This window comes from Nocardia pseudovaccinii NBRC 100343 (assembly GCF_001613225.1).
Classification (GTDB): Bacteria; Actinomycetota; Actinomycetes; order Mycobacteriales; family Mycobacteriaceae; genus Nocardia; species Nocardia pseudovaccinii.
On the sequence record NZ_BDBY01000036.1, the window covers coordinates 1 to 48,486 of the forward strand.

Annotated in this window: 40 protein-coding genes; 20 read left to right on the plus strand and 20 right to left on the minus strand. The window is 66.6% G+C overall.

The genetic code is table 11. From position 1 onward, the window contains the following. Window positions 1-166: 166 nt before the first annotated feature. Window positions 167-490: a hypothetical protein gene (locus tag NP3_RS05205; protein ID WP_063038316.1), complete on the minus strand. Its 324-nt coding sequence runs from the start codon at window positions 488-490 to the stop codon at window positions 167-169. Between the two features lie 221 nt (window positions 491-711). On the opposite strand from NP3_RS05205, the gene NP3_RS05210 reads away from it, so the two are divergent. Next, entirely contained in the window at window positions 712-1,728 is a 1,017-nt protein-coding gene (locus NP3_RS05210) for a LacI family DNA-binding transcriptional regulator (RefSeq protein ID WP_063038318.1), read from the plus strand. 627 nt (window positions 1,729-2,355) lie between these two features. Here the strand turns inward: NP3_RS05210 and NP3_RS05215 are convergent. Together NP3_RS05215 and NP3_RS05220 are read right to left on the minus strand one after the other, a co-directional pair. Further along, window positions 2,356-5,124, minus strand: a complete 2,769-nt coding sequence (locus tag NP3_RS05215) for a bifunctional acetate--CoA ligase family protein/GNAT family N-acetyltransferase (protein WP_063038320.1) — start codon at window positions 5,122-5,124, stop codon at window positions 2,356-2,358. Next, entirely contained in the window at window positions 5,117-6,394 is a 1,278-nt protein-coding gene (locus tag NP3_RS05220) for an acetoin utilization protein AcuC (protein WP_063038322.1), read from the minus strand. Before NP3_RS05220 ends, NP3_RS05215 begins: the two co-directional genes overlap by 8 nt. 198 nt (window positions 6,395-6,592) lie before the next feature. Here NP3_RS05220 and NP3_RS05225 point away from each other — a divergent pair, with 198 nt between their 5' ends. Both NP3_RS05225 and galE read left to right on the plus strand, forming a co-directional pair. After that, complete coding sequence (locus NP3_RS05225; RefSeq protein WP_040692605.1) at window positions 6,593-7,279, plus strand: iron-dependent transcriptional repressor DtxR; 687 nt, start codon at window positions 6,593-6,595, stop codon at window positions 7,277-7,279. Between the two features lie 3 nt (window positions 7,280-7,282). Next, on the plus strand, window positions 7,283-8,263 hold the full coding sequence (galE, locus tag NP3_RS05230; RefSeq protein WP_063038324.1) for a UDP-glucose 4-epimerase GalE: 981 nt from the start codon (window positions 7,283-7,285) through the stop codon (window positions 8,261-8,263). Window positions 8,264-8,365: 102 nt separating this feature from the next. On the opposite strand, the gene NP3_RS05235 is transcribed toward galE, so the two are convergent. After that, complete coding sequence (locus tag NP3_RS05235; RefSeq protein WP_084508194.1) at window positions 8,366-9,991, minus strand: DUF4192 domain-containing protein; 1,626 nt, start codon at window positions 9,989-9,991, stop codon at window positions 8,366-8,368. A gap of 196 nt (window positions 9,992-10,187) precedes the next feature. After that, window positions 10,188-10,910 carry a DUF5642 family protein gene (locus tag NP3_RS05240; protein ID WP_307676693.1) on the minus strand — a complete coding sequence of 241 codons (723 nt, stop codon included), beginning with the start codon at window positions 10,908-10,910 and terminating at the stop codon, window positions 10,188-10,190. Window positions 10,911-11,144: 234 nt separating this feature from the next. On the opposite strand from NP3_RS05240, the gene NP3_RS05245 reads away from it, so the two are divergent. The 7 genes from NP3_RS05245 to NP3_RS05275 all read left to right on the plus strand — a co-directional run bounded on the left by NP3_RS05245 (window position 11,145) and on the right by NP3_RS05275 (window position 24,376). After that, window positions 11,145-12,089: a PAC2 family protein gene (locus NP3_RS05245; protein ID WP_063038328.1), complete on the plus strand. Its 945-nt coding sequence runs from the start codon at window positions 11,145-11,147 to the stop codon at window positions 12,087-12,089. A gap of 49 nt (window positions 12,090-12,138) precedes the next feature. Then, window positions 12,139-14,637, plus strand: a complete 2,499-nt coding sequence (locus NP3_RS05250) for a DEAD/DEAH box helicase (RefSeq protein ID WP_063038330.1) — start codon at window positions 12,139-12,141, stop codon at window positions 14,635-14,637. 126 nt (window positions 14,638-14,763) lie between these two features. Continuing rightward, complete coding sequence (locus tag NP3_RS05255; RefSeq protein ID WP_063038374.1) at window positions 14,764-15,864, plus strand: type III PLP-dependent enzyme; 1,101 nt, start codon at window positions 14,764-14,766, stop codon at window positions 15,862-15,864. 8 nt (window positions 15,865-15,872) lie between these two features. Next, window positions 15,873-17,075: an adenosylmethionine decarboxylase gene (speD, locus tag NP3_RS05260; protein WP_063038332.1), complete on the plus strand. Its 1,203-nt coding sequence runs from the start codon at window positions 15,873-15,875 to the stop codon at window positions 17,073-17,075. A gap of 158 nt (window positions 17,076-17,233) precedes the next feature. Then, complete coding sequence (locus NP3_RS05265) at window positions 17,234-18,310, plus strand: ATP-binding protein (protein ID WP_218024811.1); 1,077 nt, start codon at window positions 17,234-17,236, stop codon at window positions 18,308-18,310. Between the two features lie 6 nt (window positions 18,311-18,316). After that, a complete protein-coding gene (locus tag NP3_RS50270; RefSeq protein WP_063824690.1) occupies window positions 18,317-22,045 on the plus strand; it encodes a DUF5682 family protein in 3,729 nt (1,242 codons plus the stop codon). A gap of 3 nt (window positions 22,046-22,048) precedes the next feature. Continuing rightward, window positions 22,049-24,376 (plus strand): YehQ family protein, encoded by a 2,328-nt coding sequence (locus NP3_RS05275; RefSeq protein ID WP_063038334.1) that lies wholly within the window; start codon window positions 22,049-22,051, stop codon window positions 24,374-24,376. A 241-nt stretch (window positions 24,377-24,617) separates the two neighbouring features. Here NP3_RS05275 and NP3_RS05280 read toward each other — a convergent pair whose 3' ends face one another. The 5 genes from NP3_RS05280 to NP3_RS05300 form a co-directional block, all read right to left on the minus strand. Further along, window positions 24,618-24,818: a tautomerase family protein gene (locus NP3_RS05280; RefSeq protein WP_063038336.1), complete on the minus strand. Its 201-nt coding sequence runs from the start codon at window positions 24,816-24,818 to the stop codon at window positions 24,618-24,620. Then, entirely contained in the window at window positions 24,818-25,552 is a 735-nt protein-coding gene (locus NP3_RS05285; protein ID WP_063038338.1) for an SDR family NAD(P)-dependent oxidoreductase, read from the minus strand. The genes NP3_RS05280 and NP3_RS05285 overlap by 1 nt, the downstream gene beginning before the upstream one ends. A gap of 88 nt (window positions 25,553-25,640) precedes the next feature. Further along, on the minus strand, window positions 25,641-26,231 hold the full coding sequence (locus NP3_RS05290) for a TetR family transcriptional regulator C-terminal domain-containing protein (RefSeq protein WP_063824691.1): 591 nt from the start codon (window positions 26,229-26,231) through the stop codon (window positions 25,641-25,643). A 49-nt stretch (window positions 26,232-26,280) separates the two neighbouring features. Beyond that, a complete protein-coding gene (locus tag NP3_RS05295; RefSeq protein ID WP_084508198.1) occupies window positions 26,281-26,742 on the minus strand; it encodes a gamma-glutamylcyclotransferase family protein in 462 nt (153 codons plus the stop codon). A gap of 148 nt (window positions 26,743-26,890) precedes the next feature. Beyond that, window positions 26,891-27,736, minus strand: coding sequence for an NAD(P)H-binding protein (locus tag NP3_RS05300; protein ID WP_063038339.1), 846 nt, complete (start codon window positions 27,734-27,736; stop codon window positions 26,891-26,893). 85 nt (window positions 27,737-27,821) lie between these two features. On the opposite strand from NP3_RS05300, the gene NP3_RS05305 reads away from it, so the two are divergent. Next, window positions 27,822-28,256 (plus strand): MarR family winged helix-turn-helix transcriptional regulator, encoded by a 435-nt coding sequence (locus tag NP3_RS05305; RefSeq protein WP_063038341.1) that lies wholly within the window; start codon window positions 27,822-27,824, stop codon window positions 28,254-28,256. A 9-nt stretch (window positions 28,257-28,265) separates the two neighbouring features. Here the strand turns inward: NP3_RS05305 and NP3_RS05310 are convergent, their stop codons facing one another. Beyond that, window positions 28,266-29,180 carry a hydrogen peroxide-inducible genes activator gene (locus tag NP3_RS05310; RefSeq protein WP_063038343.1) on the minus strand — a complete coding sequence of 305 codons (915 nt, stop codon included), beginning with the start codon at window positions 29,178-29,180 and terminating at the stop codon, window positions 28,266-28,268. Window positions 29,181-29,294: 114 nt separating this feature from the next. Between NP3_RS05310 and NP3_RS05315 the strand changes: the two genes are divergently transcribed. The 4 genes from NP3_RS05315 (at window position 29,295) to NP3_RS05330 (ending at window position 34,628) form a co-directional block, all read left to right on the plus strand. Then, window positions 29,295-29,882 (plus strand): peroxiredoxin, encoded by a 588-nt coding sequence (locus NP3_RS05315; protein ID WP_040692624.1) that lies wholly within the window; start codon window positions 29,295-29,297, stop codon window positions 29,880-29,882. A gap of 50 nt (window positions 29,883-29,932) precedes the next feature. After that, window positions 29,933-30,472, plus strand: coding sequence for an alkylhydroperoxidase, AhpD family (gene ahpD, locus NP3_RS05320; RefSeq protein ID WP_040692625.1), 540 nt, complete (start codon window positions 29,933-29,935; stop codon window positions 30,470-30,472). Between the two features lie 133 nt (window positions 30,473-30,605). After that, the gene (locus NP3_RS05325; protein ID WP_063038345.1) at window positions 30,606-33,884 is read left to right on the plus strand and encodes a DUF4132 domain-containing protein; all 3,279 of its coding nucleotides are present in this window, start codon (window positions 30,606-30,608) and stop codon (window positions 33,882-33,884) included. Window positions 33,885-33,926: 42 nt separating this feature from the next. Continuing rightward, complete coding sequence (locus NP3_RS05330; protein ID WP_063038347.1) at window positions 33,927-34,628, plus strand: PhzF family phenazine biosynthesis protein; 702 nt, start codon at window positions 33,927-33,929, stop codon at window positions 34,626-34,628. Window positions 34,629-34,647: 19 nt separating this feature from the next. Here the strand turns inward: NP3_RS05330 and NP3_RS05335 are convergent, their stop codons facing one another. Further along, the gene (locus NP3_RS05335; RefSeq protein ID WP_063038349.1) at window positions 34,648-35,142 is read right to left on the minus strand and encodes a MarR family winged helix-turn-helix transcriptional regulator; all 495 of its coding nucleotides are present in this window, start codon (window positions 35,140-35,142) and stop codon (window positions 34,648-34,650) included. Between the two features lie 58 nt (window positions 35,143-35,200). Between NP3_RS05335 and NP3_RS05340 the strand changes: the two genes are divergently transcribed. Beyond that, complete coding sequence (locus NP3_RS05340; protein ID WP_063038351.1) at window positions 35,201-36,142, plus strand: amidohydrolase family protein; 942 nt, start codon at window positions 35,201-35,203, stop codon at window positions 36,140-36,142. A gap of 21 nt (window positions 36,143-36,163) precedes the next feature. Here NP3_RS05340 and NP3_RS05345 read toward each other — a convergent pair whose 3' ends face one another. Together NP3_RS05345 and NP3_RS05350 are read right to left on the minus strand one after the other, a co-directional pair. After that, complete coding sequence (locus NP3_RS05345) at window positions 36,164-36,859, minus strand: DUF5134 domain-containing protein (RefSeq protein ID WP_063038353.1); 696 nt, start codon at window positions 36,857-36,859, stop codon at window positions 36,164-36,166. Between the two features lie 144 nt (window positions 36,860-37,003). After that, window positions 37,004-38,041, minus strand: coding sequence for an AraC family transcriptional regulator (locus tag NP3_RS05350; protein WP_245720822.1), 1,038 nt, complete (start codon window positions 38,039-38,041; stop codon window positions 37,004-37,006). A gap of 188 nt (window positions 38,042-38,229) precedes the next feature. On the opposite strand from NP3_RS05350, the gene NP3_RS05355 reads away from it, so the two are divergent. Then, on the plus strand, window positions 38,230-38,958 hold the full coding sequence (locus tag NP3_RS05355) for an SDR family NAD(P)-dependent oxidoreductase (RefSeq protein ID WP_169814445.1): 729 nt from the start codon (window positions 38,230-38,232) through the stop codon (window positions 38,956-38,958). Window positions 38,959-38,962: 4 nt separating this feature from the next. Here NP3_RS05355 and NP3_RS05360 read toward each other — a convergent pair whose 3' ends face one another. Beyond that, on the minus strand, window positions 38,963-40,606 hold the full coding sequence (locus tag NP3_RS05360; protein WP_063038357.1) for an acyl-CoA synthetase: 1,644 nt from the start codon (window positions 40,604-40,606) through the stop codon (window positions 38,963-38,965). Window positions 40,607-40,930: 324 nt separating this feature from the next. On the opposite strand from NP3_RS05360, the gene NP3_RS05370 reads away from it, so the two are divergent. Then, window positions 40,931-41,440, plus strand: a complete 510-nt coding sequence (locus NP3_RS05370; protein ID WP_245720823.1) for a GNAT family N-acetyltransferase — start codon at window positions 40,931-40,933, stop codon at window positions 41,438-41,440. A gap of 57 nt (window positions 41,441-41,497) precedes the next feature. Here NP3_RS05370 and NP3_RS05375 read toward each other — a convergent pair whose 3' ends face one another. From NP3_RS05375 to NP3_RS05385, 3 genes are read right to left on the minus strand one after another with little or no spacing between them, the layout of a single operon-like run. After that, window positions 41,498-42,484, minus strand: coding sequence for a DUF8176 domain-containing protein (locus NP3_RS05375; RefSeq protein ID WP_063038361.1), 987 nt, complete (start codon window positions 42,482-42,484; stop codon window positions 41,498-41,500). Then, window positions 42,471-43,760 (minus strand): hypothetical protein, encoded by a 1,290-nt coding sequence (locus NP3_RS05380; protein WP_063038363.1) that lies wholly within the window; start codon window positions 43,758-43,760, stop codon window positions 42,471-42,473. The genes NP3_RS05375 and NP3_RS05380 overlap by 14 nt, the downstream gene beginning before the upstream one ends. Beyond that, window positions 43,757-44,080, minus strand: a complete 324-nt coding sequence (locus tag NP3_RS05385) for a hypothetical protein (protein ID WP_063038365.1) — start codon at window positions 44,078-44,080, stop codon at window positions 43,757-43,759. Before NP3_RS05385 ends, NP3_RS05380 begins: the two co-directional genes overlap by 4 nt. Before the next feature lie 366 nt (window positions 44,081-44,446). On the opposite strand from NP3_RS05385, the gene NP3_RS05390 reads away from it, so the two are divergent. Beyond that, window positions 44,447-44,878, plus strand: a complete 432-nt coding sequence (locus NP3_RS05390) for a L,D-transpeptidase (protein ID WP_245720824.1) — start codon at window positions 44,447-44,449, stop codon at window positions 44,876-44,878. A gap of 70 nt (window positions 44,879-44,948) precedes the next feature. Here NP3_RS05390 and NP3_RS05395 read toward each other — a convergent pair whose 3' ends face one another. Continuing rightward, entirely contained in the window at window positions 44,949-46,544 is a 1,596-nt protein-coding gene (locus NP3_RS05395) for an MDR family MFS transporter (protein WP_063038369.1), read from the minus strand. Further along, window positions 46,541-47,173, minus strand: a complete 633-nt coding sequence (locus tag NP3_RS05400) for a TetR/AcrR family transcriptional regulator (protein WP_063038371.1) — start codon at window positions 47,171-47,173, stop codon at window positions 46,541-46,543. Before NP3_RS05400 ends, NP3_RS05395 begins: the two co-directional genes overlap by 4 nt. 486 nt (window positions 47,174-47,659) lie before the next feature. On the opposite strand from NP3_RS05400, the gene NP3_RS05405 reads away from it, so the two are divergent. Beyond that, a partial coding sequence (locus tag NP3_RS05405; protein ID WP_157124115.1) for an aldehyde dehydrogenase family protein occupies window positions 47,660-48,486 on the plus strand: 827 nt, incomplete at its 3' end.

Here is a 48,486-nt window from a genome sequence, read left to right on the forward strand (position 1 = left end):
CGCGGCCCGTCGGACGCCGTCACCCGCTCAACGCCATCGCCGCACATCCCACCCCACCAGCCCTTCGGCTATCGCGCGCCGAACCCATCGCGCTGCGACCCATCGCCACAGCCATCACGCACCGCTTGTCCATCCCCACACCGCGGCACACCGGGCCGACGCCCACTCATCGCGCACCACGCGCTGCGGTCCATCGCTCATCGCACGCCGTCACCGATCGCTCGATGCCTTCGCCGCCCGTCCCACGCCGCCAGCCCTTCGGCCATCGCGCGCCGAACCCATCGCGCTGCGGCCCATCGCGCTGCGGCCCATCGCCACGGCCATCACGCACCGCCTGTCCATCCCCACACCGCGGCACACCGTGCCCACGCCTGCCCATCGCGCACTGCGTGCTGCGGCCCATCGCCATCGCGCCGTCACCAATTGCCCGACGCCATCGCGGCAGCACGTCGCGCAGCCGCCCGTCGATGGCGCGCCGCCGATTGCTCATCACCGCCTGCCCGGCGCAGGCAAACGATTTCGACTCGGCTGAACACCACAGGCCACTTCGGGTTGCGGCTGAAGTCGTTGCCCGAGGAAGCGGACGGATATCTGCCTGCGCTGCCGCTATCTGCACGCACGGCGGCCGGGATGGCCCAGGCGCTGAATCCGGCTCTTGGAGTGGGGATGACGCGAGGTGGGGCGGTGCGGGGGCCGCTTAGTATTCCTGCAATGCAGGGACCCACGCTCCGGGATGTGGCCGATGCGGCCGGTGTGCACACGGCCACGGCGTCGCGCGCTCTGAACCCGAATGCCCGCGCCTTGGTGAATCCGGAGACTGCCCGGCGGGTGCTGCGGGCGGCGGAAGCGCTCGGTTATCAGCCGAATCCGATTGCCAGGAGTCTGAAGACCGCGAAGTCCGGGACGGTCGGGCTGGTCATCCCTGATCTCACCAACCCCTTGTTTCCACCGATCGCGCGCGGCATCGAGGATGTGCTGGCCCCCGCGGGGTACAGCACCCTCATCGTCAATACCGACGACCGGCCCGAACGCGAGCAGGCGCAGATCACCTCGCTGCGCTCGCGCCAGGCCGAAGGTCTGATCATTGCCACCGCACTGCTGAAACATCCGCTACTGCGGCAGTTGCACGAGCAGCGCGTGCCGATGGTGCTGGTCAACCGCCGCACCGAGGAAGTCGCCGTCGGATCCGTCGCCGCCGATGACGCGGCGGGCATCGGGCTCGCCGTCAAGCATCTCGTCGAGTTGGGCCACCGCCGGATCCTGCACCTCGCTGGCCCGCAGACCACCTCCACCGGTGTCGAGCGCTTGCGCGCCTTCCGCACCGCCGCTCGCGAACACGACCTGGACGACTCCGGTCGAATCATGGTGTGTGACAGGTGGACCGAAGACGCCGGAGCCCGAGCCCTGCGCACCGCACTGGATTCCGCCGGTGATTTCACCGCCGTTGTCGCCGGAAACGACCTCATCGCCCTCGGCTGCTACGACGTCTTCGCCGACCGGAACATCACCTGCCCCACCGACATCAGCGTGACCGGCTTCAACGGCATGCCCTACCTCGACAAGCTCAGTCCCGCCCTGACCACCATCGCCATCCCCCACCACGACATCGGCCGTGAAGCCGCCCGCATGCTCCTCGAATCCATCGCCGAACCCGACCGCACCCCCCGCTCGGTCCTCCTTCCCCCATCCCTCGTCGCCCGCACCTCCACCGCCCCACCCCGCCACTGACAGATCTGCCCGCGATCGCGACGCCGCTGAGATACTCCCGGGCGCAGCCACGGCCCCGCTGCACGGCTCACCACCTGGCAAACCGCTCCACGCGCAAAAACGGTAGCGAATCGAACCACCGGCTTGAATCTGACGGATTGCGACGTCGGCCCATGCTCCCCGTGCAGCCACGGTCTCCGATCGAACCAGTCCATGCGCCATGCACCGGCACTTCGAGCCACCTGCTCGAGCCCGCCGCCGACCAGTTCGCCCACGATCGCGACGCTGCTGATTCTCACGGGCGCCGCCGCGATCCCATGCACCGCGCACCGCTGATCGAACCGGTCCGTACGCTACCCGGTCGGCGATTCGCACCAGCCGACGCGAGACCGCTAGGCCGATGACCGCAGCCGGTCACCGCCTGACCGGCCGACACCAGCCACTCGCACAGCTTCGCGACTTGGTCGACTAGTGCCGATGCTCTCGGGCGCGGCCCGTGCACCGCTGATGATCGATCGAACCGGCTCATGCGCTACCCGGCGGCTATTCACACCTGACGCGGGACCGCGGCGCGCGCGAGTGCAGCAGATTGGTGCATTGAGCGACTCGGGGGTCGTGTGGCTCGGAGCGGCGGCGAGTTACGGGAGCTCAGCCGAGGCGGCGAGGGCCGGTGTCGAAGCGGCTGGGTTGGGGACCGAAGCGGGCTCGGGCGTAGAGGATTGCGGCGGCGTTGGCGGAGGCGAGGACCGGATCGAAAGATAGTTCGCGGATTTCTGGGAGGTCGTCGAATAGGGCCGAGACGCGTTGGACGAGTTCGACAAGCGCGGGTTTGTCGACGCGGGGGCTGGCGGGGGTGCCGGAGAGGAGGGGGGCGGCGCGAGGTGCGTCGATGAGGGCGCTCGCTTCGTCGGCAGTGAGCGGGAGGGCGCGGTAGGCGCGGTCGCCGAGGAGTTCGATGATCATGCCGGAGAGGCCGAATTCGATGACCGAGCCGAAGGACGGGTCGTCCTGCACACGCAGCACACAACCGACGCCGGGGCTGGCCATCTTCTGGATATGCACGGCGGGATCACCGCATAGTTCCACCAGGTGCGAATAGGCCTGGCGCACGGCTTCGGGCCGCCACAGGTCCAGCCGAACCCCGCTGAGATCCGGTCGGCGCCGCCACATTTCGCCGGTCGCCTTGGCCGCGACCGGATAGCCGAGTTCTTCGGCCGCCGCCACCGCCTCGTCGGCGCTGCGAACCTCGCGGAATTCGACGACACGAATTCCGTAGCAGTCCAACAGGTCCACTGCTTCCAGGTCGGTGAGCCAACGCCCATCGGATTCGCGCATCCAGCCCGCGACCAGCCGCTCGGCCCGTTCCGCATCGACGCCCGCCGGACGAACCACGGCCGACACCGGCTTCGTGCGCCATTGCGCGTATCGGTGCGCCCTGGCCAGCGCCCGTGCGGCCCGCTCGGGATCCGGATAGGACGGTATCGAGCCGCGCACCGCTGTACCGCCCGGACCGCGCATGGCCAGTAGGTTCGGAATCCCTTGCTCGGCAACGAAAGTGGTGAGAATGGGTTTCGCCGCATCTGGCACGGCCGCTGCCGCCTCGCGAATGGCATCGGCGAATCCGGCCATCCGCAGCGGCACCGGCGGTGCGAAAACCACGATAACCGCGTCGATCTCGTCCGAGCGCAGGGCGGCGACCACCGCGTCCAGATAGGCACCGGGCGTCGCGTCGGGCCCCAAGTTCACCGGATCGCCGAACGACTGCTCGTCCACCACACGCTCGGTCGGGCGCGGTCGCCGAACATTGTCGAACATCACCGCGGCCGGACGTCGAACTTCGAGCCCCTCACCGCGTGCGGCATCGACGGCCAGCCAGTTCAACGCCGCGCTGTTGCCGATCACGGCGACCCGAGGACCCATGGGCAGCGGCTGATAGCCCAGCAGCGCCGCACAGTCGAACAGCTCCGAAATCGAGTCGACCTGAACGATTCCCGACTGCGCGAACAGGTCCCGCACAATCGATCGGTCCATATCGCCGGTTGGCTGGGCCCGCGCGGCCAATCGCCCACTGCTCACCGCGACGATCGGTTTACTCCGCGCGACCCGACGCGCGATCCGGGAAAACTTACGCGGATTACCGAAGCTCTCCAGATACAGCAGGATCACATCGGTGGCGGAGTCGGAGTCCCAGTATTGCAGCAGGTCGTTGCCGGACACATCCGCGCGATTACCCGCCGAGACGAAGGTCGACAACCCGAGGTTTCGCGCGGCCGCCTCACCGAGGATGGCCGCACCCAACGGCCCGGACTGGCAGAAGAATCCGATGCGCCCGGGCCCAGGCAGTACCGAAGCCAGGGTCGCGTTCAACGAAACCGAGGCATCGGTATTGGCGATGCCGAGCGCGCTCGGTCCGACCACCCGCATCCCGTGTCCGCGTGCCGCGGCAACCAACTCGTGTTCGGCGACCACACCGCCATCACCGGTCTCCCCGAAGCCCGCGGTGAGCACGACCAATCCCTTGACGCCCTTGGCCATACAGTCGTCCAGGACCGAGCTGATCGCCTCCGGAGGTACGGCGACCACCGCGAGATCCACCTCATCGGGAATATCGCGCACCGTCGGGTAGGCACGCACCCCGCGCACCGATCGCCGGTTCGGATTGACCGGAAACACCGGCCCTTGGAAGACGCCGGAAAGCAGATTGGCCAAGATCACTCCGCCGACCCGGGCCGGGCCCACAGTGGCGCCGATCACCGCGACCGAACGCGGCGCGAGCAGATTGCCGACGCTGCGCGCCTCGGAGGCTCGTTCGCGCGAATCCCGCACCGAGAGCAGGGCTTCGGTGGGATCGATGGCGAACTCCAGATGCAGCACCGAACCGTCCCTGGCGCGCTCGACCTGATAGCCCGCGTCACGGAATACGGTGACCATCACGGTGTTCTCGGCGAGCACCTCCGCGACGAACGTCTCGATCTTGTTCTCCGCGGCCGCACCCGCCAGATGTTCGAGCAGGATGGAACCGAGCCCGCGCCCTTGATGCTCGTCGGCCACCACGAATGCGACTTCGGCGGCGCGCGGCCCGGTGCGGTCGGTCAGCAGTTCGTAGCGGCCGACCGCGATGATCGCCTCACCCAGAACCAGCAGCAGTCCGACCCGGTCGTGGTGGTCGACATGGGTGGAGCGGTACAGATCCTTGGGCGAAATGCGCGGGTACGGGCCGAAGTAGCGGAGGTATCGGGAGCGATCCGACAGTGCCGTGTGGAACTCCTGCAGCCGCTCGGCGTCATCGGGCGTGATCGGGCGCAGTCGCACCACGCCACCGTCCGAGGCGAGTACATCGGCGAACCAGTGCTGTGGCGGCGGAGGCGGTACCGCGGGCGTATTCGGGGAATCCGGGACGGGTGGGTTCTCAGTCACGGGGGTCCTCCGGATCAAGGCCGAGCAACCCGAAGGTGGCTCGGCGCGTAGCCAATACGGCCGTATCGATAGCGCGTTGCGCGCGGTCGATGCGCGCGTCCCCAGTTTCCCCCGTGCCGCCGGGACCATCCCACGGGCGGTAGGCGGTGTCACCACCGTCACCCATGGTGCGCGGCGGATCGACGGTCGGCGCCGCGGACTGGATCATATCGATCCAGTCCTGCGGCACCACGGTTTCCGGTGCGATGGTGCGATCCAGCGCGGTCGCGAGCAGATGCGTCCAGGCGCGCGGCACCACCCGCACCAGGCCGTAGCCACCGCCGCCGACGGCGAGCCAACGGCCTTCGGCGTATTCGTCGGCCAGATCGCGCATGGCGATGAAGGCGGCGCGTTGACCGTCGACGGTCAGTTCCATATCGGCGAGGGGGTCCTCCCGATGGGTGTCGACACCGCATTGACTGACCACGAGCTGCGGTCGGAACGCCGCCAGCGCGCCGGGCACGATCGCGTGAAAGCCGCGCAGCCACTGCGGATCCCGAGTGCCAGGCAGTACCGCCAAATTGATCGCGGTGCCCTCGGCGGCGCCGTGGCCGGTCTCCTCCGGCCAGCCGGTATTGGGCCACAGCGTGGCCGGATGCTGATGGATCGAGATCGTCAGTACTCGGGGGTCGCCGTAAAAGACGCGCTGCACACCGTCACCGTGATGCACGTCGACATCGATGTAGGCGATCCGATCGAATCCGTTGTCCAGCAGCCAGGAGATGGCCACGGCCGCATCATTGTAGATGCAGAATCCGGCAGCCGAATCCGGCATCGCGTGGTGCATGCCGCCACCGATGCTCACTGCGCGCCGAGTGCGCCCGTGAGCGATCTCGCGTGCCGCGGTCAGTGTGCCACCGACGATCACCGAGGCCGCCTGATGCATCCGCGGGAACACCGGATTATCCGGTGAGCCGAGACCATACGGCGGTGCGAGCGGCGCACCCGCGGGCGGTGTGGCATTTTCGACGGCCTCGATGTAGTCCGCGGTATGGATGCGCAGCAAATCGGACACTTCGGCCCGCTCGGGCACCAATCGCTCGACACCGTCGAGTAATCCGAGACTTTCCGCCAGGGCCATGGTGAACTGCAGGCGCGCCGGTTTCATGGGGTGCTCCGGCGTCCATGCGTAGTCGAGGAAGCGGTCGGTCCAGACAACCGTGCCGGATCGCGCCTCGAGATCGCTTTCGTCGAGCGGCGCGGACTGTTCGCCGTGCGGTGCAGTGGCCATGCTGGCAACGCTACGCGGGAAGGTAACGGCCCCGTTGGACGTTCGTATGCAGTAGAAATACAAGCAAGAGCGAATACGGTGACAGGCCGTGCGCCGACAGAATTCCCACAGCGCAGTCACGGGTGTAGCGCGAAACCACGCGGCACACGGGGGTGCCGACGTGCGTGGGTAGAATTCGTGCCGACGAAGGGGTAACAGGTGAAGGATCTGGTCGACACCACGGAGATGTACCTCCGTACCATCTACGACCTCGAGGAAGAGGGCGTGGTGCCCCTGCGTGCGCGCATCGCCGAGCGCCTCGAGCAGAGTGGCCCGACGGTCAGCCAGACCGTCGCGCGGATGGAACGCGATGGTCTGCTGCTGGTCGCCGGTGACCGCCATCTCGAACTGACCGACAAGGGCCGCAGCATGGCGGTCGCGGTCATGCGCAAACATCGCCTCGCCGAGCGGCTGCTCGTGGACATCATCGGGCTCGACTGGCAGAACGTGCACGCCGAGGCATGCCGCTGGGAACACGTCATGAGCGAGGACGTCGAGCGGCGGCTGGTCGAGGTGTTGAACCACCCAACCACCTCTCCCTACGGCAACCCGATTCCGGGCCTGGACGAGCTGGGCCTCGCCCCGCAGAGCGGCGCCGACGAGACCCTGGTGCGGCTGTCGGATCTGCCGCACGGCCAGGTGCACGCGGTCGTGGTGCGTCGCCTCGCCGAGCACATCCAGACCGATCCCGAGGTCATCGGCCAGCTGCGGGAGGCGGGCGTGGTGCCCGACGCGCGCGTGACGGTCGAGACCAAGCCCGGCTCGGTGGTCATCACCGTGCCCGGCCACGCGGGTTTCGAGCTCTCGGACGAGATGGCCCACGCCGTCCAGGTGAAGTTGGTCTGAGGCGTGAAACTTCTGGTCACGGGTGGCGCGGGCTATGTTGGTGGCGTCTGCGCGCAGGTTCTGCTCGAATCGGGGCACGAGGTCGTGGTGGTCGACGATCTGTCGACCGGCAATGCCGAGGGCGTGCCTACCGAGGCGCGATTCGTCGAGGGTGATGTCGCGGTCGCCGCGCCCGCGCTGCTCGAGGCCGAATCCTTCGACGGTGTCCTGCATTTCGCGGCGCAGTCGCTGGTCGGTGAGTCGGTGCAGCAGCCGGAGAAGTACTGGCAGGGCAATGTGGTGAAGACGCTCGAGCTGCTGGAGGCGATGCGCCGCACCGAGACGCCGCGGCTGGTCTTCTCCTCGACCGCGGCGGTGTACGGCGAACCCGAACAGGTGCCGATCACCGAGGATGCGCCGACCCGGCCGACCAACCCCTACGGCGCCTCCAAGCTGGCCATCGACCACGCCATCACCTCCTATTCGATCGCGCACGGTCTGGCCGCGACCAGCCTTCGCTACTTCAACGTCGCGGGCGCCTACGGCGGCCTCGGCGAAAACCGGGTGGTAGAAACCCATCTCATCCCCCTCGTGCTCCAGGTCGCCCTCGGTCATCGCAAGGCGATCTCGGTCTTCGGCACCGACTGGCCCACACCCGACGGCACCGCGGTCCGCGATTACATCCACATTCGCGACCTCGCCGACGCCCACCTGCTCGCCCTCGGCTCTGCCGAATCCGGCACACATCGCATCTGCAATCTCGGCAGCGGCACCGGTTTCTCGGTCCGCGAGGTGATTTCGGCCTGCGAGCGCGTCACCGGCCTGCCCATCGCCGCCCAGGACGCACCGCGTCGCGCCGGTGACCCGGCCACGCTGATCGCGTCCAGCGACCGCGCCATCACCGATCTCGGCTGGCAGCCCAAGCACAACAATCTGGACGAAATCGTCGCCGATGCCTGGGAATTCCTGCGCGACCTCGGTCCGCGGGCACACAGCGCGCAGTAGGCCAGCTCACCATCGAGCGCGGTCCCATGGTGGTCCCGCATGTGCCACGACCACCATGTGACTCGCCAACTCACCTCTGGCCACCCGAGAACGCGAACGGGCTCACCGGACAACCGGCCCCAAGTCGATACCGAGGTCCGCGGCAATGCCGAGCCCGCAGTAGGCAAGGCGGCGCAGCGTATCCGGACGCATCCCGGTGCGCAGTGAGATCTCGAGCAAACTCGCCATCGAATGGGCGGGATCGGCTTCCAAGGCAGCCTGCAGTGCGATGCCGGCGAGCGGCCCGTCACCGCGGATGTAGGCGCTGTAGCCGAGAAGTGTTGCCGCATCCGCGCGGTCGCTTCCCGACAGTGCATGCGTCAACGCCACCCAGAGGGTTTCCGCGGGGGCAGCGTGATCTCCGACGGCCAGCCCGAACAGCGAGTCGCGCACCGTCCGATCACGCAGCGCCGCGGCCAGTTCCGCGTATTCCTGGGCGGTGAGGGTTACACCGGAGTCGATATTGGCGATCTGCCACAGCACATGTTCGAGTGCCCGCCGACGGTATCCGTCGGGATCACCGCGCCGGACCGCCGCCGCGTACCGCTCGTGCGCGAGCACCCGGGCGCTGTCCAGATGTGCCGCGATCTGGTGCGCCAGTTCCTCATCCGGTGCGACCAGCGCGGTCAGCTCCGAACGAGTTCCCCGGATCGGCCTTCCTTCGAGCACATGCGCCACCGTCACCATCGATGTGGCCGGATCCGGCAGCGTCCCATGGTGATTCGCATCGAGCAGACTCCACCACCGCTGATCCGCCTCGACGGCGCGCACCGCCCAGGCGCCCTCGAGGTACACCTCGGCCCGCGCCAGTCGGCGTGCGAACGCCGCGATGAGCGTGCCCCACGGTCCCGTACTCCCCGCACCGTTTCGGCGCGTGCGCCGCGGTTCGCGCACCCGGTCATCGACGATGACCGCGAGTACTTCCGTCGCCCCCTCTGCGGCACAGATGTGCGAAACACATTCCGCGTATGCCGCCGCGAGCCCCCGCCGACTCCCGCCTTCCTGATCCAAATCGAACCGCACCACCGCATCGATGATCGGACTCTGCTCCGCATCGGTCGCGCCCCGCAGCACCGCCACCACCAGCGACCGCTCCGGCACGAATCCGACCATGGCGGGCACCGCCACAATCAATTCACCGGGATCGTCGACATGCAGTGAATCCCCCGGGATCCGATCCCCGAATTCCGGCGGCGGTTCCGCACAGATTCCCGGTCGCGGCTTTTTACCGAAACCCCGTGTGCATTCCGATAATTCGTGGTCGACATCAGGGTCGAAGAAGGACTCCGAATCGATTCGGGCCGAGACCTTGTCCACGGGCCATGTGCGATATGCATGTGCCCCAACGCTATCGCGCGCTGGTTCATCGAAGCGCGGCGCAGGGACATTGTCACTCGAATACGCGATGGCGTGCGAGCCCGCTGTTTCGTCGACGACATGCACCCCGCGATCCACCGATCCCGGAGTAGCACCTGGATGCCCGGTGGCTCGATCGTCCGCCGGGTTGTCGGTACCTGTCCCGGCGCCGTCACGCGGATGCTCGACATCACGGTGGCCCGAGGCGCCGACACCCGACGAGTGAGTGGATTTGCGGAGGTGAACGGCGGGGCTTGTGCAAAAACCGGTGCGCGGCGATGCGCCGTCGCCTGGATCTCCGAGGGCGGGAGCGGGATTCGTGGAAGTCGTCATGCATCGAGGGTGCGCTCACCCACCTCGAAGACCGGAACACCGACCTGGGGATATCGCGGGACCGAATCGCCCTGTGGAAAACACTTGGACTGTGGACGAATCGGGAATCGGACACGAATACGGCTGCGACTATGTCGGTACCACCTGCTACTGTCCGGCCGCGAGCTCCACTACCTAGCGGCGGAGGCCGCCGCATTCATCCCTGCTTCACTTTCCGCACCGCCGTCGTGAACAGCTCGTCCACTGCCGCCGTATCCGGCTTCGCATCACCGAATGTCATGTACGTCACCGTGATTCGCACATCAGCGACCTGCCCGGTGAGCGTCTGCATCGACTGCGTCAGCCCGGCGGCGCTCACCTGCGGCGCCACCGTGCGGCGCAGCGCGAGCGTGTCGTCGGCATCGATAGTCGGCGGCGCTTGCAGTTCGGTGGTCACAATCGTCGTCGCACCCGCTCGGCTCACATGCACCTGCCGACACCGCTTCAACTGGTCACGCAAAGCCGACAACGGCTGTCCGGTCCTGGTCAGCTCCACGGTCATCGTGGCGCGCGTCTCGTTGTCGGTACCCACAGCGACGGCTGTCTGATTCGGACCGAATTGCTGAGCGGGCGGAACACATCCGTCGGGCTGCACGGTCGAACCGCGTCCGACCCCGGTCAGATCCCCCGCCGCCTGCGCGGCCGCCTCCGGTGGCAGCACGACCGCCTCGTATCCGGCCGGGAACCGCGTGGGATCGGGCAGCAGCGCCGAAAGCTGTGCCGTCACATACCGGGCCCCCGTACCAGGACCGGAAGCGACCGGATGTCCGGTCACCGTCGACGCGCAGCCAGCGAGCAACACCGCACTCGCGGCGAGGGGCACCCAGCCCGATACCCCGAATCCGCGTGGCCCCTTGCGCGTCGAATTCGGCACGGTCACCGGTCCACTGTGCCAAACTCCCCGTGCCCGCCCACGATGCCACGCCGGATCTTCGAGTGACCGGGAATGTGCGGGGTACTACTGATGTTGCCCTCTCTTATGGGTCGGTGTCGCCCGTGGCAACGTGTGTCGGGGCCATGGGGGACAATGGACAGTGGTTGACCGCCGTGAATTGCCCAACAGGCCTATGCACCTGGAAGCTCGCGTCGGTGAACCGCGCAGGAAGGAGACGCGATGGACCACGAGTCGCGAATGTACGAGTTGGAGTTCCCAGCTCCGCAGCTGTCGAACGACGATGGCTTGGGTCCGGTCCTGGTACACGGACTGGAGGGCTTCACCGATGCCGGGCATGCGGTGCGGCTGGCCACGACGCACCTGCGCGAGAGTCTCGAGAGCGAGCTGGTCGCCTCGTTCGATGTCGACGAGTTGCTGGACTACCGCTCGCGTCGTCCGCTGATGACGTTCAAGACCGACCACTTCTCGGATTACGCTGAGCCCGAGCTGAATCTCTGGGCGCTGCGCGATACCGCGGGCACCCCGTTCCTGCTGCTGTCCGGCCTGGAACCGGATCTGCGCTGGGAGAAATTCACCACCGCGGTGCGACTGCTCGCCGAACAGCTCGGTGTGCGGCGCAGCATCGGACTGAGTGCCATCCCGATGGCGATCCCGCATACCCGCCCGCTCGGCATCACCGCGCACTCCTCCGACCGCGACCTCATCGCCGATCATCAGCGCTGGCCGGGTGAACTACAGGTGCCGGGGAGCGCGTCCTCGCTGCTGGAGTACCGGATGGCCCAGCACGGCCACGAATCCGTCGGATTCTCGGTGCATGTGCCGCACTACCTCGCGCAGACCGCGTACCCGGAGGCCGCGCAGACCCTGCTCGAGCACGTCGCCGACAACGCGGGCCTGGAATTCCCACTGGCCGCCCTCGGTGAGGCTGCCGCGCGGGTGCGCGAGCAGGTCAACGAGCACATCGCGGGGAATTCCGAGGTCGAGACCGTGGTGCACGCGCTCGAGCGCCAGTACGACAGCTTCGTCTCCGCGCAGGAACGCCAGTCGAGCCTGCTGGTCGGCGATGGCGAACTGCCCAGCGGCGACGAATTGGGCGCCGAATTCGAGCGCTTCCTGGCCGAGCAGGGCGGCTACGACGGCGACGAGGACGAACAGTCCAACTGACCCGATCACCCTGACGGGGCCGTAGACGGCTGCCCGTAGGGTGGTCGGAGTGGATCTGACCGAACTGCTGGAGATACCGGGAACCGACGCCGACGCGCTCTACGAATCCTTCGGGTCGTGGGCGGCCGAGCAGGGCACCCCGTTGTACCCGGCACAGGACGAGGCGCTACTGGAATTAGCGTCCGGATCCAATGTCATCCTGGCCACCCCCACCGGATCCGGCAAATCCCTTGTCGCGGTCGGCGCGCATCTGTTCGCGTTGACCCGAGGCCTGCGCACCTACTACACCGCCCCGATCAAAGCGCTGGTCAGCGAGAAGTTCTTCGCCCTGTGCGAGGTTTTCGGCGCGGACCGGGTCGGCATGGTGACCGGTGACGCGGCAGTGAATCCGGAGGCGCCGATCATCTGCGCCACCGCCGAGATCCTGGCGAATATGGCGCTGCGCGAGGGCGCCGCCGCCGATGTCGGCCAGGTCGTGATGGACGAATTCCACTTCTACGCCGATCCGGACCGCGGCTGGGCCTGGCAGGTACCGCTGTTGGAACTTCCGCGCGCCCAATTCCTGCTCATGTCGGCAACTCTCGGCGAGGTCGACTTCTTCGCCGCCGATCTGAAACGCCGCACCGGTAATCCGACCGCTATCGTCGCGGGCACCGAACGTCCCGTCCCGCTGAGCTTTTCCTACGCGCGCACCCCGATCACCGAAACCCTGGAAGATCTCGTCACGACCAACCAGTCACCGGTGTACGTCGTGCATTTCACCCAGGCCGCCGCATTGGAACGCGCACAGGCGCTGACCAGCGTCAACTTCGCCACGCGCGCCGAAAAGGACGCCATCGCAACGGCACTGGGCGATTTCCGCTTCTCCTCCGGGTTCGGCAAGACCCTGTCCCGGCTGATCCGCCACGGCATCGGCGTACATCACGCGGGCATGCTGCCCAAGTACCGCCGCCTGGTGGAGCGCCTGGCCCAGGACGGTCTGCTGAAGGTGGTGTGCGGCACCGACACCCTCGGTGTCGGGATCAACGTGCCGATCCGCACGGTACTGCTCACCGGTCTCACCAAATTCGACGGTGTGCGCACCCGCAGGCTCAAGGCCCGCGAATTCCATCAGATCGCGGGCCGCGCGGGCCGGGCGGGCTACGACACCATGGGCACCGTGGTCGTGCAGGCGCCCGACCACGAGGTGGAGAACACCCGGCTGCTGGCCAAGGCGGGCGACGATCCGAAGAAGCAGCGCAAGGTGGTGCGCCGCAAACCGCCGGAGGGCTTCGTCTCCTGGAGCGAGGAGACCTTCGACCGGCTCGTCGCCGCCAGCCCCGAACCGATGGTGTCGCGCTTCAACGTGACGAACTCCATGCTGCTCAACGTGATCGCCCGCCCGGGCAATTGCTTCGACGCCATGCGCCATCTGCTGGAGGACAATCACGAGCCCCGCCCCGCGCAACGCCGCCACATCCTGCGCGCCATCCGCCTGTATCGCGCCCTGCGCGATGCCGGTGTGGTGCAACAGCTTCCCGAACCCGACGCACAGGGCCGCCGCGCCAGGCTCACCGTCGACCTGCAGCGCGATTTCGCCCTCGACCAGCCCCTGTCCCCCTTTGCCCTCGCCGCGCTCGACCTGCTCGACAAGGACGCCCCCGGCTACACCCTCGACGTCATCTCCCTCATCGAGTCGACGCTCGAGGATCCGCGCCAGCTGCTGATGGCCCAGCAGCACAAGGCCCGCGGCCAGGCGATCAACGAGATGAAGGCCGACGGCATCGAATACGACGAACGCATGGAGCTGTTGGAAGAGGTCACCTGGCCCAAACCGCTGGCCGAGCTGATCGAACCCGCTTTCGAGACCTACCGCGCCGGGCATCCCTGGATGTCGGAATTCGCCCCGTCCCCCAAATCGGTCGTCCGCGACATGATCGAACGCTCGATGACCTTCGCCGAGCTGATCTCGCATTACGAGCTGGCCCGCTCCGAGGGGGTGGTGCTGCGCTACCTCGCCGACGCATACCGCGCGCTGCGGCGTACCGTCCCGGAATCCGCGCGCACCGAGGATCTCGACGATATGACCGAATGGCTGGGTGAGCTTGTGCGCCAAGTGGATTCGAGTCTGCTCGACGAATGGGAGCAGCTCACCAATCCGGGCGCGGAGACCGATGCCGATCAGCTCGCCTTCGGCGCGGAAACGGTGCGCCCGATCTCGGCCAACGAGCGCGCGTTCAAGGTGATGATCCGCAATGCCATGTTCCGTCGCGTCGAACTCGCCGCGCTGCGCCGCTGGGAGACCCTCGCCGAGCTGGGCACCGGACCGGACTGGGCGGCCGAGCTGACCCCCTATTTCGACGAGTACGAAAGCATCGGCACCGGCCCGGACGCTCGCGGTCCGCAACTGTTCCAGGTGGAACAACGCCCCGGTTTCTGGCAGGTGCGCCAGGTGCTCGACGATCCCGCCGGGGACCGCGGCTGGGCGCTGGCGGCGGTGGTCGATCTCGCCGAGTCCGATGCCGCGGGCGAGGTCGTATTCGACGAGGTCACGATAGTCGCAGGGTGATCATGATCAAGGTGTCGTCAACGAGTTGGTTACCAGGGGCATCGCGCTGATACTCTCTCGCGCGGTGCCCGAACGAAGGCCGACCCCCAAACGACGGAGAGTTCCCTTAGATTGACCGGTTCAAACCTGCCCGAATCGCCCTATCTGGCCATCCATCCAGAGCGGGTGCGCGAGAACTACCGCGCACTCCAGGCCGCGGTACCCGGAGCCCGAATACGCTTCGCGGTCAAGGCGAGTCCGGTCCCGGAAATCATCCGTCTGCTCGACCGTCACGGCGCGGAGTTCGATGTCGCCAGTGTCGGTGAGATCGAACTGTGCCTGCGCGAGGGCGTCGACCCGGCTCGCATGTGCTACGGGAACCCGATCAAGAAGGCCGCCCACATCGCGGCCGCCTACGCCGCGGGTGTGCGCCGCTACGCCTTCGACACCGAGGACGATCTGCTGCGCATCGTCGAGCACGCGCCGGGTTCGGAAGTCGAGTGCCGGTTCCTGTCCTCGGCGCCGCAGTCGACGACGCCCTTCGGCACCAAATTCGGCTGCTCCCCCACCGAGGCGCTGCGCCTGCTGGTGCGCGCCCGCGATCTCGGACTGATCGTCGGGGGGCCGTACTTCCACGTCGGCTCCCAGCAGACCGACCCGCGGGCCTGGCGCATCGGTATCGAACAGGCGGGCCGCATCGTGGCAACGCTGGCGGATAAAGACATTCCGGTGCGCTCGGTGAATATCGGTGGCGGCCTGCCCATTTCGTACGTCGAGTCGGCGCCCGCACTCGACGATATCGGCGCCGTCATCGCGGCCGCCACCGCCGAATTCCTGCCCGAGACCGCCGGACTCGTCATCGAGCCCGGCCGCGCGCTCGTAGGTTCGGCGGGCACCATTCACGCCGAGGTCATCGGCGTGCGCATCGCGCCGGACGGACGGCGCTGGGTGTATCTCGACATCGGCCGCTACAACGGCATGGCCGAGACCGAGAACGAGTACATCGCATACCGCTTCGTCACCGAACGTGACGGAGATCCCGTGGACGAGGCGGTGGTGGCCGGACCGACCTGCGATGGCGACGATGTACTGTATCAACGCACGAAGGTCCTTCTTCCGACCTCGTTGCGAGCCGGTGATCGCATCCAGATCCTCGATACCGGCGCCTATACCGCGAGCTATTCGTCGGTGTCCTTCAATGGTTTTCCGCCCTTGACCGTTCATGTCTCGGGCGCTGAGCGAGAGTGAGTTTGCCTATGACGGCGGAATTCACCGGCTGGCATGTGCTGGCCGAGTTCGGTGGTGTCGACGCAGATCTCTGCGACGATCTCGAACGACTCGAATCGGCGTTGCGCGAGTCTCTGATCGCGGCGGGCGTCACCATCTGCGATGTCGTACACAAGAAGTTCGATCCGCAGGGGGTGACCGTCCTCGCGCTGTTGTCGGAGTCCCACGCCTCGATTCACACTTATCCGGAGTCCGGCGACATCTTTGTCGACGTATTCACCTGCGGAAGTATCGGCGCCGGCGCGTCGAAGGCCGTCGAACTACTGCGAGACAAGTTGTCTCCCAGGGATGTTCGCATGCAGGTCATCCAGCGCGGGCACGGCTCGACGCGGATCGAGGAGCCGGTGGGCAATGGCCTGACCCGCGTCTGGGATCTGCACGAGATCATCGTCGACACCCATACTCCGTACCAGCACATGGTGATCGCGCGCACCGAACAGGGCATCAGCCTGTTCTCCGACGACGATCGCCAGTCCACGGAGTTCTCCCAGCTGACCTATCACGAGGCGATGATGGTCCCGGCCTTCGCGCTGGCCGCGAAGCTGGACAAGGTGCTGATCATCGGATCGGGTGAGGGTGTGGCCAGCCAGATGTCGGTCGCCGCGGGCGCGACGCTGGTGGATCACGTCGATATCGACCAGCGCGAGGTCGAGTTGTGCGCCGAGCACCTGCCCTACGGCTACACCAGCGACGAGCTGGCCGCCGCGGTGAAGGGTGCGGGCCCGGTCAAGGTGCACTATGCCGACGGCTGGGACTTCCTTGCCAACGCGGACGAGGCGGGCACCCGCTACGACGTCATAGTCATCGATCTGCCCGATGAGCGGGTCGAGGACGCGCAGCACAACCGGCTCTACGAGTCGGAGTTCCTGTCGCGATGTCGGGCGCTGCTCGCACCCGGCGGCGTGCTCAGCGCACAGGCCGGATGCGCGACGATGTGGCGCAACGAGACGCTGAAGCGGTCCTGGAAGCGCTTCCACGAGCAGTTCGGCACCGTGGTGCAGTACGGCAGCGACGAGCACGAGTGGACATTCCTGTTCGGGTTGAACGAGCGAATCGATGACCCGGTGCAGGCGATGACCGATCGGCTGGGCACGCTGCCCTACCGTGCCGAGACGATCGACGCGCGGGCGCTGGTGCGCGGCGCGATCGAACCGCACGCGCTGCGCGTCTAGCAGCACTCTCGAATCGCACCGGTTCCCAAGGGTTTTCCCTTCGAGCCGGTGCGATTCAGCGTTCGGCCGGGTGTCCACGCGCTCGATCGGACTCGGCGTTCCGGATTTGTCGGAGGGTGCCGCTACATTCGGTGCCGATGGCGCTCCAGGATATGACAATGACCGAGAATCTGCAGCGACCGCCCGCCGAACTGCGCTGGGCCGAGGATCTGGCGCGGCTGCGTGCGGGCGATACCGCACCGCGGCCGCCCGGGTGGGCGCTGTCCATCGACGCCGCCAAGCGGTTCATCGTCGGTGATCCGGCGCTCGGAATCGAGCGCAAGTTCGTCGGTGACGCCTCGCTCATCGATCGCGCGCTGGTCAGTTCGGCCACCACGCGCGGGCTGCTGTTGACCGGTGAGCCCGGTACCGCGAAATCGCTACTGTCCGAACTGCTCTCGGCCGCGATTTCGGGCGACTCGACACTCACCATTCAGGGCGGCGCGGCCACCACCGAGGACCAGATCCGCTACGGCTGGAACTACGCCCTGCTGGTCTCGGAGGGGCCGTCGCACCGTTCGATCGTGCCCGCGCCGATGCTGCGCGGCATGCGCGAGGGCAAGATCGTGCGGTTCGAGGAGTTGACACGGTGTCCACTGGAGGTGCAGGATTCGATCCTCTCGCTGCTGTCGGACCGGGTGCTCGCGGTGCCGGAGCTGAGCGAAATGGTCTACGCGGTGGACGGATTCAATGTCATCGCCACCGCCAATACCCGCGACCGCGGCGTCAACGATATGAGTGCCGCGCTCAAGCGCCGCTTCAACTTCGAAACCGTCTTCCCGATTCCCGATCTGCGCACCGAGTTGGCACTGGTCGAATCCGAGGCGACCGCACTGCTGGCCCGTTCGGGCGTGCCGCAGGCGCCACCACGCGACGTACTGGAGGTGCTGGTCACCACCTTCCGCGAACTGCGATCCGGTGCAACAGATGCCGGTGATTCCCTGGATCGGATGTCGGCGGTGATGAGTACCGCCGAGGCCGTATCGGTGGCGCACGCGGTCGGCCTGCGCGGCTGGTACCTGCGTGGCGAACCGGGCAATGCCGCCGATATCGTCGAGTGCCTCGCGGGTACGGCCGCCAAGGACAATCCGGATGATCTCGCGCGGTTGCGTCGCTATCTGGAACAGCAGGTGCCACGCAAATCCGGTCGGGTGTGGAAGGCGTTGCACGACGCCCGATTCCAGCTGCCGGGCTGATCGACCGTGCGGACCGGTCCTGTCACCTTTGTCGGCGTGCGCCACCACAGCCCCGCCTGCGCGCGCCTGGTTCGCGACACCATCCGCGCCTTGCGGCCCGCGCATGTCCTCATCGAGGGTCCCGCCGATATGAACGATCGCCTGGATGAACTTCTGCTCGGCCACGATCTGCCGATCGCGATCTTCACCAGCTACCGCGACTCCGGAACCCGCCACCTGTCGTGGGCGCCACTGTGTGACTACTCCCCCGAATGGGTTGCCCTCACCGAAGGCAGTGCCACCGGCGCGCAGGTCCGATTCATCGACCTACCCGCCTGGCATCCAGCCTTCGCGGACACCGAAAACCGGTACGCCGATGCCGAACGCCGCTACGATCGCGCCATCTCTCGCCTCTGCGCGGAGTTCGGCGTCGACAATATCGACACTCTCTGGGACCACCTCTTCGAAGTCGGCGACGACGCCACCCTGCCCATTCGACTGGACACCTACTTCGACCTCGTGCGCGGCGAGGACGTGGCCACGGACAGCGACAACGCTCGCGAGAAGTACATGGCACAGTGGGTTCGCACGGCACTGGCCGATGTCACCTGTCAGGCGCAGCGGCTGGGTACTGCTCCGGCTCCAATTGTCGTGGTCACCGGCGGGTTTCACCGCCCCGCGCTCATTCGGCGGATAGCGTCGCCCTGTGACGCGACCGGCGGATGCGCCACGACCTCCGAGCCCGCAGCCAAAGCCGAGATCGATTGGCCGGAGATTCCACGCTTCCCCGATGAAGGTATCGGCGGCAGTTATCTGGTGCCGTACGCCTTCCGCCGACTCGATGCGTTTACCGGATATCAGTCGGGAATGCCGTCACCCGCGTACTACCAAAGGCTGTGGCACGATGGCGCATCCATCGCGGCCGATGGGATCGCCGAGGCGGTAGTAGCCCGGTTGCGCGGTCGCGGACAAGCCGTGTCGACCGCCGATCTCATCGGTGCGCGCGCCCTCACTCTCGGGCTCAGCCGGTTGCGCGGGCATATCGCACCCGCGCGCACCGATGTCCTGGACGGGCTGGCGGGTGCGCTGATCACCGAGGCACTGGATCGGCCATTGCCGTGGACCGGGCGCGGGCAGTTGCGGCCCGGCACCGATCCCGTTGTGGTGGAGATGGTGGCGGCGCTCGCTGGTGACACCGTAGGCCACCTACATGAGCTGACCCCGCATCCGCCATTGGTCGCCGACGCCGAGCGGGAACTCGCCCGCTGTGGCATTCCGGAATCCGGTCGATTCGTCGGCGATCTCGCCACCACCGCCGGACTCGATGCGAGCCGCGTCCTGCATCGACTGCGGGTGCTCGAGATTCCGGGATTCGAGCGCACCAGCGGTCCGGCTGCCGGTCGGAAACCGGAACTCACCGAAACGTGGCAGATTTCGCGCGCAGAATTTCGACTTCCCGCACTGATCGAAGCGGGTGCGCTCGGTGCCACCTGCGCCGAGGCCGCAGCCGCCCGGCTCGGCGACCGTTTCGCCGACAGCGGCCCCGACCCGGCCGCCTTGGCGGCGATCCTGTTCGACGCCACGCTGTGCGGATTGTCCGAACTGACCCACGATATCGTCGCGTCCGTTCGGACCCTCGTCGGATCCAGTAGCGCCCCAACGGCTCTCGGTACATTGCTCGCCGTCGCTCTCGGATTGTGGCGGCACGACCGGATTTTCGGCACCACCGGCTCGACCACCCTCGGGGTGCTCATGGACGCCGTCGTCATCCGCCTGCTCTGGCTGGTGGAGGGAATTCGCGGCGGGCCCGCGCCCGCCGACGACGGCCTGTTGCATGCGCTCATCGCTGTCCGCGATGCCGCGCTGCACGCCGCATCCACCGTGAGTGTCGAACGAGTCGACCTCATCGGTGTCTTCCGTCGGTGCGCCGCCGCCGATCGTCCCCCGGCGCTGCGCGGCGCCGCGGTCGGCATGGTCGCGGCGCTCGATCCCACGCACGCCACAGACCTGGTCCGAGCGGTCCGCCTGGCCGCAGCGCCCACCGTGCTCGGCGACTTCCTCGCCGGCCTCTTCGCGCTCGCCCGCGAGCAGGTCATCGTGGACCCCGCCGCTGCCCAAGGCAACCTGTCATCCTCGCTCATCGCGGTGCTCGACGACCTCATCACCCGCTTCACCCCGCCCGACTTCCTCGCCGCTCTGCCCGCGCTCCGCCTCGCCTTCGCCTGGTTCCCGCCCCGCGAACGCGCGGCCATCGCCACGCGTCTACTCGAACTCCGCGGCATGACGGGCTCCGCGGCCGCTCTACTACGCCTCCCTGCCGACCCCACCCTGCTCGCCCGTGCACAAGCAGTCGAACTTCGGGTAGACGAACTGCTCGCCGAATACGGACTGATCGCCGGTTCTGGCAACATCGTGCCGCTTGCCAGCTCGGCCGGTGCATCGTCGTCAGGCGAGATCGCAAGCGGCGCAGCTTCTCCCACGGAGTTGCCCGACCCGACCCTGCGAGCGCGAGCAGCGCTGTCCGGCGATCGCCGCCTCGGCTCCGAGCAGCGAGTCGATGGCGATCGTCTCGCGCGGGGATCAACATCGGGAACAACGTTGTCCGGATCCGGTGGCAGTGTGGTGAGACCCGGTGCACATACGGCCGCCATCGATCCGGTACTCGAACGATGGCGGCTCATCCTCGGGTCCGCCGGAGCGACCGCAGGTGCCTTGAGCGAGCAGGCCGCAGAACAGGATGCGGCGCTCGACTGGTTGTACGAGCGCGATACGGATATGGATCGGCGCGATGTACGACGGACCGGACGCAGTGGCCCGTCGCTGGTCGGTGCGGTGGACTGGCTCGACGGTATCCATCGGTTGTTCCCGAAGACGACGATCGAGCGGCTCGAACGAGATGCGGTGCAGCGCTTCGGGTTACACGAGGTGATCACCGATCCGGGTGTGCTGGAACGGCTCGAACCGAATGCCGATTTGCTCGGTGCGGTATTGCGGACCAAGCACCTGATGAACCCCGGGGTGCTGCGGATGGCGCGGCGCATCGTGGAGCGGGTGGTGCGCGAGCTCATGGAGAAATTGGCGACCGAGATCCGTACCGGTTTCACCGGTACGCGCTCGCGTCACCCGAGCCGCCTGCCGCGCGCCGCCGACTTCGACTTCCCGAAGACGGTGCGCACCAACCTCGCGCACTATCGACCGCAGGAGCGCAAGCTCTATATCGAAACCGCGCATTTCCGGGCTCGTACCCGGCGGCATATGGATACCTGGCAGGTCATACTGCTGGTCGATCAATCCGGCTCCATGGCCAGTTCGGTGATCCACTCCGCCGTCACCGCGGCGTGTCTGTGGGGTCTGCCCGGCATCAGAACCCATCTGATCGCCTTCGATACCGCGGTCGTCGATCTCACCGCCGACGTCGACGATCCGGTCGAGCTGCTGATGCGCGTACAACTGGGCGGCGGCACCGATATCGCCCGCGCTGTCGCCTATGCCGCACAACTCGTCGAACATCCGCGCCGCACCATCATCGCTGTCATCAGCGACTTCTACGAGGGTGGTGACCCGGCATGGTTGATCCGCACCGCAGCCGCCCTGATCGCCGAGGGCACCGTCGTACTCGGCCTGGCCGCCCTCGACGAGCAAGCCGATCCGGCCTTCGACCGCGAGATGGGCCAACGGCTCGCTGATGTAGGCGTACACGTGGGCGCGATGACACCCGGTGAACTCGCCACCTTCATCGCCGAGACGATCGGATAGCCGATGCGCACCGATCTACTCGCCCTCACCGACGACTCCCTCATCGCCCTCGCCAACCGCGGCATAGTCAAACGCGCCGTCAAGGAAAACGCCGCCACCCCACCACAACTCACCGAGACACCGGACTCCACCATCGAGGCCCGCTTCCCCGATGGCACCCACACCACGCTGCCTCCGGGCGTCACCATCGAAGCCGCCCCCTGTTCCTGCGGCGCACCCACCCTCTGCCGTCACCGGGTAATGACCGTTCTGGCCTATCGCGACGCCAAGACCACGATGCCCCCTCGCTGCGACACAGCCGCCGCTGAATCTACCGCTGCGGATTCGACCGCCCCGCCGCCACGGGCTACCAACGCCGCCGAACAGTCCCGAGCTCGATCAGCCGAGCCGGTGACGAGCGCCGCCACCACGATCGGTCCGGGATCCGGCAATCCGAGCACCGCCAACCGAGGTCACGCATCCACCGCCGACGGACGCGATACCCGAACCACACTTTCCCGCGAGCCGGAAACGACCTCCGATGGTGTCGCCGGAGATCAACCAGCGCGGAACTCCGATCCTGGCCCAGCAGGACGGCATCCGCATATTGCCGACACGGAATCAGCCGAGTCGGTGACTGCCGACAGACCGACCGGCGGTCCGCATCCGGATACCGGCTCGATGGAAGGTCATACTTCGCACGCCGGCTGGACGCCCGGTGAATTCACTGACGACCAGCTGAACGAACTGCTGGGCAAGCGGGCGTTCATGGCGGCTGGTCGTGCTCGGCGGGCGGGATATCGGGCTACCGTGCGGCGGGCGTCGGCACAGGATCCGGTGCCTTCGGTCGAGCTCGCCGCGGTGACGGTGCGGTTCCTCGTTCCCGGCGATCTCGGGTATGCGCGGGCCGATGCCGCGCGCGGTGCCCGCCTGGACGCTATCGCTTTGGCGGTGTGGGCATTTCGGGTGGCCGACGCAACAGATCCGGCCGCCGAATCGGTCACGGTGACGGTAGGTGATGCGGCGGACGGCGCTGCCGCGGTATCGGCCGTGCAGCTGGTTGTGGCGCCGCTGGCCGACTTGCTCACCGACGGCGTGGCCCATGCCGGGTCCCAGCTCCCCGCTATTTTCGCCAACGCGCGTCGCGACCTCGACCGCGCGGGTGCGCGGTGGCCACATGACGTGCTCGACGATCTGCTCGACCAACTCACCGCCTATCGGGATCGCAGTGCACGGCACGACCCGACCCGGACGGCGGCGCTCATCGCGGAACTCGTTGCACGACAACGTGCCTGCTCGCGCAACTGGGTTGCGGTGCTCGGAACCGAGGAACCGGCCGAAACCCCGCTGCGCCATCTGCGACTGACCGGTCTCGGTGCATGGGTCGGCGGCGATGCCGAAACACGCGGCGTCGAGCTGTATCTCGCGCATGCGGAGGCACGGATTGTGCTGACACTGCACCATTCGATCACCGTCCCCGCCGATGCCGAGCCCCCCGATGCCGCCGCCCTCGGCGCACGCCGCTGCGGTCCGGCCCGTATCGCCGATCTCGCGGCGGGCAATGTGGTCACCGAGAGCGCCATCCGTTCCGCGAATCGTGCTGTGCGCCTTGCCAACAGCCGCGTCGCACGCACCTCGGTCATGCCCTCGGCGGGTGCGTGGGAGACGCTGCCGCCCGAGCTCCTGATCGGCGATCTCGATGCGGAATCGGCGCGCATCGCCGCTCTCCCGCCCGCACCCATCCGTCCCCGCGTCCACGGCGAATCGGTGCGCGCCCTCATCGTCGAAACCGTCGAGGCAATACGCTACCTCCCCGGCGAACAACGCCTGGTCGCCCAACTACGCTGCCCCGTCGGCACCGCCACCGCGATCTTCACCCATACCAGCGCGACGCCGGGCGCTATCGACGCCCTCACCGAATCCCTTTCCGGCGCACTGGGGCCGGTCCGCTATGTCGCTGGGATTCTCGAACGCCACGCCGGTCATCTCACCATCACCCCGACCGCCGTCGTCGCGGGCCGACGCGTCATCGTTCCGAGCTTCGCGCCCACCGGAATCCTTGCACCGCCCGACGGCTCAGCAGCGATCGACGACCCGCTCGCCGCAACCGTCACCACCGCGCTCGCCATCACCGCCGAGGTAGCCCACCGCGGCATCCGCCATCTTCCACCGAGCTGGTTCGATCGCGCCACCGATGCTGCGGGCAGCCTCCGCCGCCACGGTTTCGCCACCGCCGCCACCACGCTCGACATCCTCCGCACCACCCTCGCCACACCCATCTCAGCCGATACCGCCCTCGATCTCTGGGCCGACACCCACCTCCGCCTCCTCGTCACCGCCGAACAGCTCTGAACCGCCGATGTCGACCGGCCGCGGATTCGCACCCGCGCAGAACCCGGCAAGAACGCTCCCCCGACACGGAGCGGACCCGACCGAGGGTGCGAGCGCCCACGCTGAGGCTCCCGTCAGCCCGAGCTCCCGCTGCTGGCGTCCGAAGGAGCCGCTGCGCCCAACCCGGCCGCCTTCATGCGCCCAGACTTACCCGAGTCCTTGGCAAACCACCAGCAACGAGCACTCAGGTCGGCGGCACGACCTACGACTGTTTGCGCCAGTCCTCGACGTTCATCCCGCCGATACCCCAATCGGTCAGCTCGACCTCGTCGATCACGACGAAGGTGGTCGCCGGGTCCTTCCCGAGGACATCACGGAGCAGGCCGGTTACGCCCTTGATCAGTTGGGTCTTCTGATCTCGCGTGACACCCTCGTTGGCGACCTTGATATTGACGTAAGGCATTATGCGGCCCTTCCCGAGATGAACCCGCCGTCGACGGGGAAGATGTGGCCGGTGGTGAAGGCGGCGTCCGCGAGATACAGGACCGCTGCGGTGGTTTCGCTCACTTCACCGATTCGGTTGAGCAAAGCCAGTCGGCCCGAGGCGCTTTCGTCGCCGTCACCGAACAGTGGTGTGCGAATGATGCCGGGTGCGACGGCATTGACCCGGATGCCGTCCGCGGCGAGTTCCGCGGCAAGGCTCGTGGTCAACGCGTGGACGCCGCCCTTGCTGACCAGTGCGGCCGATGCGGGCAGCCCCGCGAGCGCGTGGTTGATCAGCACCGTCCCGATATTCACAATGCTGCCACCGCTTTTCTGCGCTCGCAGCTGACGCACGACGGCCTGTGTGGTGAAGTAGGTCCCTTTCAGGTTGCCGTTCAGGTAACTGTCCAGATCCGCCTCGGTGACATCGACGAACGGCTTGACCCCGAAGATCCCGGCATTGTTCACCAGCACATCGACGCGACCGAAACGTTCCACCGCAAGGCGCACGAGCTCGGAACCCGTTGTGGGCGTGCCGATATCACCGGCGAATACCGCCAACCTCGATGGCTCGCCCAACGAGTCCGCCACCGCCACGAGCTTGTCCGCATCCCGGCCGTTGAGCACGACATTGTCACCACGCTCCACGAAGGCCCGAGCGATATCGCGCCCGATCCCACTGGAGGATCCGGTGACGATGACCGTCTTGACCATATTTTTCTCTCTTTCTCGTGATACTTACCCGATACGACCGGTCGTCTTGGAATAGATATAAGGCCACCAAAGTGGCAATACCTACAGGTCAGGGTCGAAAGTAGTCATCCAGCAGTCGACGCAAACACTTGTGCAGCGGTTCGAGCGAGCGCTGGATCTTCATCCTGATCACCGCGCCCTCCCACGATTCCAACAGCAGATCGGCCAATTCCGTGGCGTCGATATCGTCGCGAATCGTCGCGAGCTCCTGCGCCTGCCGCAATGCCGCCGCCACCCCGTCGCGCCAGGAATTCCAGGCCCCCGCCAAGGATTCCCGTAGCACCTCACTGCCCTCGAGTTCCCCGCCGAGGTTCGCGATCAGGCATCCGCCGGTGAACTCCGCCCGCACGAAATCATCCATGAGCCGCCCGAAGAACTCCCGCAACCCGGCGACCGGATCCGGCGAAGTCCCGAGCGCCTCGGCCAAATTCCGCTGCACACACAGCGAATGATGGTCGATGATGGCCTGCCCGAAACTCTCTTTGCTGTCGAAGTAGTTGTAGAACGAACCCTTCGGCACGCCGACCGCATCCAGGATCTGCTTGATACCGGTCCCGTGATAGCCGTTCGTCAGGAACCCGGCAGCGCCCTGCTCCACCAGAAGCTGCCGAGTGTCATCACTGCGTCGGGGTCGCGCCACAGAGTTAATATATGACCGGTCGTCTTGGAATAGCGAATCCGACCTTGATTCACAGCAGCCGACGCCACTCGGCGCACCGCGCCACGAACGCACTCAGATGCTCGGCAGCGAAGTGCTCGGCATACCAATCATCCTGCGCGACAACGGAAGTCCACACATACGTCCACGCCGACATGGCCGAACCGAGGCGAACCCGCCGCAACTCGTATTCGTGATCCTCGAACGCATCCAGCACCGCCCACTCCCGCGCGTCGAGCCCGGACAACACCGCACCCCGGGCAACCCCGCCCACGGCGGGCACCAGCCCGGGATAAACCCGCCCCGGCAGTGCCGCCACCCGCCACCCGGTCAGCTCCGCCGCCACCAATTCCGGACACCTCCCGACCAATTCGACCAGCACCTCCGGAAACTGCAATGTTCCGTAGACGAACAGCTGATCGCCGTTCGCGATCGAGCGACCGAGCCGCTGTCCCGGCTCGGTCGACACATCGGCACCCGAGTCATCCACCATGAACCCTTTCCAACTGCCTATCAGCGGAGATTACGCCCGACGATCCGATAGACCCGCGTCGGAACTGGGGGTGGCTACTCACCCGACAGCGCCGAGGTGGCCGGACGCTCCGACCGAGCCAGAGGATTACCGCACCCGAACAGCGTCCTCACACGAACGCATCGGCGTTGCGTACGCACCATTCGGCGAACGTCCGCGGACTTCTGCCGAGCAGCTCACGCACCGTGTCGGTACGGAACCCCACCGTATCGGCGCGCATCAACTCGAACCCCTCAACGATCGCCGCCGCCAACGCCGGTGGCGCACCACCGGGATAGCGGGATTCCAAAGCCTCCTGCGGTGTGGCCGCCTCGTGCACCTCGACGGCGCGACCGATCGTGCGGGCGATGGTCGTGACTTGTTCTGCGACAGTGAAGGTTTCCGTGCCGGTGAGGGTGTATGTCATGCCGTGGTGGCCGTCGCCGGTGAGGACCTCGACCGCCACCGCGGCGATATCGGCGGGGTCGATCGGGGCGTAACGACCGGGCCCGGTGGGATCGAGGACCGCGCCGCCGGAGCGGATCGTCTGCGCCCACGCCAGCGCATTCGTCATGAATCCACCGGGCCGCAGCACGGTCACCGGTATGCCGGATCCGGCGACGATCCGCTCGCGCTCGAGATGCCAACGCCCCATGGCCGGTACCGGATCGCCCATCGCATTGAACGACGACAACTGCACGATATGCCGCACTCCGGCCGCTCGCGCCGCGTTCACCGCATCGACGGTGTGCTCCAGGCCGATGCCGGGCACCAGCAGGAACAGCGCGTCGGCACCGTCGAATGCGGGCACGAAGGTTGCCGGATCGTCCAGATCGCCGACGATCAACTCACCCCCGCCCGGATCCGCGACACGGGCCGGATCGCGCACGAGAACACGGAATTCCGCCCCTCTTGCAGTGAGTTCGCCGACGAGTTCACGACCGATATTTCCGGTGCCACCGGTGACCACTATCATCAGATCTCCACATCATTAGCCGTCTAACGAATTAGAACGTTAGACGGCTAATGATCTATCCGTCAACAGCCAAGGAGATCGACAGATGCCCGAATTCCTCGACCTACACGGCCGCAGCTCGAAGGTGCTACGCGCACTCGCGGACCGCGAAATGCGTACGCATGGATTGCATCTGGGCCAGAATTACGTCCTGGCCCTGCTATGGGAGCAGGACGGGCGCACCCCGGGCGAGGTTGCCGCCGCGCTGAACGTCACCACCCCGACGGTGGTCAAAATGGCCACCCGGATGACCGCCGCGGAACTGCTCGAGCGCCGTCGCGACGACCACGACAACCGCTTGGTCCGCCTCTGGCTCACCGATAAGGGCCGCGCCCTCCAACAGCCGATCGAGGCACAGCGACAAGCCTTGGAGGACAAGGTGACCGCCGCCCTCACCCCCACCGAACGGCGTCATCTCATGAGCGCCCTGCGCAAAATCCACGGCACCGCAACCGAACTCCTCGGCGACGTCGCATCCTGATCCGCAGACTCACATCGCTGCGGGCCGCTGGGACCGAATGATCTCCGCCAGCCGTTCGTAATCATCCGCGCGCGCCGTCGATGCGCGAAACGCCAGACCGAGCGTGCGACCCGGAGCGGGAGCGGCGAAATGCGCGGTTTCCAATGTGCCGCGCGCGGTTTCGGCAGCGACCGCCATCTCCGGAATCAACGTCACCCCGAGACCGCCCGCGACACACTGGACCACGGTTGCCAGCGACGCGGCACGCGTATCGCCGACCGCACCCGGATGGGCATCGGCGGAGCGGCAGAACTCCAGGGTCTGATCACGCAGGCAGTGCCCCTCGTCGAGCAGCAGCAGCGGCAGCGCGTCCAGGGTGGCGGGTGCGATATCGGTGCGACCGGCCAGCTCGTGTCCGCGCGGCGTCACCAGGACGAATTCCTCGGTGTACAACGGGATCTCGACGAGGCCGGGCGCTTCGGTCGGCAGCGCGAGCAGCGCCACATCCAGGACGCCGGTGCGCAGTCCCTCCAGCAGCCGGGCGGTTCGGTCCTCGATCACCTGAGGATTCAAAGCAGGCAATACCCTGCGCAATTCGGGCAGCAGATCCGGCAGCACATATGGGGCAACCGTCGGAATGATGCCGATCCGCAGGGTGCCGCCCAGACTGTCACCGGTCGCCGAGGCGACGAATCGATCGGCCGCCTCGAGGGTCGCCGTCGCCTGCGGCAGCAGCCGCGTACCCGCGGCGGTGACGAGCACCCGCCGGGTGCTGCGCTCGATCAGCTGCAGCCCGAGCCCGTGTTCCAATGCGGCCAGTGCCTGCGATAACGTGGGCTGGCTCACACTCAGCCGCGCGGCCGCGGTGCCGAAGTGGCGGTACTCCGCGACCGCTACGAACGCACGCAGCTGCGACAGGGTCGGCTGATAAGTCTGATCAGTCACGCCTATCAGTGTAGTGCGACTGATCACGTTTACCTTTCACCGACCTTTGGGCAAGATCACCAGTGAGCTTTTCGATCCACTCGCTCTAGCAAACCGACTGACGAGGAGACAAGCATGGCTTTGCTGACCATCGGCGACCAGTTCCCGGCATACAACCTCACCGCGGTGATCGGCGGTGACCTGTCGAAGGTCGACGCTCAGCAGCCTGACGACTACTTCACCCGCATCACCTCCGACGACCACGCCGGCAAGTGGCGCATCGTCTTCTTCTGGCCCAAGGACTTCACCTTCGTGTGCCCGACCGAGATCGCCGCCTTCGGCAAGCTCAACGAGGAGTTCGAGGACCGCGACGCGCAGGTGCTCGGCGCCTCGGTCGACAACGAGTTCGTGCACTTCCAGTGGCGCGCCCAGCACGAGGATCTCAAGACCCTCCCGTTCCCGATGCTGAGCGACCTCAAGCGTGAATTGGCCTCCGCCACCGGCGTTCTCAACGCCGACGGCGTCGCCGACCGCGCCACCTTCATCATCGACCCGAACAACGAGATCCAGTTCGTCTCGGTGACCGCGGGTTCGGTCGGCCGCAATGTCGACGAGGTGCTGCGCGTGCTGGACGCACTGCAGTCCGACGAGCTGTGCGCCTGCAACTGGAAGAAGGGCGATCCGACCATCAACGCGGGCGAACTGCTCGCCGCGAGCGTCTGAGCATTACCCGAACCACCTGAAAACCCCCGAACGAGAAGAGGATTCGCCGAATGAGCATTGAGACCCTGAAGAACTCCCTTCCCGAGTACGCAAAGGACCTCAAGCTCAATCTGTCGTCCATCGCACGCACCACCGTGCTGAACGAACAGCAGCTGTGGGGCACGCTGCTCGCGTCGGCGGCCGCGACCCGGTCGGCGACGACGCTGCGGGAAATCGCCGAGGAAGCCGCGGACAATCTGTCCGCGGAGGCCTACAACGCCGCACTCGGCGCCGCCTCGATCATGGGCATGAACAATGTGTTCTACCGGGGCAAAGCGTTTCTGGAGGGCCGCTACGACGATCTGCGTGCCGGTCTGCGGATGAACATCATCGGCAACCCGGGCGTCGACAAGGCCGATTTCGAGCTGTGGTCGTTCGCGGTCTCCTCGATCAACGGCTGTGCGCACTGCCTGGAGGCGCACGAGAAGACCCTGCGCGAGGCGGGTGTCTCGCGTGAGGTGATCTTCGAATCGCTGCGCGCCGCCGCGATCGTCGCCGGTGTCGGCCAGGCCGTGCAATCCACGGAGACGCTGGCCACCGCCGCGGTCTGATATCTCGCCGGAAATACGCAACGGCCCCGTCCGAATGGACGGGGCCGTTGCCGTTCCGCGACGACCGGCACGTGTCGGAGCGGCTCGCTAGCCTGTCCGCGATACGCACCTCGTGAACAAGGGAGCAGGGCCGATGGCTGTCCACACGCCGCCGACCGATGAGGACATCTGGGTGGTACCCGGTGCCTGGTGGTCGAAAACCGATCCGTTCCGCGGCCGATGGCCCGCACGCAAGATTGCCGTGAATACGGCTGCGGCACAGACCATCTCCGACAAGTTGGCGCAGTCCGCGGATCGGATCCGCGCCATCCTGAGCCATTCCGGCTCGCACCAGGTACTCGCCGAGCGCGGTGCGCGATACCTGGAAGATCGGCGGGCAGACCCGCTCGGTGCGGCCGTGTGCGCCGCGATCGGCATGGACGCGATGCTTTGGGATGCCCGTGCCCTCGGCCGCTACTACGACGACCACACAGATCTCGCCGACTATCTGGTCGCGACCCACGGTCTCGGCGGTGCCGTGGCGACCGTGGCCGCGCTCAGCGGCATTCACGCGCAAGCATCGAATACCTGGGGCGGGCAATCGAATCGTATTCTGGTGTCGAGTCCCTGCGACCCGCCCGCCACCCTGGTCCGGCGACTGCGCACCCTGCTGGCCGCCGCCGGGGCGATGGACTACGCCGACGCGCTCGACCAGGCACGGCAGCTGCGTCGCGGGCCGCTCGCGATCCGGTTGCTCACCTCATACCTGTTCCCCACCGAACAGGACTGGGTCGCAACCGATCTCGCCGATCCGAAACTCACCGACAGCTTCGGATCGATATTCCTGCTCGCCTCGGTGACCGATTCGGCGCACGCGCACCGCATCCTCGATCTGCTCGGCTGGCACTGGCATCTGCTGCGCGACAACAAGTCGCTGATCTACAGTGTCGCAGCACATCTCGGCCCCGACGCCACTTCGGTCCTTACTCGGCTGTGGGAGGCGGGTCAGGGCAACAGCTCCGCTCCGGGACCGGAGACTCTGTCGCGCATGCTCGCCCGCCTCCCCACTGACGCAGCGATGGACTTCCTGGCCAGGCATTCGTGGCGCAATGTGACCGCCGCGGCGCTGCTCGCCTCGACCGAACGGTTTCCGTCTCGTGCCATGCGTGTGCTCGGTGCGCGGACCACCCCGCAGGAGAACGCCGCCGACTTCTGCCAGCACGTCCGCCGCCATCCCGAACTCGCCGTCGCCATGCGCGACGAACTGCCCGAATCCGCACAGCAGTTGATCACCGAGAGTCTGCCCGAAGAGCGGACGGTCGATGCGACTCCCGCCCAACTCGTTCCCGCGATCCTGAGCACACCGCCATGGCAACGACCGCGTCGCAGGCCTGCTGCCGCCGTCGCGCTCGAAGTTCCTGCAGGCGTCGCCATTTCGTGGCGCGATGGCGAACGGGAGAAATGGCTCGACAGCGTCGGCACGCTGTCCGAGGACGAGATAGGCGAGCGGCTGGAGCGCATTCCGCCGGGCAATGACTCCGTCAACGACTGGACACTGCACGCACTCGCCCAGGTCGACTTCGCGATCGCGGAACCGTACCTTCGCACCAGCACCGTGGGCTGGGGACTCTGGTCCGCCACTCCCCTGCTCGCACTCACGGCAAAACACGGCGCCGCTACGCACGATCTGGTCGTCGATACCGTCACGAAGCGACCGCGCGACCACGCCGCGGCGATCGCCCCTTTCGAGAGTCCGGCCGTCGCCGAACTGGTCGTGGACTGGCTGCGTATGCGCTCGCGCCGCCGCATCGCGCTGGACTGGTTGCGCCGCCATCCCGCCTACGCCGCGACCGCGTTCATTCCGGGAGCGATCGGCAAGGCACGCAAGGCGAGACGCACGCATGCCGCGGCTCTGCGCACCCTAGTAACACTCGGTCACACCGATGCCATTATTGATGCGGCCGCTGCATATGACGCCACCGCGGCGGTGCGCGAATTGCTCGATACCGATCCCGCCGAGATCGTGCCCGCCCGGATTCCCCCTCTCCCGCAATGGTTGTCGATTTCGGAGCTGCCCGCGATCGGGCTAAGCGGCCACGCGCTGCCGCCCGAGGCGGTCGCCAATCTCGTGACGTTCATGATGCTGTCGGAACCCGGTGCGCCACATGCCGCGCTGGCACGGGTCCGCGAAGACTGCGACGCGGCGAGTCTGGCCGCCGCGGCCGGTGCGATCCACGGCCAGTGGACAAGGGCGGGTGCGCCGTCGAAGGACAGCTGGGTCTGGGAAGTGCTGGCTGCCTTCGGAAATGACGAGACGGTCGAGGAGTTGCTGCCGAATATCCTCTGGAGCGGAGCCAAGGACAATGCGCTCGACACCCTCGCCGCCATCGGCACCGACCACGCGTTGTCGGCGCTGGTCACCTTGAACGAGAAGGGCCGAAGCTCGGCGGTCCGGGATGCGGCGCAGATCCGGGTCACCGATGTCGCGGACGAATTGGGTTTGAGCGAAGATCAACTCGCCGACCGCTTGGTTCCCGATCTCGGCCTGCGTCCCGACGGTACCGCGCTGCTGGACTTCGGGCCGCGTCAATTCGTGCTCGGCTTCGATGAACAGCTGCGCCCCATCATTTCCGGCATCGACGGCACCCGCTACAAGGCACTGCCCAAGGCCGGAGTTCGCGACGACGAGTACTCGGCCGCCGACGCGACCGCGACCTATCGCTCGATCCGCAAGTCGGTCAAGAAGTTCGCCGCCGATCAGATCCGGCGGCTCGAACGCGCCATGGTCACCGAACGCCGCTTCACCCTGGACGAACTGCGCACCCTGTTCATCGCACATCCGGTGCGCATCAACGTGACTCGCCGCCTGATCTGGGCGACCTATCGCGACGGCCAAGTGCTCGATTCGTTCCGCATCGCCGAGGACAACACCTTCGCCGACGCCGAGGACGTCACATTCGAAGTCGCCGAAGGTGCCGTCATCGGTATCGCCCATCCCCTCCACCTGGGCGCCGAGCCGACCGCCGCCTGGGCCGATGTGCTCGCCGATTACGAACTCCTGCAACCCTTTCCACAGATCGGCCGGGAGGTGCACCATCCGGATCCGGAACTGCTCGCCAGTTCCTCGGTGCCGATTCCGGCGAATGCCACTGTTCCCCTCGGCCGTATCCACGGCCTGACCAACCGCGGCTGGAATCCACCCGAGCGCGGCGACGGCGGTCGCATCGATACCTTCGACAAGCGGCTCCCCGAAGACCGGGTTTTCAGTATCGGTATCGATCCGGGCATGGAGCCGTTCGAACCGGTCGCTCCCGTGCACGAGCTCAGGTACGCCGCGCTCGCGGGCCGCAATGGCCCTACCTTCGCCGACCTCGGCCCGGTGACCGTGTCGGAAATCCTGCGTGACCTCGCCTGGCTCTGCGGCCCGCGTTGACAGCACTTCCTGGACCTTTTGGGGGCCGGTAGGCTCGCGAACATGGGCACACAGGGTGAACCAGAGGCCATCGGTACGCGGGTCGAGGTCGTGCGCGTTTTCACGGACCCGACCGGTCGAGGCGGCAACGAGCTCGGCATCGCTCGCGCCGCCGATGTCGCCGAGGTCGACCACCAGGCGCTGGCGGCGAAGGCGGGGTACAGCGAGACCGTCGTTGTCGAGGATCCCGTCGACGAGGTCGCCAAGGTGCGGATCTACACCCCCGCGGTGGAGCTGCCCTTCGCCGGGCATCCGTCGGTGGGCACCGCGTGGTGGTTCGCCGAGCAGGGGCGGCCAGTGCGGATTCTGCAGGTGTCGGCGGGTCCCGTCGCCGTCGAACTCTCCGACGGCATGGTCTGGATCAAGGCGCGCGGCGAATGGGCCCCGGACTTCACCTTTCACCAGCTCGACGACCTCGACGAGCTGGCGAATCTGCGCCCCGACGATTTCGACAGCGGCTCGCACTACCTCTGGACCTGGACCGACGAGCACCGCGGTGCCCTGCGCTCGCGCATGTTCGCCCCCGCCATGGGCGTACCCGAGGACGAAGCCACCGGAGCCGCCGCCGTCGCCCTCACCGCTTTGCTACGCCGCGGCCTGATCATCACCCAGGGCAAGGGCTCGCAGATCTTCACCGAATGGGACTCCGACGGTTGGGTCCGACTCGGCGGCCGCGTAGTCGCCGACTCGGTCGTCAACCTGTAGACCGCGAGTATCCGACGACCTATTCCGGCGGCCGCGAATGGCCGTCGGAATCGGAGACGAGTTCGGCGAGGCGGCGCAGCAGCGCGACGAGCTGGACCCGTTCGCTGGGCATGAACGCCTCGTAGGCTCGCAGCTGGCGCTCGCGCAGCCGGGTCCGGAGCAAAGCGAGCCGCTCGGCGCCGTCGTCGGTCAGGCTCACCAGTACTCGCCGCTCGTCTTCTGGAGATCGGCGGCGCACGACGACACCCTTCGCCTCCAGTTGCTGCAACATACGGGTGGCGGTGGGCACGCTGACGTCCGCGTTGCTCGCCAGCCGTCCCACCGGGATGTCCGCCTCCCCGGCCAGCGGTTCCAGGAGTGCGACCTGGGCAAGCGAGAGTCCACCGATCTGCTCGGCACCCGCCGAACGGGCCCGCCGCATGGCCACGAACAGTGCGTCGGCCGCCTGCGCGATCTCCTCCCCGGTTACGTCAGCATCCGTCGCGATCTGCTGGACATTGCCGGTGTTTGCCACGCCTGCTATCCTAGCATCACAATAATTAGCAAGCTAAACATTAGTGAGCGAGCGAAAAATGGCCTCTCCATCCCGGATCGACGTCCACCAGCACCTCATCCCGCCTGCCTACCGGGAAGCAATGGACCGCCATGGAGAGACGGCCGGGGGTTGGCCCACACCCGCCTGGGACGCCGAGAGTGCGATCGCGATGATGGACCGCCGGTCGATCACGACCGGCATCCTCTCGATCAGCTCACCGGGCACCCACTTCGGCGACGACGCGGAGGCCCGCGCGATCAGCCGCGACGTCGACGAGTACAGCGCGGAGCTGGCCGAGGACCGGCCCGACCGCTTCGGCTTCTTCGCGAGTCTCCCGCTACCGGACATCGAGGGCGCGATCGCCGAAACCTCCTACGCGCTGGACGAACTGCACGCCGACGGTGTGGTACTGCTATCCAACTACTACGGCCGCTACCTCGGCCACAAGGAGTTCGAGCCGCTCTGGGCCGAGCTCGACGCTCGCGCCGCGGTGGTCTTCATCCACCCCACCGCCCCGCCGATGCCGATGCTGGAGGGCATGCCGAGTCCCCTGCTGGACTTCCCTTTCGACACCACCCGCACCGCCGTACATATGACGCTCAACGGCGTGATGAGCCGGTACACACGGATGAGGGTGATCCTCTCGCACGCGGGCGGCTTCCTGCCTTACGCGGCCTGGCGGTTCACCGGAGGCGCCCAGTTCAATCCCGGCACAACGTCCATGGGCATTCTGACGGATCTGCAGCGCTTCTACTTCGACACCGCACTGTCCACCACGCCATCCGCCCTCCCCTCCCTGCTGGCCTTCGCCGCGCCCGGACACATCTGCTATGGCAGCGACTTTCCCTTCGCCCCGGAGGGAAGCGGCGATCTCCTCGACTCTCTGCTGGAGAGCTACGAGGGCTTCGAACCCGGCCAGCTCGACGCGATCAATCGCGGTAGCGCCGAGGCCCTGTTCCCCCGTCTCGCAGCCGCCTGATCGGACAGCGACGCGGGCGGCCTATCCCGAGACGGCGGCGATCAGCATGTAGGCCGTGCCGAGGTCCATGACGATATGCGGCACGATCGCGGATGTCAGTGCGCGGGCGACGAAGGAAGCCGACTGCTGCGGGCCGGTTCGGATGCCGATCGGGTGGCCGAGCCAGCGTCGGCAACGACCGGTACTCGCCGCGACGATCAAGGCGAGCGCATCGGCGGTGAATAGCGCGGTCAGTGCCAGTGCCGGTCCGGGGGCCGGCCCGTCGACGTGCATGCCCGCACCGTGTCCCGTGATCGAGTACAGCATGGCGGCCGCGACGGCGATGTGATATCCGACGGCGATGATTCGATCATCGGGTAGCACGCGAGTCGTATTGCTCCACTGCATAATTCGAACCACCAGTAACGCCGCGAAGACGATGATGAGCGCGATCAGCACACCGCGCAGCACGACCGGATCCGCTCCCATCGGAAAGATCAGCATCGCAAGCATGACCATGCACATGATCAGATGGGCGGCATCGGACTCATGACATGCCGCCGCATTCATGCCAGCCGAATCCGCTTGCAGGCGAACGGGTTCGGCCCCACCGACGCCGTCCGGCGCCGCCAATCGACCGAGTACCACCGCGGCCGCGAACAGAAACGCCACCACCACCGACCACCGCAAGGCGGCATACTCCTGCGCGAACTCCACCACACCCACCTCCCGACCCATGTCCTCCCCTCCATGCTCGCACCACGACACCCCACCCGCCGCCATTTCCCGACAGCCAAGCCCCTTCTCGACCCACACACAGCAGCCCGCCACCAGTTTTGGTCGCCGCGCTGAAATGGCGCGGTGGCCAAAGTAATGCGCGGGCTAGCGCGCGACGCTGGGGCGCAGGCGCTCGGTGGCGGCGCGGGCGAAGCGGCCCGGCGAGATACCGCGCCATTGTTTGAAGGCGTTGGAGAAGCTCGGGGCGCCGGAATAGCCCATGCGGTAGGCGACGTCCTCGACGGTGAGACCGGTGGCGAGTAGTTCCTCGGCGAGGGTGCCGTAGGTTTCGACGCACAGTCGGCGGTAAGAGGTGCCCTCGTCGGCTAGTCGGCGTCGCATTGTGCGCAGGCTCATGTGCAGGCGTTCAGCCACATCCTCCTGGGTGATGCGCCCGTTCATCTGATGCAGCAGCACCTCGCGCACCGAACCGGCAAAGCCCAGCCGCAAACCTCGGCGCTGCAGCAGATCGGCGCACTGTTCCTCGAACATCAGCGCGGTGAGCGGGCTGGCATTGGGCATCGGTCGATCGATATCGGTGGCGTCGAAAATCGCGAGCTGGAGCTCCGGGGCTTCGATGCTGGGAATCTCGAATTGCTCCAGTATCGGCCGCATTCGGGACAGCAGCCCACCGGCGACCTCGGCCCGCACCACCGGCGGCGGCACCCCGAACACCAGATACCAGTTGTAGAGCAGGGCCGCCACATCTCGTTCGGCCAAGAAGGCGCGCACATCTGCGGGCAGATCCCGATCGTCGCCGTAGAGCCAGATCTCGTCACCGTGGTAGACGTGCCAGGCCCGCGCGAACGAGGTCATCATGCTGAAGTAGCGCATCGCGACATCGATGGCCGAACGCATGGTCGGACTGCTCAGCACCGCCATACCGAGTACGCCATGGGTCGTGATGCGCGTGCGCATACCCGCTTCGAAGCCCAGACCCGGTTGGTCGTCGAGCAAAGTGACGAGATTGCGGACGAGTAGAAGTTCCTGTGCCGCAGTGATCTCCGCGCCGGGCGTTTTCAACGTCACCGGATCGATACCGGTGCCACACAGGAGGTCCGCGCGCGTCAGATTGTGATCATCGGCGAGCTCGGCAAGGATCGCCGCATTCGCCACCGACCGCCGCCACTCCCATGAGGCCACGTACACATCGTGAGCGCTGCTGGCCGACACTCGCAAGGTTTTGGCCGAACATCGTATACACCAAGCGAGTTCGGCCCGAGCTGACCGGTATGCGCAATCTCCTGACCCGATATCGCATGGCAACCGCACCATCGCATACCTACCGTCATAGCTATCGTCGAGCGAAGACCAAGGTAGGCGAGAACAACATGCCGAGAAAGACCCTTGTCGGTACGCGCGTCGCGATTACGGGCGGCACCTACGGTATCGGCAAGGAGGCCGCATTGGCCTTCCTGGCCGTCGGTGCCGATGTGGCGATCGGTGACGCGGACATCGGCAAAGTGCGTGCAATCACCGCCCAGCTCAACCGGATTCATGGGGCCGACGCCGTCGGCCTTCCCGTCGAGGTCACCGACGGCGTGCGTTTCGCCGAATTCCTGGAGACCGCCGAAGGCAGGCTGGGCGGTCTCGATGTCGTGGTGAATGCCGCCGATGTCGAACCAACCGGTTCGTTTCTAGCCGAATCCGATCGCGAATCGGATCGGCAGATCGATATCAATCTCCGTGCGGTGATCACCGGATCCCGGCTCGCCGGAATGCGTTTCGTCGAACAGGGCCACGGACATATCGTCAATATCGGTTCCGCCATCGGCGTCACGGCCGCGCTCGGCGCCGCGGTGTACTGCGCGACCAAGCATGCGGTGGTCGGACTCGGCACCGCACTGCATCGCGGACTCGCCGAACAGGGCGTACTGGTCAGCACCATCGCGCCGGGGTACGCACCCGATCCGGAGGCGGTGGCGGACGCGATCGTCGACTGCGTCGAACACCGGCGCGGCGGACTGGTGGTGGTACCGCCGACCGGGTGGTTCCGTACCGCGATGCCGGATCCGGCGCAGTTGCGTCATACGATGCGGCGGATGCTCGGCAGTATGTGAGCCCTCAGGCCGGGAGCTCCCGCAGGACCCGTTTGAGTACCTTTCCGGTGGGGTTGCGCGGGAGTTCGTCGACGAACAGCACGTCACGCGGGACCTTGAAGCGCGCCAGATGCGTCTTCACGTGCTCGCGCACCTCGTCCCCGGTGAGCGAATGCCCTTCGCGAACAACGACTACCGCGCGCAGGCGCTGACCGTATCGATCGTCCGGTACGCCGAATGCGCTGACCTCGGCCACGGCCGGATGTGCGGCGAGCAGTTCCTCGACCTCGCCCGGAAAGACGTTCTCGCCGCCGGATACGATCATGTCGTCATCGCGTCCGTCGATGAAAAGTCTTCCGGCACTGTCGAAATGGCCGACATCCCCGGTGGACATCAACCGTCCGATGCGCGCCTTGTCACCGCCGCCGGTGTAGCCCTCGAATTGGTAGTTGTTGCCGACGAAGATGCGCCCGGTAGTGCCGGGACTCACCTCCCGGTCGTTGTCGTCGAAGATCTTCACGGTGGTACTCGGCACCGGAGAGCCGACGCAGCCGGGCTCGACCGCCAGATCCGCGGGTGTCGCAATAGTCGCGTAGGCCACCTCGGTGGATCCGTACACGTTGTACACCACCGGCCCGAATGCCTCGGTCACCCGGATGCACAGGTCCGCACCCAGCTGCGAGCCCGCGACGAATATGATCCGCAACCGCGAAAGATCGCGCCCGGCAGAAGCTTTCGGTCCGGCGTCGACGAGTCGCTGCAGCATCACCGGCACCGCGACCATGGCCGTGGCACCGTGGCGGTCCAGACTGTCCAGCACCTCCCGGGGATCGAAGCGCCGCCGGATCACCAGCGTGGAACCGAAGCCGACCGCGAGGACGGCGTGCGCGAATCCGAGCGTATGGAACAGCGGCGCAGGGCATTCGGTGATTTCGCGGGCACGGAACGGGACCTTGCCGAGGATGGCGCCCAGCGGCGACAGTGAGGCAGGCTCACTGCTGCGCGGCGCACCTTTCGGGGTGCCGGTCGTCCCGCTGGTCAGCAGGATGATGCGGGGGGCGGTGCGCGGCCTACGCGGTGGCGTGCGCGCCGCACCCGCGATCAGATTGTCGATGGTGTCGACGCCCGGTTTATCCGCCCAGGCACGGTAGCGTCCCCGGCGCGGTGTGAAATCGCCGAGCATACTCGCGTATTCGTCGTCGAAGATCAGCAGATCGGCACCCTCGCGGGTCACCACCTCGCGCAGTTGCGGCGCCGCGAAATCGGTATTGAGCAGGATGATTCGCGCACCGCATTTCGCGGCGGCGAAGACCGCGTAGTGGAAGCCGCGGTGGTTGCGCGCCAGGATGGCGACACCCTCGCCGTCACGCAGTCCGCGCGCCCGCCAGGCATTCGCGAGCGCGGTGCTGCGCTCGTCGAGTTCACGAAAACTGACGCGACCGAGTTCATCGATGATCGCGGCGCGATCGCGATAGCGCAGGGCGGCAACCGTTGTCAGCCCGCCGAGCAGTCCGGAGCGCAGCACCGCAGCGCCCATCAGGGCGAGTCGATCCGGGCGTTCGGGGGTCGCGAGTCCGGCACGCACAGTCAACGCGGCGTAGTAGGTCTCATCGGCGGCCCGCCGCGCCGCAGCCGCGGCCAGCGCCCCGACCTTGTTCGTAAACTTCATGATTCGATCCTGACGCCATTCTCGCCGTACTGCTCGCCGACCCGAATCCCTTCGGCCGCAGCCGATTCTGACACCGCGTCCGTGCGGCCGATTCGTCTGAAAACGGCGGGGCGCCCGGCTCGGCTGACGACGGCGCCCAAGGGTACCGGCTGTCGGCGCCGCCCCGTCAGCGCACGATCCGTGTGCAGCGCGTACTTCTCGAGTTTCGGCATCGTTGTCCACCTAGGTGAGGGCGAGTGCCCTCACAGTAAAGGGTCTCCGGCGGATTCGTCGAACACCGACCCAGACAGCAGGTCCGACGCAGGCACAATCCATGATGGACGGATGTTCAGCGATATCGGCGACCGCCTACCGACGCCAACCGCACCCGCCGCCGCGCTGCGGATCGTCGTCGATGATCTGTCCGGTCCCGAAGTCGCTACCCTGCTCACCCAGCATCTGGCCGAGATGTACGACAACTCGCCCGAAGACAGCGTGCACGCACTCGACCTGGATGCGCTCCGCGGCCCGAACGTCACTTTCTGGAGCGCCTGGGAGGACGCCGAACTCGCTGGTTGCGGCGCACTCAAACAACTCGACCCCACCCACGGCGAGATCAAGTCGATGCGTACCGCCACCGATCGCACCGGCCGCGGCATCGCCTCGGCCCTGCTGCACCGTCTCATCGCCGAGGCCCGCGCACGCAACTACCGGCGGCTCAGCCTGGAGACCGGAGCCTCCGACTACTTCGCCCCCGCACAGCGGCTATATGCCCGCCACGGATTCGAGATCTGCGCACCCTTCGCCGACTACGTCGAGGATCCACACAGCGTCTTCATGACGCGCATCCTCTGATTCCACGCGCCGGACAGCAGACCTCCAGCACCCATCGAAGCCTGGTGGATCGGACCGTCAGCCCGCGTTGATCGCTGTGATCAGCGTGCGATTGCCCGCCGTTCGCGTCGTGATGATCTGTGTGAAGGTCTGTGGCTGCTCGCCCGGACGCTGCTGGGTCAGCCGGACCTCCCAATGCGCCTCCCCCGCATCGCTGCCCGCGCGGGTGATCTGCACGCAGTACAGTGTGCCGATCGGTACCTGGTTGATTCCGCGCTGAATCTGGTCGGCGGCGGGCACATTCGCATCATTGGCGACTACGCCGCGCGCGGCGAATCCGGAACGCTGCACATAGTAGGCACGTTCGAACGCGAGGATCGCCGACGGCCCATCGCTGGTGCCGCCGGGATCGGTGCCGGAGATGACATCACCGGTGCGCCGCTGTTCGCAGCCCGGGGTGGCGACCGCGGACGGCTGGTCACCGGGTGCCGTAGTCGCTGGAGCGCGCCCACCAGTTCCCTGGGCGGCCGCCCGTGTTGTCGCCGCGGCCGGTCGCTTGTGATCGCCGGAGCCACCGAAGACGAACATCAGCACCGAGACCACCGCCAGCACCACGCCGAGCACGATCAACACCGCGACAACTCGGTTGCCACCGCCGGTCGGCTGCGGATCGCGACGACGCGGCGGATGCCGCAGTGCCGGACCGGGATTGCCACCGGAGCGATCGATGATCGTCGGTACGACGGAACTCGTCTCCGCCGGTAGCTCGGACTCGGCTTCGACCGCGCGCGCCGGAGGCCGACTGCGATTCGCCTCCGGTGGCGTCGCCGCTGGGCGCTGCGGTTCGAGCCACTCCTGCCAATCCCCGGCCGGCCGAGGACGGCGCGGCCGCTCGGGTGGATCGAGCGCATCGGCCAGCGGTGTCCGGGGCTGGCCCGAACCGCGGCGTGCGTTCGGACGGCGGCGCCGCTTCGGGGCCGGAGCGGCAGGCCGGACCATGGGCAGTCCGGTGTCGAACGGATTGCCCTGGTTCTGGCTCGAGGAGCCGGAATCAGAGCTCGTCATCGTCGAATTCGCCGATCACCGCAGGCGGGACGGTCGCCAATACGGTCGGCACGGTGACACCGAGTTGACCGTCGCGCGGGCGGCGGTCCTCATCCGACTGCGACGACGGCGGCATCGCCAGACCACCGGTGGTGCCGGGCTGATTCGTCGGTTCCGGCCCGGACGGGCGCGACGGCGGCGTGTCCGCGCTCGCGGCCGGTGCCTGCGGCGCGGGTGCGGGTGCGGGTTTCGTCGCGGTCGGGCCGTCCATGCTCGGCGGGATCACCGAGTTGGTTCCGATATTCGGCGCGGGCTTGGACGACTGCCCCGATTTACCACCGAAGTCGATGACATTCGTGGGCTTGCTCGCGCTGTCACCGCCCGACGGCGAATTCGTAGTGCTACCCGGGTGGATGAGTTCGGGAATCGCCTTATCGATGACCTTGTCCGCGGACGCGGCCACGGTATCCATGGCGTGCGTGCCGACTTCGGCGATCTTATCGATCAGGTGGGTGCCGATATTGACCCCGGCATCGATGGCCGCGGTGCCGACCGAAACGCCCGCGTTGATCAGGTACTGCTGCAACTGGAGTTGGGCCGCCTGCACGGGATCAAGTGGCGTCGTCGTGGTCACGCCCGCCGTGGTCACGCCGTTCGTCGTACCCGGCACGACCGTCTGCTGGGTGGTGCCGACGCCCTGCGGTGTGGTCACCGTGAGCGGTCCCATCGCATCCAACCGCGCGGTGTGGTCATCCATTTCCGACTGCGCCGTGCTGACCGCGGTGACCGCGTCGCGCAGCGCCTGGGTCGCTCGCGCGATCACCGCGTCGGAATCCGAGGACGCGCTCGCGGTGCTCATGATCTGCTTGGCGTCGCGACGGAAGTCCGCGATGATCTGATCCACCTTCTGCGCGGCACGGGCGCTGGTGGCATGGGCATCGCCGAGCACCGACAGGTATTCGGGTCCGCGATCGGTGATATCACCGATCTGAGTTTGCGTGGTGCGCAATGCCGGAACGGCATCGTCGGCGGCGCGGGAAGTCCATGTCGATTCGAGGGCGTGCAGGCCCTCGCGGTGCGGGCCCTCGGCATCGGCGGCCTGGGTGGACGCGGTGGACAGCGCGTTGACGACGGACTGGTCCGGAGTCGCGACGCCGCTGCCGAGCGAAGCCCGCAATTGCAGCAGCGGCTCGACCAGCGCCGCTACGATCGGCGGATCCACATTCGGATCGACGGGCGTGCTGGCAGGAGTATCGGCCGCATTGCTCGCGGGCCGCCGTCGAAGCAGTCGTCTCATGGCAGCGCCTCTCCTTGCCGGGCAAGGGCGCCCGCGGAATCGACATCGATACCCTGCATGTCCGCGCTGTAGTCGCGCAGCACCTGCCCGTAGGCGGCGACCAGTTGCCCTGCGGTCGAGAGCGCCTGCACATGTTCGTTCACCTTCTCGGTGAACCGGGCCACGAATCCGGCACCGACCTGACCGAGGTCGGCGACCAGCCGCTCGGGATTCACCGCGCCACCCGCGACCGCCGACGCGGAGGCCAGCTGTTGCGACACCGTATTCGCGATCGTGGTGTAGGCGGCCATCGCCGCCGGGTCGAGCTTCAGCGCGTCCACTGTTCCCCCTTAATACGGAAACCAATCTGTCGCGTCATATTTCGACACTCCGAGCGTACTTGGGACCCGGGCAATGCGCGCGCGGATCCTTTCGTTCCGCTGGAGTCTATGCCGCCGGATCGGTCGCTTATGCCGACACCGGTCCGGTTCCGCAGAGACCTAGGTCGAATGCGGAATTGATCACTTTCACCTCGCGCCGGTTCTATGCTTGTCGCGACGGAGTTGGTCCCATCATCACCCTGGCGATCCCCGCGCAGGGTGCCGGCAAGGGTTAGAGGGGTCAGAAGCGTGAAGAACAGCAAACGTTTTCGAAACTGGTCGGTCAGATCCGCTTTACTCGTCGGTGCCGTTTCCGCAGGTCTCCTGATGGCGGGGACGGCACAGGCCGAACCGTTGTGGCCCGGTGGACCGGATATCGGCACTCCGGCGATCATCCCGCCGGTTCCGATCGTCGCACCGTGTGGCACCACCGCACGCATGTGCATGCGGCTGTCGACCAATGAAGCCTGGCTGATGGACAACGGCAAGGTCACCTACGGTCCGACGCCGATCTCGCACGGTCGGCCCGGGTATGAGACACCGCCCGGCGTCTTCAAGGTCGCGTTCAAGCGGGAGGACTTCTGGAGCACCATGCACAACGCTCCGATGAAGTGGGCGGTCTTCTTCAACGGCGATATCGCCACCCACATCGGCCCCATCGAGGAGCAGTCGCACGGCTGCATCCGGATGACTCCCGAGGGCGCCGAAGCGACATACCGCTATCTCAACCCCGGCGACGTGGTCGAAGTCGTACCATGACACCGGATTTGCGCATGGAAGGGCCCGGGCGGATTCCTCCCGGGCCTTTCTCATGTCCGCCTCGCCTGCCTCAGCGTTCACCGACGAGCTGCGGATCCGCGTCTTCTTCCATGACCGCCTCGCCGCGGGCGACCATGCCCGCTTCATCGGAGAGCTTCATATGGGGAATGAACAGCGCGAGCACGAAGGCGATTACCGCGCCCGGGATCAGGTACCAGAAGCCGGGGACCAAGGCGTCCACGTAGGCGCCGACGATGGCGTCGTGCAGGCCGTCGGGTAGATGCTTGACCACCGAGGGCACCAGCGCGCCCGGATCCAGCTTCGCCGCCGCGGCTTCGGGCCCGTGGGAGACGAAGACATCGGTGAGGCCTTCGGTCAAACGGTTGGTGAAGATGGAGCCGAAAATCGCCACGCCCAGTGCGCCGCCCATTTCGCGGAAATAGTTGTTGGCGCTGGTAGCGGTGCCGATTTGGTCGGGGGCCACGGCGTTCTGGACGACCAGGACGATGATCTGCATGATCAGACCGAGGCCCGCCCCCATGACGAACAGCATGGCGGAAACGACCCACATCGGGGTGTCCGCGTCCAGGCGGGTCAACCAGAGCATGTCCGCGAACATCAAAACCGCGCCAAGGGGCGGATAGAGCTTGTACCGGCCGGTTTTGGTAATCATCGTCATCGAGGCGATCAATGCGATCATCAGACCGACCATCATCGGAATCAGCAACAGACCGGAGACCGAAGCCGAAGCGCCCGTTGCCATTTGGAGATAGGTCGGGATGAAGGCGAGGGCGGCGAACATCACCAGGCCGACCACGAAGCCGATCGCGGAGGTCAGCACGAAGGTGCGATTGCGGAACAACCACAGCGGCAGCATCGGCTCCTCCGCACGCGCCTCCACCAGCACGAAGGCAGCGACCACCACGACGAACGCCGCGATCATGCTGACCATAACCGCCCCGCCCCAAGCGTATTGCTTGCCGCCCCAGTCGGTGATCAGGATCAGCAGCGTGGTCGCGGCCGACATCAACACCACACCGAGATAGTCGGGCCGGGTCTTGGGCCGGTGGCTGGGGATGCTCAGGTAGCGGAAGGCGATGAACAGTGCGGCGATCCCGATCGGCACATTGATCCAGAAGCACCAGCGCCAGCCGAGATGATCGGCGAAGAAGCCGCCGAGCAGCGGACCCGCGACCGAGGTGATGCCGAAGACCGCGCCCATCGGAGCCATATATTTGCCGCGATCCTTGGCGGGCACCACATCGGCGATGATGGCCTGCGCCAGAATCATCAGACCACCACCGCCGACGCCCTGCAGACCGCGGAAGGTGATGAACTCCCAGAAGCTCGTCGACGCGGCGGCGCCGATGGAGGCCACGGTGAAAATCGTGATGGCGAACAGGAACGGCCAGCGCCGCCCGAACAGATCGCCGAATTTGCCGTAGATCGGCATCATGATGGTGGTCGCGAGCAGATATGACGTTGCGGTCCAAGCCATATGGGAGATGCCGCCAAGATCGCCGACAATGGTCGGCATCGCGGTGCCGACGATGGTCTGGTCCAGGCTGGCCAGGAACATCCCCGCGATCAGTGCGCCGAAGATGAGCCAGATCCGCTTCTGGGTCAGGATAATCGGCTCGGGCGGCGATTCAGCCGTAATGGTCATCTCTTGCGTCTCTCCTTCTTCCCGTCATGCTGTTCGAACAGCCGCGCGGCCATTGCGCAGTGTTCGCGTACTGCCGCCGCCAGCGACGCGGTCGGATCTCCGACCGTGGTCATCGCTGCCCGCGTGGCGATGGTCGTCATGAATCCCGCTGCCAGACCGGCGAATTCGGTTGATACGGCACTGCCGAGCCGAGCCGAGAGCAGGTCGGTCATCACGCTCTGCAACCGGGCGCCCGAGGCGACGAAGGCCGCGAGCACCCGCGGCTCGGTCTTGATGATCTCGGTAACCAGCGTGATGCCCTCGCGCATCTCGGTTTCGGATTCGAAGCCGTGCACGAACAACCAGGTGAGATCGTCCATCAGCACGCCACTCGGCCCGCCCGCGATGAACTGCTCGCGCAACTCCGGCGTGCCGATCTCGCCGACCGGCCCGACTACCGCATCCATTTTCGTCTCGTAGTAGTTGAAGAACGTGCGAGGCGAGACCCCGACCGCTCTAGCGATGTCCTCGACGGTCGTCGCGTCCAGCCCGCGCTCGACCGCGAGCCGACGCGCGGCAAGACAGAGATCGAGCTCGGTCTGGCGTTTCTTCTGCTCCCGCAACCCGATCGGGCGCTCGACCTTGGACATGTCCGCCAAAGTAGCACAAACTGCAATTTTTCAGAAACTGCAAATTCAAGGCGGGAGGTAGCGCCGCGAGGCCGAACGACTCCGGCCCGACCGGCCGCGAACGACCCACCGCCAACCGAAAGCGAATAACCAGCTACGCGCAACCCGAGCGAGCGCCGTCTCCCATGAGCTCATACCCGAATTGCCGGAAAACCCGGGCACAGCGGCAATGACCCATCGACTTTTCAGGAAACTCGAATCACAATATTGCAGCGAGGCCGGAAGTCGTTGCAATGCAAGGCGAAACAATTCAGTTCACGGCAAATAAGTAAGGCTCCAATTTTGTCGTCCCCGTCAGCGATAGAGGCGTAAACTCAACCCATTCAGCGTCGATTACATCGAAATATTTATGCCGAACACGTTGTAGTAGGCGACCGCGACCAGAAAGTCGACCGAACGTCCCACGCCAGAGATTTGTCGACTCAACAGAGCAACCGAGGAGGCAGCATGACAGTGGTCCAGAACTTCATCGACGGCAAGCTCGTCGACTCGGTCGGCGGTGCGACGATGGCACTGGTCGACCCTGCCACCGGTGATCGGTACGGCACCGCCCCGGCGTCCAACGAACAGGACATCGACAACGCGTACGCAGCTGCGGCGAGGGCGTTCGAGGACTGGAAGCGCTGGACGCCGTCGCATCGCCAGAAGGCATTGCTGGATTTCGCCGCCGAATTGGAGACCGCCGCCGACGCGCTTGTCGCGGCCGAGGGTCGCAACACCGGAAAACCGAACCACCTCACCTCGGCCGTGGAGATCCCGCAGATGCTGGACCAGACCCGATTCTTCGCGGGCGCGGCACGGGTACTCGAGGGTAAATCGGCCTGTGAGTATCTGGCGGACCATACATCGTGGATCCGCCGGGAGCCGATCGGCGTCATTGGGCAGGTGACGCCGTGGAATTACCCGATGATGATGGCAGTCTGGAAATTTGTTCCCGCGATCGCGGCTGGCAACACCGTGGTGATCAAGCCGAGCGACACCACCCCGGTGACCACGGTGATGCTGGCCGAACTGGCCTCCGAGCACCTGCCGCCAGGCGTGCTCAACGTGGTCACCGGTGACCGGGTGACCGGTGCGGCGGTGGTGGCGCATCCGACCCCGCAGATGGTGTCGATCACCGGTTCGGTGGCAGCGGGTCGTGCTGTCGCGGAGTCGGCGGGCGCCCGCCTGAAGCGCACACATCTGGAGTTGGGCGGCAAAGCACCGGTGATCGTGTTTCCCGACGCCGATATCGCCGCCGCCGCCAGAGGCATCGCGGCCTCGGGTTATTTCAA

Bases quoted from the DNA above. Each gene is read 5' to 3' on its own strand.
- NP3_RS05205 (WP_063038316.1), bottom strand. From the start codon at position 490: ATGAGCAATCGGCGGCGCGCCATCGACGGGCGGCTGCGCGACGTGCTG.
- NP3_RS05210 (WP_063038318.1), top strand. From the start codon at position 712: ATGCAGGGACCCACGCTCCGGGATGTGGCCGATGCGGCCGGTGTGCAC.
- NP3_RS05220 (WP_063038322.1), bottom strand. From the start codon at position 6,394: ATGGCCACTGCACCGCACGGCGAACAGTCCGCGCCGCTCGACGAAAGC.
- NP3_RS05235 (WP_084508194.1), bottom strand. From the start codon at position 9,991: ATGACGACTTCCACGAATCCCGCTCCCGCCCTCGGAGATCCAGGCGAC.
- NP3_RS05245 (WP_063038328.1), top strand. From the start codon at position 11,145: ATGGACCACGAGTCGCGAATGTACGAGTTGGAGTTCCCAGCTCCGCAG.
- speD (WP_063038332.1), top strand. From the start codon at position 15,873: ATGACGGCGGAATTCACCGGCTGGCATGTGCTGGCCGAGTTCGGTGGT.
- NP3_RS05265 (WP_218024811.1), top strand. From the start codon at position 17,234: ATGACCGAGAATCTGCAGCGACCGCCCGCCGAACTGCGCTGGGCCGAG.
- NP3_RS05275 (WP_063038334.1), top strand. From the start codon at position 22,049: ATGCGCACCGATCTACTCGCCCTCACCGACGACTCCCTCATCGCCCTC.
- NP3_RS05280 (WP_063038336.1), bottom strand. From the start codon at position 24,818: ATGCCTTACGTCAATATCAAGGTCGCCAACGAGGGTGTCACGCGAGAT.
- NP3_RS05285 (WP_063038338.1), bottom strand. From the start codon at position 25,552: ATGGTCAAGACGGTCATCGTCACCGGATCCTCCAGTGGGATCGGGCGC.
- NP3_RS05295 (WP_084508198.1), bottom strand. From the start codon at position 26,742: ATGGTGGATGACTCGGGTGCCGATGTGTCGACCGAGCCGGGACAGCGG.
- NP3_RS05300 (WP_063038339.1), bottom strand. From the start codon at position 27,736: ATGATAGTGGTCACCGGTGGCACCGGAAATATCGGTCGTGAACTCGTC.
- NP3_RS05305 (WP_063038341.1), top strand. From the start codon at position 27,822: ATGCCCGAATTCCTCGACCTACACGGCCGCAGCTCGAAGGTGCTACGC.
- NP3_RS05315 (WP_040692624.1), top strand. From the start codon at position 29,295: ATGGCTTTGCTGACCATCGGCGACCAGTTCCCGGCATACAACCTCACC.
- ahpD (WP_040692625.1), top strand. From the start codon at position 29,933: ATGAGCATTGAGACCCTGAAGAACTCCCTTCCCGAGTACGCAAAGGAC.
- NP3_RS05325 (WP_063038345.1), top strand. From the start codon at position 30,606: ATGGCTGTCCACACGCCGCCGACCGATGAGGACATCTGGGTGGTACCC.
- NP3_RS05330 (WP_063038347.1), top strand. From the start codon at position 33,927: ATGGGCACACAGGGTGAACCAGAGGCCATCGGTACGCGGGTCGAGGTC.
- NP3_RS05340 (WP_063038351.1), top strand. From the start codon at position 35,201: ATGGCCTCTCCATCCCGGATCGACGTCCACCAGCACCTCATCCCGCCT.
- NP3_RS05345 (WP_063038353.1), bottom strand. From the start codon at position 36,859: ATGGGTCGGGAGGTGGGTGTGGTGGAGTTCGCGCAGGAGTATGCCGCC.
- NP3_RS05355 (WP_169814445.1), top strand. From the start codon at position 38,230: ATGCCGAGAAAGACCCTTGTCGGTACGCGCGTCGCGATTACGGGCGGC.
- NP3_RS05360 (WP_063038357.1), bottom strand. From the start codon at position 40,606: ATGAAGTTTACGAACAAGGTCGGGGCGCTGGCCGCGGCTGCGGCGCGG.
- NP3_RS05370 (WP_245720823.1), top strand. From the start codon at position 40,931: ATGTTCAGCGATATCGGCGACCGCCTACCGACGCCAACCGCACCCGCC.
- NP3_RS05375 (WP_063038361.1), bottom strand. From the start codon at position 42,484: ATGACGAGCTCTGATTCCGGCTCCTCGAGCCAGAACCAGGGCAATCCG.
- NP3_RS05380 (WP_063038363.1), bottom strand. From the start codon at position 43,760: ATGAGACGACTGCTTCGACGGCGGCCCGCGAGCAATGCGGCCGATACT.
- NP3_RS05390 (WP_245720824.1), top strand. From the start codon at position 44,447: ATGGCGGGGACGGCACAGGCCGAACCGTTGTGGCCCGGTGGACCGGAT.
- NP3_RS05395 (WP_063038369.1), bottom strand. From the start codon at position 46,544: ATGACCATTACGGCTGAATCGCCGCCCGAGCCGATTATCCTGACCCAG.
- NP3_RS05400 (WP_063038371.1), bottom strand. From the start codon at position 47,173: ATGTCCAAGGTCGAGCGCCCGATCGGGTTGCGGGAGCAGAAGAAACGC.